Here is a 57,671-nt window from a genome sequence, read left to right as displayed (position 1 = left end):
CACATAGGGCATATGATTATCGCTAACCATATGGTGGAATTCTCCAATCTGGATGAGGTTTGGTTCGTGGTAACTCCACAGAGTCCGTTCAAGACTAAAAAAACCTTATTAGCGGATAACCATAGATACCAAATGGTTTATGAAGCAACAAAGGATTATCCTAAGCTAAAACCAAGTAAAATTGAATTTGGGCTTCCACAACCCAACTATACAGTTAACACCTTGGTTCACCTACGTGAGAAATACGGAACTGATCATGAGTTTGCGTTAATTATGGGTGAGGATAATTTAAAAGGACTTCATAAATGGAAAAATTATGAGGTAATTTTAAGCGATTACAACCTTTACGTCTACCCAAGAATTTCAGAAGGTGAAATTGAACATCAGTTTAAGGGACATGCTAAAATTCATAAGGTAAACGCTCCAATTATGGAAATCTCCTCTACTTTCATCCGCAAAAACCATAAAGAGGGAAAAAATATTCGTCCGTTGTTACCTAACAGCGTTTGGAAGTATATGGATGAGATGAATTTTTATCGATAAAATCAACGCTGCAGTATTTTTTGGTATAATATTGATGTCTACTTTCAGACGTAAGAACCGTTCAAAAAGGGGATAGCAGAAACGTTTGCTATTAAATGATAAATCGATAAGAGTTGTGTAGTAGGTAAAATTAGGAACGAAAAGAGTGATTCTGTTTTGTTTTATATTTGTTGACCGGCCCATTCATAAGCATCTTCGAGCCTATGAAAAACACCAATTGGTTTTTTAATGAACATTTTTTCTAGGGTTGCAATCATACGACGGTATTTATTGTCCGATACAATTGCCATACCCATTAGGTTAGGAAACATGTCTACTATGTCCTTATAACCCATGGGGTCCATTGAGTATGAGTTTTTTCTATTGGAGATGTATACGAATGGAGTAGATGTGCCGTATACCCGCTTTAAAACCTCAATAGGACCCAGCGAATTTTCTCTGGTTACATGCACGCCTTCAGCAAACTCACCGACTAAAAAATTAGGAAAGAACCAAAATTTGGCAAAACCAAAATCGTGCTCTTCCAATAGTTTATGCTCTAGTGGTAATGATGTCTCCATAGCGTATCTATGAGGTTAAGATACAATTTTAACTTACGAAAACGAACAGGTTGTTATAAAATAAACAAAATGTAACAGCTATTTGGTTTTTAAGGGTAAAGTACGTTTCTACCGATTTGGGTCAAAAATAGTTACATCATATTGAAATTCTTGTGGTTCTGAGTCAATTAGAACATTTTTGATGGTTATGCTGTATGTTCTATCTTCTGTAGGGTTGTTATCAATTTCTGGTACCCAAACTATGGTATTATCTCCATAAATACCCGTAAGTTCTTCTATTTGAACCGGAATTGAATTTCCATTAGCGGCCCTCATTTCAATTTTGGTATCCGAAAAATCGGCATTAGCAATGGAGAATGACCATCTGGAGTAGACGAGATTAGCTGGCAGGTAACCTTCTGGTGGCCAAGCAATGAAATCGGGTGCGTCCTCAGGAACATTACCCGGGTTTCCTAATACCCAAATAGCATTATACCGACTAGTATTTCCTATGCCTATTTCTTGTAATCTTGGCCATAGTAACCATCTTCTGTGTCCAACAGGGTAGTTTTCATTGCCTTGATCACGAATATAGGAGTCTATTGATGCAGAGTTTTTTGTGGAAGTCAGTAAGGCATTCGCCGCAGCCTCTTTTCCTTCGTTTGTAAAGCAGTTCCAAGATTCAGGTGGAAAGTGGTTTAAAGTGCCATTAGCGTGCATCATAAGTGCTGCTTGCTGAGATTTTTCGCTCTTAGAGATGCGCTCTTCTATGGTGTTGTTTAAACCAGCTGCTTTGCGGAAATACTGTAACCGCATTAAGATTTTTGCTTTTGTAGATTCCGGAACGGTTCCAGGGTCACAAGTTTGCTCGTCTCCGGTCCATGAAACATCTGAAGTAGTATTGCTAGAAGCTAAGTAATAGTCTTCATATAGTTTCTTGGCTTCTGCCCTTGCATTAACATCCAATTTGGTCGTTAATTCTTCTTCTTGTATGGTATCTGTGTCTTCTTTGCTACAGGATAGGAATAGGGAAATACTACATAACGTTGGTATGATATAATTCTTGAAACGCATTAGATAAAGATTTGGGTATCTTTTTACTAACGGTTAAATCTGTGGAAAGGTATTTTTTTTCGATGAAGTGACAACGGAACTAGTGCCGTATTTAACTAGGCAATAGCTTTATAGCGCATTAAACTTTAGTATTGGCGTGTTGGTCGTAGGTTTCCAAAAGATTCATGGTTGCCACTAAAAGGTCTTTGGTTTCTAACAATAGACTAAAGTAGAGGGCCGTGTTCTTAGGGCTAGATTCATCACTTCGTGTACGCTCTACCTGCTTGTGAATTTTCATATCCACTTTTGCGAATAGCTCTTGTTTGTGAATAATTAGCTCGGTGAGTTTTAAGAAATCCTTCGTTTCAAAAATAGTCTCGATTTCTTTAAAGAGTTCATCTAGATAACCGTCGGTTTCTTTTAAATCCTTGATTTGGTTGAACCTTAGTTTTTTATGATTGTTGTGTACATGCTTATGTCCAGCTTTAGCTATATATTCTAAGGACTGGGTCATGTCTTGCAAATAGCTCAGTATGGAAATATAGAAGTTACTAGTGCTAACACTGGATTCGTCTAGATTTTTAATAAAGTAGAAAATATTGTCCCGTAGGTCTTCTACTTCTTTATCAAACTTGCTTATACCTTTTTTACTTCTCTTAAGTGTTTCTATATCGTGCTTGGCCAGGCCATCAATACTTTGTGTATATATTTTGTTGGCTCTTCTTATGGCTAGGGAGATGTTAGCGGCACTTTCATCAATAACACCAATGATAGAGTTGCTTTCTGCTCTTTCAAGCTTTTGCTCTAGCTTGGTTTCTTTCATTTTTTTGGTGTGCGAAAGGTAATTTTTTCCGATTAGGAAAAAGGCAACGATCAATAGGGCACCAATGGCCCAAATACCTCCTAAATGAATGATATATGCAATAAGAGCAGCAGCTGTAAATGCGCTTATGGCCGTAAAAAACCATCCACCTATAACATTAAGTACTCCGGCTACACGGTAAACGGCACTTTCCGCACCCCAAGCCCTATCTGCCAAAGAACTTCCCATAGCAACCATAAATGTTACGTACGTGGTAGATAACGGAAGCTTCATGGAAGTAGCCAAAGAAATAAGTACACTGGCAACCATTAGGTTAACCGAAGCACGAACCAAATCGAATGCAGGTAAATCCTGTACACGGCTTTTTGGCACGTATACGTAAGGTTTTTCAAAACGCGTGTCCATTTTTTTCAAAAGGGAGTCGGGAATAAGACCTGCTATATTTTCAGATGCCGATATGGTTAATTTTACAATCTGTCTGGATAGAAAATTAGGTTGAAAGCGCTCATCACCTTCGTCTTGTCTAGATAAGTCTACGCTGGTTTTAACCACATTCTTTGCTTTGGAGGAAAACCATAGGGTTACCACCATTATCATACCGGACAATAGTAATAGGTATTGTGGTGTTTGTACGGCAGAGGCTAATCCCTCCATAGTGTATTTATCCGCGTCTATACCTGATGCACTCCATGTAGTGTAGGATTCCATAGCGGCCAAAGGCACGCCAATAAAGTTTACCAAATCATTACCGGCAAAGGCCATGGCCAATGCAAATGTTCCCATTACGATAACTATGGTGTATACATTAATTTTAGTTAGTGTTGAAATCATCCAAGAAACTAAGGTCCACACCACAAAATTGCTCAAAATGAACAAGAACTGTTTGTTGGCGATCATATCTAGTACCTCTGGACTAAAAACAGAAGCACTTTTAAGACCTTTTACAAGGATAAAATAGATGATAGATGTTAGTGCAAACCCTCCAAAAATAGCACCTACCCATTTTGGCTTTTCTTGAAACTTGAAAGATATTAGAAGTCGGGAAACAAATTGAACCAAAGCTCCAATACTAAATGCGATAATTACTGAAAGGAGAATGCCAAGAATAATTTCAGTGGCTTTATCTGTGTTTATGTACGTCCATAAGTCGGACACTCCACCTTCGTCACCCATGATTTTTACCAAAGAAATGGCTACGGCGGCTCCTAAAAGTTCAAAAACTATGGAAACCGTTGTGGAAGTGGGCATTCCCAGGGTATTGAAGAAATCCAATAATAGGATGTCGGTTATCATTACCGCCATGAAAATGATCATGATTTCGGCAAAAACAAAGTGCTCAGGATTGAAAATACCCTTTCTGGCAACCTCCATCATACCGCTAGATGATATGGCTCCAAAAGCAATACCAACGCTCGCCACGATCATGACGGTCCGGAATGAAACAGCTTTAGACCCTATAGCGGAGTTCAAAAAGTTAACAGCATCGTTACTTACCCCAACTACCAAATCGGTAATGGCAAGTACTGCCAATGCAATAATCATAAAAAGGTAAAGGTTCTCGCCCATCAAAAATAAAATGTGCACAAAAATGCTACTATAATTTATTAATTGCGTTAAAATAAGGTTATGAAGTAACTTTCTGTATCATGACCAATTCAGTAACTTAATTAAATACAAGAATTTGAGCCGTTATAAACGTAAGACGACCAAGCGTCGTATTTATCGGGTAAATTAGTGTATTTAGGGCAGTTTGGGACTGGAAAATTGTAATAAGATGAAATTTAATTGTGGTATTTAGGCAATATTTTACAAACTACATCGTTTTCAATGTAAATTTAATGTTAAGTAATAGTGTTTTTAACGTAAATTTATTTATCTTTGAAATAACAAACAGGTACAGAATCATATTTAAAATCAACACACATGAAAAATTCAATTATACTTTTAGCCCTTTCATTAACAATGACAATAGGGTATGCCCAAAAAGAAAAGGAAGTAAAATTAAACAAGGAGACAAACTTGGTTGAAGCTACTTATTTTCATGATAATGGAGAAGTGAGCCAAAAAGGAACTTTTGACCTTGCAGGTAAATTACACGGTCAATGGATCAGCTTTGATGAAATGGGTGAGAAAGTGTCCAAAGGAAATTACAATAAAGGTGTTAGAACCGGAAAGTGGTATTTTTATAATGATGGGACTGTAAAGGAGGTGGAGTTTGATAATAACGTTATTGCTAATGTTATTAATAAGGAGAAAAAATCTGCCGTCGTTTCTAAGGACTAATGCAATTATTGTATAAGAAAAAAGGGAGTTTTCACTTAGTGAAAACTCCCTTTTTTGTTTTAACGATATGATCGGTTAAAATGTGTTACTTTATACTGGTTAATGCAGTTTCTTGGTTTTGCAATGTGCCGTTATCCGTAAACGATACGTCAGATAGGCTTAAGGTTTTTGCCTGTAATCCTTGCGTTACTTCAACTGTATTGTGAGCGGTTACTTCAACCGGAATTTCATGACTTTCATATCCCAAAAAAGTTACTTTAAGAATATAGTTTCCTGGTTCTACATTTGATATTTCAAAATTGCCCCTAAAATTGGTCTGCGTCTTAAATTTAGTATCCTTGATTTGAACGTCCGCAAACAAAAGAGGTTCGTTATTCATTTCCATGTCATAAATAGTACCTCTAATTGCTCCTTCCTCTTGAGCGAAAAGGTTTAGAGTGCATATAAATGCCAGAAAAAATAGTGTCGTTTTCATTGGTTCTTATTTTCTTGGCAAAGAAAACCGTGATGTGTTAAGTTATGGTTACGTGAAGTTTAAGTGTTGATTTCCTTAAGGTTAAATAATGAGGTGTTCTTATGGCCTTAAAACGATACTAAAATTGAAAAAATGTAACTTGCGAGACTTAAAGAACTGTTATGAATTGGGAAAATTTATTGTCTCTTAAGCGTCAAGGAGATACACACAAAAGGTTGCGGAAAGAGCAAGATGAAACGCGATTAGGATTTGAGGTAGATTACGACCGCATCATTTTTTCCAGTGCTTTTAGAAGCTTACAGGACAAGACACAAGTTATACCCCTTTCAAAGACAGATTTTGTACATACCCGCTTAACACATAGTTTAGAGGTTTCTGTGGTTGGTAGAAGTTTAGGCCGTATTGCGGGGAAGAAAATCCTGGAAAAACATCCCTTCTTAAGTGAAACCTATGGTTATAGGTTTAATGATTTTGGGGCTATAGTTGCGGCAGCGGCTTTGGCCCATGATATTGGTAACCCACCTTTTGGACATAGTGGAGAAAAGGCTATAGGTGAATATTTTATTACGGGCAATGGCCAAAAATACCAATCGGTTCTAACTGAAAAGGAGTTTCAGGATATAGTTGATTTTGAGGGAAATGCCAATGGCTTTCGTTTGTTGTCACAATCTAGGGAAGGTGTTACTGGAGGTTTGCGATTAAGTTATGCCACCCTTGGGGCTTTTATGAAGTACCCCAAAGAGTCACTTCCTAAAAAGCCAACCAAACATATTGCCGATAAAAAATTCGGGTTTTTTCAAACGGAAAAGGAGGCTTTTAAAGAAATAGCGCATGATTTGGGTTTGATACAGACTAGAGACGGAGAAGATATTTCGTTTTCTAGACACCCCTTAACTTTCTTGGTAGAGGCTGCGGATGATATTTGCTATACAATAATAGACTTTGAGGATGGTATTAACCTAGGGCTTATATCTGAAGATTATGCTTTGGAATACCTCATAAAACTGGTAAAAAATTCAATAAATACCAAAAAGTATAATTCTCTAAAGTATAAGGAAGATAGGTTAAGTTACTTACGAGCGCTGGCTATTAATACATTAATAAGTGATGCTATTTCTGTATTTATAGAAAATGAAGATAAAATACTGAACGGTAGTTTTGATAGTAGTCTTCTGGACCAAAGCGCATTTAAAGCCCAGATTGAGGATATCATTTCTTTAAGTGTGGAAAAAATATATCGTTCTCAGGAGGTGATAGAGAAAGAGATTGCGGGTTATAAGATTATTTCGGACATTTTGGATGTATACATAAATGCCCTTATTCGAAAAAAGGAGAACAAGGCGTCTAATTATGATACGCTAATGCTCAAGACGCTTCCTGAGTTTTATAGGGATACGGACAGTTCTATCTACCATATACTTTTGAATACTTGCTGTTATGTAGCTAGCTTATCGGACAGTGCCGCAGTGCATATCCACAATAAAATTATGGGAAAACAACTTTAAAAGGCATAGGAAACCCCAACACCAAGAAGCTGTTTAAACTGTATTTTGGGTCGGCCTGCATCGGTAATAGTTCCGTTGGCATCCTTTACTTCATCAAAAAGGATATCATCATCATAAATAACCTGAGTACCTATGGTGGTTACAACGTATTTATTGACCTTAAGGTCAAAATTAAGCTCCCAGTCCACATCAATATTTCCAAACTTTTGGAGGTAATCCGTGTACAAGCTCAACCGGTGTTTCAACACCATATTTTTAAATACTTCCTTTTCCAATTGGTTGGTAACCAAGAATCCAAATTCCAAAAATATCTTCTCGCCCTTTTCAATGACATTGCCATCTGCATCCAAAACCGCTTTCTTAACACCAAAAGCACCTTTATTCGCTAATTCTTCGTCCAAAACAAATGTTGCTTTTTGGGTGATAGGCGAGATGTACAGGTTAAACTTTTGGTCTTTGGTAATATATGACGTACCAGCACCTAAAAATGAGTAACCTGGTGCCATAAATCGTGAAATAGGAGATGATCTGTCCGGATATTTATAACCGTTTGAAAATTGAGTGTTGAAGTTGGCTTTCGCCGAATAATACCAATTACTAATTGTGTCTCGCTGAAGTCCGAAAGTAGAACTAAAACGAATAGCATCGTCCGTTTTTCTTAGTTTTTGCTCATCTTGAATGTTGAGGCCGTAACGCATCTCCATATAATTGTCCCATTGAATGTACCGAAACTTATAATTACGTTCAAAACGGGCGTTTCCAAGGGCAGATATGGAATTGTTACCCCCTGCGTTCCAGTTAACAAAGGCAACTTCACTAAAATTGGCACCTAGTTTATTTACTTTGGTCCAGAAGGAGGGCACTCTAAATCTGTTAGGTTTTTCATTAAGAGCCTTGGTACGTTTAAAGGAAATAACGGGATTCATTAAATCTACGCTCCGAGGAACGAATTTTATCTTGTCCTGTGTTTTTCTTATCACTACGGTATCAACAATAACCGTGTCAACAACCATAGAATCAATTTCCATTTCGCGGCCTGGAGGCAACGAATCTTGGGTTTGACCAAAAATAGAGGTAATACACACGCTAAATAAAAGAATACATAAGAACGGTGTGGCTGGGGAGTTATTCATTTAATAGCATTTTTATATGTTCTGTTAAACTTATGGGGTCAATTTTAGCTTGTTGGTGCAACTGTTCTACGGTTCCGTGCTCAATAAAGGTATCGCCAATGCCTAGAATATGAATTTTATTTTTATAACCTAATTCGTTAGCAAGTTCTAGGATTGCGGATCCAAAACCACCCATTTTAGAGCCATCTTCAACCGTGATGATGTGTTTATAGAGTTTAAATATATTTATAAGTAAATCTTTATCCAACGGTTTAACAAATCGCATATCTACCTGGCCAATTTTTTCATGCTCCGCAATATCGTTTATGACGTCTGCAACCGTATTGCCAATAGGCCCCAAGGTTAATACTACCAGTTCCGACCCGGTTTTTAGTTCTCTTGCCTTACCAATTTCTATTTTTTCAAAAGGCGTCCTCCATTTTTCTTGTACCCCTTTTCCACGAGGATACCTGATCGCTATGGAGTGCTCTAAGCCCAATTGGGCGGTGTACATTATATTACGAAGTTCACTCTCGTTCATTGGTGCAAAAATATACAGATTGGGAATGCACCTCAAATAAGCAATATCATAAACACCATGATGAGTAGCTCCATCCTGCCCGACCATGCCGGCCCTGTCCAAGCAAAATACAACAGGAAGATCTTGTATGGCTACATCATGTATAACTTGGTCGTAAGCCCTTTGTAAAAAGGTGGAATAAATGGTGCAGAATGGAATAAGCCCTTCTGAAGCCATGCCTGCTGATAGGGTTACGGCATGTTGTTCCGCGATGCCCACATCAAAAGCCCTATCCGGTAGTTGCTCCATCATATATTTTAGGGAGCTTCCTGTTGGCATAGCAGGGGTTATGCCCACAATATTTTTATTCTTTAGCGCCAGTTCTACCAATGTATGGCCAAATACATCCTGATACTTTGCAGGTTCGTTGGCCAAGACCGGTTTTTTGTATAGCTCCCCTGTAAGCTTGTTAAATTTACCGGGAGCATGGTAAGTTACCTGGTTCTCCTCGGCTTTTTTTAAGCCTTTTCCCTTGGTGGTTATGACATGTAATAATTTTGGTCCGGACACCAATTTTAAATGATTTAGTTCATCGATCAATGCCTCCGTATTATGCCCGTCTAACGGACCGGTATAATGAAAGTTGAGACATTCAAATATGTTTTCGTCCTTCGCCGTACCCTTTTTTACATTGGTCAAATACTTTTTAAGGGCACCAACACTTGGGTCTATACCAATGGCATTGTCATTAAGTATTACCAATACATTGGAATTTGTAGAACCAAGATGGTTCAATGCCTCAAAAGCCATGCCACTTGCTATGGACGCATCACCAATTACGGCAATATGCTGTCTGCCATTTTTATTGTGGAGTTGCGCGGCCATGGCCATGCCTAGAATTGCTGAAATTGATGTAGAACTGTGTCCTGTGCCAAAAGCATCATATTCGCTTTCGGAACGTTTTGGGAATCCACTTATTCCGCCTAATTGCCGATTGGAGTGAAAAATCTCTTTCCTGCCCGTTAATATTTTATGTCCATAGGCTTGGTGGCCCACGTCCCAAATAAGTTTGTCATCTGGCGTATTGAAGACATAATGTAGAGCAATGGTGAGCTCAACTACCCCTAAGCTTGCTCCTAAATGTCCTTCTTTGGTAGCCACAATATCAATTATAAACTCCCTTAATTCTTGGGCAAGTTGGGGAAGTTGGTCCAATGCCAACTTGCGCAAATCTTCGGGGTAGGTAATATGGCTTAAAAGTGATTCCAAACTAGCGATGTAAGTTGCAAAAATAGGTGTTTAGCAGTGCTAAGACAATTCTTTTTGGCACTTCAAAAAAAATCAACAAAAAAATCTTATCTTGTTGAGACCTAACCATTACCAACCAATTTATGCTTTCCCTTTACAAGGTGAGTAATCCTTTGTATAATAGTACGCAATCTAATTTTAAGCCAATTACGGTAGTACTTCTTCAAGGAAACTCACAAAGTTCCGTAGTCTGGAAAAACCAATTATCATCTGATTTGTTCGGTTCTATGCATCTAGCAGCAATGGATTTGCCAGGGCACGGAAATTCTCCTGAACCAGTCTTTGACACATTAGTATGGGTACTAAAAAGTATTAAATTTTCTTTCAAGCTTCATTTTTCTTTGATGAAAATTAATCAATAGTTTTTTTTCGGTCTCGTCCTTTTCGGGGGAGCTGGGCGGGACCATTTTTATAACTTCAAAATTTCATTGTTATAAGGGTTGTGCTAAAAATGGTATTTTTGGCATCAATTAAACTTTAGTACATGTTGCAACCCTTTGATGATACCTATTATATGAAAAAAGCGCTTCAAGAGGCAGAGGCGGCTTATGAAAAAGGGGAGGTGCCCATAGGGGCCGTTATTGTAATTCAAGATCGGGTGATTGCCAGGGCCCATAACCTCACGGAACAATTAAATGACGTTACCGCTCATGCAGAAATGCAGGCCATTACCGCGGCGGCTAATTTTTTAGGGGGCAAGTACCTGCAGAACTGTACGCTTTATGTAACCTTGGAACCTTGCCAGATGTGTGCGGGAGCCCTATACTGGAGTCAAATATCTAAAATAGTATATGCGGCCAAAGACCCTCAGAGAGGTTGTGGTGTAATGGGAACTAAACTCCACCCAAAGACAGAAATAGTGGGCGGACTCCTAGAGGAAGAAGCAAGCAATCTGTTAAAACGCTTTTTTGTTGAAAGAAGAAACCTGAATTAGAATTCCAATTTGTTTTGGGCATAAAAAAACCCTGAACTTCGTCAGGGTTGAATGTCATAGCTTATATATTAGCCTACAACTTGAACCTGTGCGGCTACAATGCCTTTCCGGCCTTCTTCTTCTGCGTATTCTACTTTATCACCTTCATTAAGAATTGTACCGTTCAATGCGGTAGCATGTACAAAAATGTCCTTTCCCGTCTCGTCGTTTGTAATAAATCCATAGCCCTTGGATTCATTGAAAAATTTTACTGTGCCAATCATGATAAATTAAAATTAGTTGATAATAGTTTCCAACTAAATTATAAATTTTTTAATTAGGCGAAGTTAAAATGAACTAATATTTCCAATTAACCGTCTTGATTATCAGTCTTTTCGGGTTTATTTGCTCTCATTTTTTTGATGTTCTCCTCGGTTAGCATATAGTCTTTCATTTTTTTGCCTTTGCTATATGTAAACAGGAATAGGGGCATTGCAACAAGAAAAAGACCAAGGGTGCCAGAGCCAATATATTTGTGGCTCAGCGCAATATTTTCCTCTTGAATGTTGAAGCCGTAAATAATGGCGGCAAAACACCCTAAAGTAATTATGGATATAAGGTATTTCATAGTAACGGTAAAATTACAAAACCTTTTAGACCTTATCTTGTAAAATTGATGAGTTCTCTACGGTAGGCGGTTAAAAGTTTGGATTTTGAAACAAACCCAATGTACTTTCCGTCTTTTATCACCGGAAGGTTCCATGCACCACTGTTCTGAAACTTTTGCATTACTTTCTGCATGCTGTCCTTTCCATGAAAAATGTGCTCTGGGGCATTGTGCATAAAGGTTTCTACCTTGGTAGTCCCGTACAGGGAAGTATCGAACATAAATTCTCTAATATCGTCCAACAGAACAATTCCCACAAGAGATTGGTTTTTATCAATGACCGGAAAAATATTCCTAGCGGATTTTGCAACGGATTTGTGTAACATGTCTCCCAAAGTCATATCTGGATTTACGGTCTTAAAGTCTTTTTCAATTACATCATCTAGCTTCATCAGCGTTAATACTGATTGGTCTTTATTGTGCGTCAGCAAATCTCCGCTTTGGGCCAGTTCCCTGGTATAAATAGTGTAGTCAATAAAGTTCTTGGTAATGAGATACGATATGGATGCGGTTATCATCAAGGGAACAAAAAGTTCATATCCGCCGGTAATTTCGGCTATCAAGAATATTGCCGTTAACGGGGCATGAAGTACTCCGGATATAAGACCGGCCATTCCAATTAAGGTGAAGTTACTTTCGGAAACGGAAAAACCTAACCCGGAATGATTTATAATTTTGGCCATAACATTGCCCAATGCACTGCCCATAACCATGGTAGGAATGAAAATTCCACCAGCGCCACCTGCCGCTAAAGTAGTGGTCATGGCTACTGCTTTAAAAATAGTAATACCGAATAATAGTGCAATAACCACCCAAATATTCTGTGTGTACTTGTCAAAGGGAGTTTTGCCTAGTGCTTTTATATGGTCTCCATGCAAAAGGTCGTTAATAAAACTGAAGCCTTCCCCATAGAGCGGTGGTATTAAATACAACATGATTCCTATGGCCAGACCGCCAACAAGAAGCTTGTATTTTGGGGTTTTTAATCTGGCAAATAGTTTTTGTATGCCAAAGTACATTCGTGTAAAATATATCGATGCAAATGCAGTGCCTATTCCCAATGCAATGTAAAAGAGAGTGTCCTTTACCTCAAAATTCTGAGTTAACGTAAAGTTGAAAAGCACTTCATTGCCCAGAAAGAAATAGGAGGTAAGAACTCCGGAAATTGAGGCCAATAAAAGCGGAAGCATAGAAAGCATGGTAAAGTCCAAACTAAAGACTTCAACTGCAAAAATAATGGCTGCAATAGGCGATTGAAATATAGAGGCAATGGCTCCGGCCGAAGCACAGGCAATCAGAAGAGACCGGGTCTTGGCATTAATATGAAAGAAACGCCCAAGGTTAGAGCTTATAGCGGCACCAGAAGCTACCGCCGGGCCTAATAGCCCCGTAGAGCCACCAAAACCAATAGTAAGCGGTGCGGCAATTAATTGGGTGTAAATATGCTTAGGCTTTATAACTCCTTTTTTCTTGGAAAGCGAGAAAAGAATGGAGGAAACGGCATGTTGTAATTGTTCCTTATGTATGTATTTTACATAGAGATATACCAAGGTCAGCCCAATTATGGGCAAGATAAAATAAAGTCCGTTGTTAGAGATAAAAATCCCACGTTCCAAGGAGACTTCTATAAAATAGACAATGTTCTTTAGGGTAACCGATGCCAAACCGGCCAAAAGACCAACCAGAACGCTCATGATGTGCGTAAAGGTTTTGTTGGAGATATTTTTATATCGCCACTTTAAAAGTCGGGTAGATAGTCTTTTTAGTTTGGTGGGCATTAGAAAGGTTTGCTACCTAAAAGTATTAAAAAAATCCCGCCTATTAGCGGGATTTGGTTTCTATGCTTTGATATCTATTTTTAAGTTCAATTCATGTAGTTGCTCTTGGTCAATAGGTGCAGGGGCATCTATCATAACATCTCGTCCGCTGTTATTTTTTGGGAAAGCAATGAAATCCCTGATAGTTTCCTGTCCTCCAAGGATGGATACCAATCGGTCTAAACCAAAGGCGATTCCTCCGTGCGGTGGAGCTCCGTACTGAAAAGCATCCATTAGGAAACCAAATTGCGCCTGAGCTTCTTCGGGAGAAAAACCAAGATGTTTGAACATAACACTTTGCACATCCCTATCATGGATACGTATAGAACCTCCGCCTATTTCATTTCCGTTCAATACCAAGTCATAAGCATTGGCACGTACTGCACCAGGGTCTGTTTCAAGCAATTCTAATTGACCCGGTTTTGGTGATGTAAACGGGTGGTGCATGGCGTGATAGTTCCCGGTTTCTTCATCAAGTTCCAACAATGGGAAATCTATAACCCATAACGGGGCAAATTCATCAGCCTTTCTTAAGCCAAGTCTTTCGGCAAGCTCCATTCTAAGTGCACTTAATTGAGCGCGTGTTTTGTTGGCGTCTCCGGAAAGCACACAAATTAGGTCGCCCGGTTTGGCTTGTGTAGCTTCTGCCCACTTTGCCAGATCCTCTTGGTCATAAAATTTATCTACCGTAGACTTAAAGCTGCCGTCTTCATTATATTTTGCATAAACCATTCCCTTGGCGCCAACTTGGGGTCTCTTGACCCAATTTACCAGTGCATCCAGTTCTTTACGAGTATAGCTTGCTGCTCCCGGAACCGCAATACCAACTACCAATTCTGCGGAGTTGAATACGCCAAAATCCTTATGTTGCGCAACGGTGTTCAATTCGCCAAATTCCATTCCAAAACGAATGTCAGGTTTATCATTACCATAAATGCGCATGGCATCATCATAGGTAATTCTTGGGAAGGCGGATATCTCTACCCCCTTAATTTCTTTCAACAAGTGTTTGGTAAGACCTTCAAAAGCATCAAGGATATCTTCCTGCTCCACAAAAGCCATTTCACAATCAATCTGCGTAAATTCAGGTTGTCTGTCCGCTCTAAGGTCTTCATCTCGGAAGCACTTTACAATCTGGAAATATTTATCCATTCCCCCTACCATGAGGAGTTGTTTGAAGGTTTGGGGAGATTGAGGTAAAGCGTAGAACTGACCTTCGTTCATACGGCTGGGAACCACAAAATCTCTAGCCCCTTCTGGAGTAGATTTTATTAAGTACGGAGTCTCAACCTCTATAAAACCCTGGTCGCTCAGGTATTTGCGTACTTCCATAGAAACCTTACTTCTAAAAATAAGGTTGTTTTTAACAGGATTTCTGCGGATATCCAAATACCGATATTTCATCCTAAGGTCCTCACCACCATCGGTTTCATTTTCTATGGTGAAAGGGGGTGTTTTGGATTCGTTTAGAACAATGACCTCGTCTACTAAAACCTCTATGTTACCAGTAGCAAGGTTGGGGTTTTTTGAAGATCTTTCTATGACTTCACCTGTTACTTGAACAACAAATTCGCGTCCTAAATGTCTAGCTTGCTCCAATAATTTAGAAGAGGTACGGTCTTCATCAAAAACCAATTGGGTTATGCCGTAGCGGTCACGAAGGTCTACCCAAACAACAAACCCTTTATCACGAGTTTTTTGTACCCATCCAGATAGGGTAACTTTTGTGTTTATATGAGATTCGCGCAATTCTCCGCAAGTATGGCTTCTGTACATAGGTAAATGTTGATTTATGAAAGAGCAAATGTAAGAAGATATGATGGTATCGGCTAAAAAATTATGATGGTGAATGTTTTTGACAATAGCGGAATAGAGCGCTAATATAAATGCTAAAATTTAACACAAGTTTTAGTTTTATGATAATTCTTAACTATATTGCTTTGAAATTAACTAATTCAAAATTTTGAAAATGAAACAAACTTTACTTAGAAAGTTGTATTTCCTAGCGTTTTTGACATTGCCCATTTCGGTTTTTGCTCAAGGAACGATTTCAGGAAATATTACGGATGCCACGGATTTGCCGCTTCCAGGAGCTAGCATTGTGGTAAAAGGAACAACTAATGGAACCACATCCGATTTTGATGGGAATTATGAAATATCGGTAGATAATTTTCCTGTTATGTTGGTGTTTTCCTCTTTAGGATATGCTACAAAGGAAATCAACGTGAGTAGTTCGTCAACCGTAAATATGGTTTTGGAAGAGTCTGCCATGGGTCTAGATGAGGTGGTGGTTTCCGGTTTGGCAACAACTGTAAAGAGAAAAAACTTGGCTAACGCGGTGGCAACTGTTTCCGCAGCCGAACTGGCAGGTGTTACCCCGCCAAAAACATTGGACGGAGCCTTGGCAGGTAAATTCACGGGTGCTGTGGTTAGTGCCAACTCTGGTGCGCCAGGTGGTGGTATGTCTATAAAGTTTAGGGGTATTACTTCTATTAATGGTAATTCGCAGCCTTTATATATTGTTGATGGGGTGTATGTGGATAACAGTAGTATTGCTTCCGGTGGTTTAAATGATGTTTCGGGTGCTGCAGCAGGAGGAAGTGCTTCCAACCAGGATAATGCAACCAACAGGATTGCGGATTTAAACCCGGACGATATAGCGAACATTGAAATTTTAAAGGGAGCTTCTGCTGCCGCAATTTACGGTTCTAGGGGTGCTGCCGGGGTTGTTATTATAACCACCAAGAAAGGTAAATCAGGCAAGACAAAGGTGAACTTCTCCCAGGGCTTCGGTTTTAACAAGATAATTAGGTTACAAGGTCAGAGAGATTGGACTGAAGCATTGGCCGAGGAGCAATATGGTGAGGGTGCTCTTTATGCTGCTGCTGCGTCTGCCGGAAAACTGAGAGATTACGAAAAGGAAGTATTTGGAGAAGAAGGTTTAATTTCCAATACCAACGTAAGTGCTTCCGGAGGTAGTGATAAAACTACGTTCTATGCAGGTATTTCAAATAACGATGAAGACGGTATTGTAAAGAATACCGGGTATAAAAAGAGCTCTTTTAGATTGAATGTAGAGCATAAATTCAACGAAAACATTAAGTTGGGATTGAACACCAACTACATAAGTTCTTCTGCGGATAGAGGGTTTTTCAATAACGATAATACAGGTACAACTATTGGTGTTGCCCTAACAAACACCCGTCCTTGGGATTTTCTTGAGCCGGATGAGAACGGTAACTATCCTGATCACCCAAATAACTCTTCCAACCCACTACAGACAAGAGATTTGTTTACAAACAATGAGCGTGTAAATAGATTTATTATTGGTGGAAATTTAGATGTAAACATTTTTAGAAAAGACAATTCTAATCTAAAGTTCATTGGACGTGTAGGTGTGGATACATATAACATGGAGGCTAAAGTAATTTTCCCAAAAGAACTTCAGTTTCAACGTCCTGACCAAGGAGGTGTAAATGGTGTGTCCGGTATAACCAACACAAACAACAAGAATGCAAACTATTCTGGTTTCTTGGTTCACAACTATTTTACGGATAGTGATTTATCCTTTAATACTCAGTTAGGTGTAACTAACGAACAGTTTTCGAGAAATACGGTTAGTGTTGTTGCTTCGGATTTAATTGCTTCGGAAACAAATCTTGATCAAAGTGCTAACCAGAAAGTTACCCAAACAAGGTTGGAACAAGAAGATTTTGGATTTTTTGTGCAAGAAAGTATTAACTATCAGGACAAATTTATTGGAACTCTTGGTGTACGTGGAGACAAGTCTACAAATAACGCAGATATTAATGAGCTGTTTTTCTACCCTAAAGCATCGTTGGCCGTTAACTTGAACAGCTTTGGTTTTTGGAGTGAAGATGCTTTGGTCAACCGGCTTAAATTGAGAGCCGCCTATGGTGAAGCAGGTACTTTTGCAAGGTTTGGCTCACTTTATACCGTTTATGAAAGTGCTCTTACTGGAGGCAATGTTGGTATTGTTGTTCCCCTAACACAAGGTAATCCTGATATTTTGCCGGAAAGACAGAAAGAACTTGAATTGGGTATAGACCTAGGAATGTTCAAAAACCGTTTAGGTCTAGAACTAACATATTACAAAAAGAATGTTGATGACCTATTGTTGTTGGCCAATACAGAGCCATCTAGCGGTTTCTCCACAAAATGGGAAAATGCGGGTGAATTGGAGAATAACGGGGTTGAAGTAGCCTTGAACGCAGCTATTATAAATAAGGATGATTTTACTTGGGATGCCACACTAAACTGGTGGACCAATGTATCCGAAATGGTGCGTATGGATGTTCCTGCCTATGATACTGGAGGTTTTGGTACTGGTCTAGGTACATTTAGAATTGAAGAGGGTGAAAGTGTAACACAAATAGTAGGTACAAATTTAGATGGAGATGTGGTGAAATTAGGAGATGCAGCTCCGGATTTTCAGACTTCACTTAATAATAGCATAAAGTACAAGAACTTTGCACTTTCGTTCCTATGGCATTGGAAGAAGGGTGGAGATAACATAAACCTTTCTAAACTTTTGTCAGATTTTGGTGGTACAAGTGCTGATTATGATGAGATTACTATTGACCCTGATGGTGTTATTCCAAATGGTGTATATCGTGTAAACAATGGTATTTTCGCCGGTAATGCAACGCCTTTCGTAGAAGATGCTTCTTATCTTAGGTTGCGTGAACTTGGTTTCTACTATACAGTACCGGAAAAGAATATTCAAGACTGGTTCAATGGAGTTGTGTCTAGTGTAAAAGTTGGGCTTTCCGGAAATAACTTGATCAATATCTTTGATTACAACAGTTATGACCCAGAGGTTTCCAATTTTGGAGGAACAGGTCTTTCTTCTGGTGTAGAAGTAACACCGTTTCCTTCATCCAAAAGATACATGATGCATATATCGGTGCAATTTTAATTTTAAAAAAAATTAGCGAAATGAAAATACTAAAACAACTAAAAATAGTAACCATTATAGCGGCTATTTTTCTAGTAACGGCATGTGAACTAGATGGTGGTGAGAGTTTAAATGGTGCAAGTACGTCGTCAATATCTGACGACCTTTCCAGGGGAGAGTTGCCACAGGCGCTTACTGGAATTTTATCGGATATGCGTGTAGGTCTTTCCACAAATACGGATGTACTGAGTATAGTGGGTAGGGAATACTATTACTTTACTTCCTCAGATCCAAGATATGAAGGTGATGTGGTAGTAGGAAATTTAAATAACAATACCTTTTATGTAACCACACCATGGGGAGCTAGATATGCTGCAATAAAAGATGCAAATCTTATTTTGGAAGGATTGGATAATACCACTTCTGACCTTTCTGATGCCGAGATATCTGCAACGAGAGGAACCATTAGTACACTTAAAGCGCACGAATTACTTATGTTGAGCAATAATCAACATGATAATGGTATTCGTATTGACGTTTCCGATTCTGAAAATCTTGGGGCTTTCGTAGATAGAGCAGGGGCACTTGATGCTATTGCCGACTTGCTAAATTCCGCAGCAACCGATTTAAATGCGGGTGGAGGTGAACTTCCATTTAGCATGACACCAGGTTATAATGATTTAAAGAAAAGTGACGCTGCCTCAGGAGACCAATTACCGCTAACACCAGCAGATATATTGGAGTTTAATAGGGCATTATTGGCTAGAGTTGAAGCTTACCGTGGTAATTATCCTGCTGCTTTGGCGGCGCTTGAAGATTCTTTCTTTGACTTAAACGGAGATTTAAGAAAAGGGGTTTACCATAATTTTAGTTTGAGTGGAGCAGATCTTTCAAACCCTCTATTTATTGCCTTAAATCAAGAAGCTAACGTTAGGGTGGCCCATGCGAGTTTCATTACTGATGCGCAAGATGGAGATGGTAGGTTGAGCAAAGCTGTTGAAAGACTTGAAAATAGAGATGCTTCTGGACTAGTAGGAACTCATGATGTAGCTATTTATGCAAGCCTTACTGATGATGTGCCGATTATAAGGAACGAGGAACTTATTCTGTTGTATGCAGAGGCAAATATAACAGCTAACCCAACAGAAGCTGTTGCGGCCCTTGATATTGTTAGAACTGCTGCTGGTTTGCCTGCATATTCAGGAGCTACGTCAGCTGCAGCTTTACAGGATGAATTATTGTATAACAGAAGATATTCATTATTTGGAGAAGGTCATAGGTGGATTGATATGAGAAGGTTTGGTAAATTGGCAGAATTACCAAATGATAGGTCCACGGACAGCGTTCCTTCCGCACTTCCTGTACCTGCCAATGAGAACAAATAATATTTCGTATTTAATATAAAATCAAAAACCCGCCAATTGGCGGGTTTTTTTATGTAAGGAAGATTGGTTTTTAAACCGATGCTTCCAAATTGTTTTCGGTTTGTATTGGGCGTTCCTTTTTTCTTCCCCAAACGGCAATCTTTATTCTATAGATAATATTGAATAATACCGGAACAATAATCAGGGTTAAGAAAGTAGCAACTATCAACCCAAAGATAACCGTCCATGCCAATGGTCCCCAGAAGACTACGTTATCTCCTCCCATATAGATTTTTGCGTCAAACTCGGAGAACAATGAGAAGAAGTCAATATTAAGTCCAATAGCCAAAGGAATAAGCCCTAAAACGGTGGTAATAGCCGTAAGAATTACTGGGCGCAACCTTGCCTTACCACCCTTGGTAATGATTTCAGTAACCTCCTCTAACGAGATAAGGTCTTTGTCCTCCAGTCCTAAAGTCACCTTTTTACGGTCAATAAGAATCTGTGTATAATCCAGAAGTACCACACCATTGTTCACCACAATACCGGCAAGGGAAATAATTCCCATCATGGTCATCATGATTACAAAAGACCACCCGGTAATCATTAATCCGCCAAAGACTCCAATAAAGCTTAAGAAGATGGCAATCATAATAATAAGGGGTTTTGAAATTCCTCCAAATTGGAATATCAAAATAAGCATGATCAACCCAAGTCCTGAGAAGAAGGCACCTACTAAAAATTGCATTTGCTTATTTTGCTCTTCAATCTGACCGGTAAAATCAATTTTTACGTCCGCAGGAAGTCCTTTAAAGTTTTCCATTTCTTTCTGGATTTCCGCTACAATAGCTCCTGCATCACTAAACCCAGGTTTTAATTGGGAATAAACCGTAACCACTCTCTTTTTGTCCTTGTGCTTAATGGCACTAAAACCTGAAGAATTCTGCTGTTTGGCTACTGCCGAAACGGGAATTTCCTTAATCTGGCCGTTTGCTGGATCTCTAAAAATAATATTCTGATTGAACAGGGCATTTTTATTATATCTGATGTCTTCGTTAAAACGAACGTTAATATCATAATCCTCACCATCCAGCTTATATACACCTGCTTTTTCACCAAAAAGAGAACGTCTTAATTGTAGTCCCACTTGACCCACGGAGACACCTAGTTCACCCGCTTTTTCTCGGTCTACCACAACTTGCATGGAGGGCTTACTCTTGTTCACATCAATTTTTAACTCCTCAATACCAGCAATATTTTTGGTGTTGATAAAGTTTCTAACATCCTCGGCGGTACTGATCAATTCCGTATAGTCCTTGCCTTCCAATTCAATGTTAATAGGGTAACCGGCCGGTGGTCCATTGGCCTCTTTTTCTACTGAAATGGCAACGCCAGGGTAAATTCCCGTAAGGGCTTCCTGTATTTCTCCACGCAGTTTTTCGGTGTCACGACCTTTTCTATACTTAAACTCGCGCATAGATACAGTTACTTTTCCACGGTGGGGCATTTCCGCTGCAGAGCCACCATCGGTCTGGGGATTACCCGCTCCCTCTCCTACTTGGGATACCGCTGATTCTACCAAATAGTTGTAATCACCATTGGTATATTTATCTTGATTGGCAACGGCAAAAACCCTTTCCTCAATTTCTTTGGTAAGCCTATTGGTCTTTTCAATGGCCGTACCTTGTGGGTATTCTATATACGCATATATCTCATTGGGTTTGTTGTCAGGAAAAAACTCCACTTTAGTTCGCCCACTGCCTAGAGATGCTCCAAAGGCCATGAAAACCCCGATCAATAGAAGAAAGGTGATTCCAAAATACCAATATACGTTCTTGCCCCTTAACGCATGCGAAATGCGTCTTTCATACCAGTTCTCAAAACGTACCATGGCACCGTTCTGGAAGCTAATGGCCCATTTTTTAAGAGCATATTTGTATATCCAGAACATTAAGGCGGTAATAATCATAACCGACCCTAAGCCTCTCATGGTTCCGCCAAAAATCAGGATAAAGAGACCAAACCCTCCCAATATGGCGCTAATACGTATCAGCTGCTTTACTGTGAGTTCTTTTTCCCCTATTTCCATAAACTGCGATACCAACATGGAGTTCATGAAAATTGCTACGAAAAGTGATGACCCCAGTACAACCGATAATGTAATAGGGAAGTAAATCATGAACTGCCCAAAGATACCTGGCCATAGTCCTAACGGTACAAAGGCGGCCACGGTTGTTAAGGTTGAAATAATAATTGGAAATGCGATTTCTCCAATACCTTTCTTGGCGGCTTCGGTGCGGGACATGCCTTCGCTCATTAAGCGGTACACGTTCTCAACCACCACAATACCGTTGTCTACCATCATACCAAGACCCATAATCATACCGAACAGTATCATGGTATTTAGAGTATAGCCCAGGTTGTTCAAAACCATAAAGGACATGAACATAGACATAGGAATGGCAAAACCAACAAAAAGGGCATTTCTAAATCCTAAGAAGAACATAAGAACGGTAACCACTAGGATAATACCAAAAATGATATTGTTTACAAGGTCATCTACTTGGTTAAGTGTTCTTCCCGAAGAATCATTGGCAATGGTGATGTTCAAATCTGCGGGGAAATAATTTTCTTGTTCCTTTTTTACAATTTCCCTAACCTTTGTAGTGGCTTCGATCATGTTTTTGCCCGAACGTTTTTTAATGTCCAGCATTACCACGCTAGTTCCAAATTCTCGGGCATAGGTTGTCTTTTCCTCTTCAGAAAAAGTAACCTCGGCAATGTCCTTCAAATAAACTGCTCCGTTTTCGGATTTCACTACAAAATCGTTCAGCTCTTTAGGGTCTTTGACTTCTCCTAAAATACGGATCGTACGCCGTTGCCCACCAGAAAGAATATTACCAGCGGACATGGTAGAGTTTCCATTGCTTATGGCATTGATAACATCTTGGAAACTTACCTTGGAAGCCATCATTTTATAGACATCTACCGCAATTTCAACCTCCTTTTCTTGAGCTCCCCTAATGTTCACTTCCTTAACCTCGGGAAGGTCTTCAATTTCATCCTGTAGATATTCGGCAAACTCCTTTAGCTTTTCAACAGGGTAATCTCCCGTGAAGTTCACGTTCATGATAGGGAACGATTCGGAAAGGTTCAGGTCAAAAACATTGGGTTCAACTTTTGCGTTGTTAAACGTGGGCCAATCTTCACTGGCCTTTTCACCATCTACTTCGTCCTTTATCTTTTGTTTGGCCTGCTCTACGGAAAGTTCTTCATCAAATTCAACGGTAATAATAGAATAATCCTCTTGAGAAGTTGAGGTTACCTCTACCACATTGCTTACGTTTTTTAAACGGTCTTCAAGCGGGTCGGTTATCAATCGTTCTACATCTTCCGCGGTGTTACCCGGGTAAACTGTACTTATGTAAATTTTTGTCTCTACAATTTCAGGAAAATCTTCCCGAGGCATAGCAAAGTATGACTTTAGCCCCAACCATAGGAATATGGCGATCATTACATAAATGACCGAAGGATTGTCTATGGCCCAAGAAGATAGGCTAAACTCTTTATTAGCGTTTTTTTGCTGTTTACTGCTCATCGGTCTGGTCGTTTAAAATTTTAACCTTCTGGCCATCTTTCACACTTCTGGCACCTTCTTCTATAATATGGTCCCCATCGTTTATACCGGATAGGACTTCAATATGGCTCCCTTGGGTTTTTCCGGTCTTGATTATGCTCTTTTTCAAGATAGCTTCGTTCTCTCCATCAGTAGGTTCTGCAATGTAGACGTACTGGTCGCCTTCGGCATTTTCAGATATGATACTTTGGGGAATAACTATGGCCTCCTCATTGGTGTAGTCGTTTATATTCACCTTTGCCGTTAGGTTAGGTTTAATGTTCCCTTTTTTATTAGGAACCGAAATTTCTACGGTAAAGGCCCTGTTGCTTGGGTTAATGAAATTACCGGTCTGTCTAACCTTGGTGGTTACGGTATCTCCTAAAACCGGGAAATATACCTGAGCCTGTTTGCCAACTTTAATACCGGATAGGTAGGTTTCTGGAACATCTACTTCAATATACATGTCAGACAGGTTTACGATACGGAATACTTCCGATCCTGGCCCTGGTGAAACCACCGTACCTTGATCTTTTATTACGTTATCTATAATACCCGAAAACGGAGCTCTTATGGATGATTTGCCCAATTGACTCTGTGTTTGTTTTACGGCATCTTCAGCAGCTTCGTAATTGGTCTTTGCGGATAAGTATTCCAGTTCTGAACCGATTTTTTGATCCCACAGGCGCTTTCTACGCTCAAAAGTGGTTTTGGCAAGCTCTGCCTGTGTTTTAAGCTGAGATAGTTGGCTGCTCATGCCTCCGTCATCAATAGTTGCTAAAATCTGCCCAGCGGCTACCCTTTGACCTTCTTTTACATATACACGCTGCAAAGTACCAGACATTTCAGGATATACAAGAACGTTCTGTTTGGTCTTGACGTTACCTTGAAGTTCTAAGAAATGATCAAACTTTTCCGCCTTGGCGGTTACCGTGGTAACTAGAGGCAGTTTTTCATCATTGCTCATAGTAGCAATGACGGAATCAAGCTTTTTAAGTTCCGATTCCAGCGATTTTTGTTTTTCCGAAAGCTCACTTTTTTTGGCTCGTATACTTTCTAAATTACCCTGTGAAATGATATCGCTAACAGACGCTTCCTTCTCGCCACAAGCGGAAAAAAGTAGAGCGGTAGTTGCTAAGTATAGTATTTTTTTCATCGTAAAAAGTTTGTTATGTTATTTATCTTATTGCTTAAGATTAGATATGGGTTCGTTTATAATAACCTCTAATTCGGTTTTTTTGTTGATGACTTCCACCATAGATTGCAAATAGCCTTGTTGTGCATCGTAAAGTTGTGTTTGTGCCTGACGAAGGTCAAAACTACTGGCAATACCCTCGGAGTATTTAATCTGGTTTTTGTTCTCAATACGTTCGGCCAAACCTAAATTCTGCTTTGCTGTTTCGTACTCTTCAATAGAAAGTATATAATCGCTTTTAGCTTTTTCAAGCTGAAGTCGTATTTGTTCTTCTGCTTCGGATAACTGTGTTTTTGCTTTTTCCATGGCAATTTTGGCCCGTGCCGTACTTGCACTACGTTTACCTGAACTGAACAATGGAATACTAAGGTCAAGACCTAAAACGGATGAGTCAAACCAATCTTGTTCACTTTTAAAGAAAGTAAAACTGTCCGAATAAGCGGTAGAGCCATAGTTTATAAAAGTGCTAAGTGTTGGTAATGCGCGGCTTCTTGCCAATTTCCACTCAAAGAACCTTTGTTCCGTTAGATTTATGGCCAACTTATAGTCTACGTTATTTGCCATATTGAACTCGGATTCCATGAGGGCAAAATCTATCTGTGATTCGGCAAGGTCATCCAGGTCTTCTTCCAGCTTTGTAGGTGCGTCTATAGCAATGCCCATTACAAGGTTTAGCATTTGGCGCGTAATATTCTCTAGCCGAACCGTATTTTTTAATTGGCTTTCTATGGAAGACAGGGTAATCTGTAATTGTTCTACACTTTCTTCATCGCCCAGACCGTTTTCGTACAGTTTGTTCGTTTCAAAAAGATTTTTTTCCAGATTGGCTTTGTTCTTTTCTAGAATGGCTACACTTTCTTTGGCCAATAAGACGTTTCCGTAGGCTTCTACAACGGACTTCCTTACCTCTTGATCTGTTTTCTCTTCGTTATTGGCGCTATAGCTTAAGAATGATTTTGTTGCCTGTACCCCAACTATATAGGAGCCATCAAAAATCTTCTGTGTTAAGGTGGCCGTAGCCGATGCTTGGTGGGCTTGCCCAAAAACTATGGGAACAAACTCTCCGGGTGTTCCTCCGGCAAATTCAGCGGGAATTAATGAAACCGGTTGTTTTAACTGATTTTGATAGCTAACGGAACCATTTATTTGAGGCAGTCCGTCCGCAATGGTTTCCCATTTCTGTTTTCGGGCATCAACAATATCCCGACCCGCATTAATGGCGCTGTAATTATTTTCTAGCGCAAATTCTATGGCTTCCTCTAACGTAAAGCTATAGGTTTTTTCGGGTGGATCTTGAGAAATTCCGAGCACAGCGGTTAGCAATGCTAGTGAAGTCAAATATATATTTCTCATTTATTCTTGGTTTGAATTGATAATTTCATTTAACACTTTTCTTCCTTTTGGAGTAACAATACCCCGTATATGGTACTCTAGATAATTGTCCATTAAATCTTGCATGGGAAACTTTTCCATTGGAAAAAGGCGATGGTCTTTAATGCTTGTTATTCCGGAAAAATAAATTCTTGAAATAAACTCTACATTTAGGCCTTCTCTATAAATACCTTTTTCAATACCCCTATTTATATTATCCAACACACAATCTTGCATTACCTCAAATTGCTTATCTCTAAGGGTTGCATGGATTTTTGGATAGTATTTTTGCAATTGATACTGTGGAGATGATTTTTCATCTTTTAAGTTGACCATCACAAATTTTTTAATGTCATAAAGTTCTTCTATTGGGTTTTTGTTTAGGGAACAGATTTGGTTTATACCTGCTGAGATAGCACTAAAAAGATGGGCGGTACATTCCTGTACCAATGTCGTTTTATTTGCGTAATGTGTATATATAGTTTTTTTTGAGATGCCCATCTCTTGGGCAAGGTCGTCCATTGTAACACTCTTGAACCCTAGGCTCAAGAACATATCTGTTGCTTTATCTAAAATTTTTTCTTTCATAGATGGCGCAAAGATAAGTTAGGAAACTTTAAAAACATTAAAAGTTTCCAAAGTTTTACAGTTATTTAACATATCCTTAGGACGCTCAAATTTCCTTTTCGTTACGCTTACGTTCAACATATTTGTCATATGCCTGTTCTCCTTCTTCTTTCCAGAACTCATCGTAGAATTTCCATTTAGAAAAATCATCATTACACATCCTGCTAAACTTGCTCTTGCCGGGCCGGTTAGATTTCCTTTTCTTTCCTTTTTTCTTACCACCACCTCCTCCGTTGCCAAAGCCACCAAAGATTATTTTTGATAATAAAAGAAGTCCGGCCGCCTGCCAATAGGTTAGGGTGGTCAATCCAAATAGTTCTGGCATCAACCAATTCCATAGGTACATAAAGACGTAGGCAAATAGCAGTACAAAGGCTATTCCTGCTATGATGTAGAACAAGACCTTAACAAACTTTGTTACATATTTTTTGGTTTTGCTCTTTACTTTTTGTTCTATATAGTCTTCCATAATCCGTTTATTTTTAGTTTATATTCTGTTTTTTCAATTCTAATTGTTTTAACAATAGTGCTAGAGCTCGGTGCCGGCGCGACATTAAAGTTCCTGCAGGTATGCCTGTTTCTTTAGATAGTTCTTGATAGGTATACCCTTCAAAATCTATGGCTACGATTATATTTCTGTAAAGTGGCTTAAGTTGGGCAATAGCTTTTTTAAGCTCGGTTTTCATTTCTTCGGAATATGAATTGTCTACTGACCCATAGAGGAGCTCGGTAAAGTCGGCCAACTTGTTTTCCATTTCGGATTCAATATTAACCGCCGGCTTTTGGGTTCGCATTAAATCCACAATTTTATTGCGCAGGGAATGGTAAACAAAGCCCGCAATATTAGTAATAGGCAGTGCACTATCTGAACGAGAGAACAGCTTTAAAGCAACATCTTGGACAATATCATCAGCATCTCTATCCGCTGCATTATCTATTCTAGATTTTGCATACGCCTTTAGCGAACGATATTCTTCGTCAAAGAAGGTTTTTAGGTTTTTATAGTTTTCTGTGTCCGAAGTCATTAAAATGCTTTTTGCAGCTATTCTTCACAAGTAAAGACGATGGTTTTCAAATCTATTGCATTTTTTTTAGGTTATTTTTTTACAAAAGCTTCTAAACCGGCATTCTTTATATAAATGGTCTTATTTTTGAAAAAATTTTCTTGAATGCATTCCATAGAATTTTACCGTTCAGAGTTTATTTCATTTTTAGAACAGAAGTCCGTTAAAAGAGAACCAAATAACCTTTACGCTCCTATATCCTATATTTTGGGTCTGGGAGGTAAGCGTTTAAGGCCAGTTCTTACATTGTTGTCCGCCGAATTGTTTGAAAGCGATTATAAGAAGGCTCTAGAGGCGGCCCTGGCAGTAGAGACTTTTCATAACTTCTCTTTGGTTCACGATGATATTATGGACGATGCTCCGTTGCGTAGGGGAAAAGTAACGGTACATGAAAAGTGGGATACAAATACCGGAATCCTTTCTGGGGATGCCATGTTAATCACGGCGTATCAGCTATTCGAAAACTATGAAGGGCATACCTTTAAAAACTTGGCAAAGCTCTTTAGTAAGACCGCTTTGGAAGTGTGCGAAGGTCAGCAGTATGATATAGATTTTGAGGAACGTGACGATGTAACCCTACCGGAATACCTTAAAATGATCGAGTTTAAAACGGCGGTACTCGTTGCGGCTGCTTTGCAAATGGGAGCAATTATTGCCGAAGCCTCGGAAAAGGAACAGGAAGATATTTATAATTTTGGATTGAACTTAGGTATCGCTTTTCAGTTGCAAGATGATTATTTAGATGCCTTTGGCGATCCCAAGACTTTTGGAAAACAAGTGGGGGGAGATATTATTGAAAACAAAAAAACCTATTTATACCTTAATGCTTTGGAGCTAGGTACGGCAGATCAAAAGAAAGATTTGTTGGATATGTATTCCATTCAGCCTAAAGACCCTTCAGCTAAAATTGAAACCATAAAAGAAATTTTTATAAAAAGCGGCTCTGCGGAGCATACTCAGAAGGCCATTGAGGAATATACCCAACGGTCATTTAGGCTTTTGGATGTTCTAAATATCTCATCCGATAAAAAGCAGATTCTTCAAGAGTTTGGTGAAGGGCTTATGCGAAGGAGGGTTTAGGTTTGTTTATATATTATTGATTTTCCTGCGGTAAAGTAATAAGGCTATAACGCAGATACCGGCTACAACAAATATGAACCAATAGGATTGTTTTTTTTCTGCTGGAATTTCAGTAATTGTTATTTGTTGATTAATATCTTGATTTAGTAGTATCTGTTTTTCTCCCCCTGCCCAAGTGACAATAATAGAATCCACTTTTGTGGCATTGGCAAGTCCAAAATGAGAAATTGTTGAATTTTGGGATAGATGACTAGATCCACCGCCATCAACTTCACGTATCATGCGTTTACCGCTAGCCACGATTTCTACTCTAGAGCCTATGCCATTTTTCTCGGCTGCAACACCATTTAAGGCTACTTTTAACCAATTTCCTGTTGCCGAATCGTTTCTGTACAATTTTGTTTTGGACGGTGTTGGGTACTCTAAGGTTGGTGCTTGGTTAACTACCAACAGGTCTAAATCACCATCATTATCCATATCAAAAACCACGGAACCTCTACCTATACCATAATCATTTATAGCTTTTTCCCTGCCTTTTTCAGTAAAGGATGCATTTTCATTTTCAAAATAAAAATTTCCCATAGGAGTACAGTTTGGATTAAGATCACCGTTGGAAACAAATAAGTCCAAATCGCCATCATGGTCAAAATCTGCAAAGTTAGCGCCCCAACTTATGGCTAGCTTATAGGTGCCTAATGGCTTAGCTCTATCTATAAATGGCTTGCCTTCACCTTGATTTTGCATTAAAAGGTTGAATTTTATGTTGGTAACATAATAATCTAGAAGACCATCGCCATTAAAATCGCCAACGGCGGAACCCATTGCGTTTTCTTTAAGGCTCATGGCTGTTTCTTCACTGACATCCATGAACGATTCTTTTGGGTATAGGTTTTTATACAGAAAGTTGGGTACCGCTTTATACCCAAAATCTTGGTTGACCAGTAAATCTTGATTGCCATCATTATCAAAATCTGTAAAAACACCACCAAAACCGAAGCCCTTATGACCTAAGTTGTACTCTTCATATACATTTTTAAACGTTTGTCCATTTTCGTTCAATAGAAGATAGCTTTTTGACGTTTGATTGGCACTAACAATGGTAGCGTCCTTTAGCACGCCCAGCTTTCCCTCAAACTCTTGAAAGTAGTTGCCAACGAAAAGATCCGGATATCCGTCGGCATTTATATCTCCAAAGCTTGGTCCGGTGCTGAACGAATTTAAATCGGTTAGTTGGTATTGTGAAGTGGCATTTCTAAAAGTAAGATCGCCGTTGTTAAGGAATAATAGGTTTTCCGCTCTTGGAATTCTGTTGGTTCCGTCAGTTGTGTTTATAGTGGTTATAAATAAATCACGAAATCCATCTCGGTTTACATCTGCACTAACAACACCTTGCGTCACATATTTCTTAGTGACTTCCAGGCCTGAATGTTCGTAAATATCTTTAAACGTACCATCTCCATTGTTAAGGTAAAGGGCATCGGCTTTCGTACCACTTGTAATGAATAGATCTTCAAAACCATCATTGTTGAAATCAGCAACTGTGGCACCCCCGCCAAAAGTGCCTTCAAAAACGTGAAACTGATGATTGATACCTGCAGATTCCGTAACGTCACTAAAAGCTGTCTGACCAAAACAAGTAATAATGGTAAGGTAATTAAGAAGAAAAAATAAGAGACATTTCTTTATCATTGGTCAGTTTGTGTCCAGTTTAGTTCAATTATGTTCTTAGCTATTTTTACTCCTTCTTCCAAGCCTACGTTATTATCCTGAGGTGTATGAATGCCCCCATAGAATCTTGAATCTGCCGTTTCTTGGGCAGCCTCCCAAAAGGAATTGAACTCGCGGGAAACAAAATCGGTGTCCCTAACATCGTCTCGCTTTCTACCTTCGTGAGCTTTATCAATAAAACGAAATTGCTTTCCGAAGGAATCTTCTAAAACTGCTGCTGCTGCTGCTGCTTGAATAGCATGTCCGGATGGGAATGCAGGGAAAGGTGGGTCTGGCCAAAATGATTCCCATTCTTCATCAATGTACTTTGGAATAAATGTGTTAGCACGTTCGGAAAAGAAGTGATATTTCCATTCCCAGCATTTGATAAAAGCATCGGCAACCGCAATACTTGTTTTTGCATAGACCTCTGCACATTCTATTAACGGTGGTCTTTTTTGTTCAATAGCCAAGGTAGCAATATAGAAAGAATGACCTGGAGGGGTAAAGGTTACATCCGGATCATCTCCCCACCATATAGCGGCTTCCTTTTCTAATTGTGTAAGGGTCAAATCTTTCTCGTAAACCTGTAGGAATTCTTTATAATAGGGAGATTCCGGTAGAGTATCGTAAGGAATAAAAGTTGGAAGGGGTAAGGAACGGTTCTTTTTACTGAAAGTTCTGTTTTTGCCCCAATGTGGATGCAATGGGTGGTGACTAAAAGATTGCGCGAATAAAGGTGGTTTCCATGAGCCGGGGCGAGTAGTATGAACCATTTCCTTGTCAAAATTATTTAAATACCCTCTATGTCCTCCATCCGTTTTAGACCATTCAAAAATTGCGGACGCAACTGCCTTCCCGTAAGCAACCGACTGTTGGGCAGTTTCATTGCTCAATGTTTTGGAAAATTGCTCGTAGATTGCACTTTCCAAGGAGTCAATTTTTAGCTTGTTTTCATCTGAAGTCTGTACATATATGTTTCTTAAGATATCTGCTTGGGCTGCATTGAGCGATAGACCCCAATCATAATCTGCTGTTTCCTCTGGTTTTGGAAGAGTTGTAAGACCATCTAACTGGCCCGCTAGAGATTGGTGAGATGTATACCCGTTAACAATGGATTCGTACATTGTTAATCCTATATATGCAAAACCACGGGAGGCAAATGTTGGAGAATTTGAAGGGGTGTACTGTGTTATAAAAAGGGACATATTGGCCCATTCAATTGCAACATCTTGTTCCGATAGTTTTTCATTGTTAGAAGTTGAACAACCAAAGTTCAAAGTCAATGCTACAATTATTAGAACATAATAAACACCTGAAATTTTCTTCTTCATAGCTTTACTCCGTATACTATTTATTTAATTGGTAAGTCTGTATTTGTTCGCCGTAAATTCCCAAATACAATAGATCATTATTCCATAGGGCACTTTGTACAGAGCCTTTTGTACTTAATCCGGATTCCATTTGGGTTACGTAATTAAAGTTTCCTTTACCGTCTCCAAAGAAAAGGGATCCGTAGTTGGCATCAAACTTGCCTAAACGTAATTTGTAATGATGATGGTTTCCAAAAAGTAAGAGGTCTTGGTTTCCATCAGCATTAAAATCATTAATTTGAATAGCGTGTATGGGTGCATATTGAGCTTCTATGGGTAAATCTGCCAAGTCATAAGTGCCATCCGTGTTAGAAAGTAGTGCGGTTGTCTTCATTTCGTTGGCGGTTAGCTTTTTTGCATCTTTTAAATCATCGCTGGAAAAAATGGTGTCAATAGTGGCATCCGCATAGTTTTTATAGCTATTGAATTGATTTCTTTTTCCCGGTAATTGACCTAAAAGTTCATCTCGGGTAAGATAGGGGTAGCTTATGTCCTGAATATAAAACGTAAACAGTGGGTCTACAGAACCGTTTTTGTCAAAGTCCTTAAAATAAAGTTCTGCAGGTTGTTCGGTTGAAACAGAGAACTGTGTGTTGGTACCCATATTTCCGGTAATCATATCTGGTTTTCCATCAGAGTTGAAATCACCTATTTCTACCGTATTCCACAATCCTTGTAGTGGAGCGTTAATTAAAGAACTGGTTTTGTTTTTTAACTTACCATCAACATTTACAAAAACCGATAAGGGCATCCATTTACCAACAATTACAAGGTCATTCTTATTATCATTATTAATATCGAGCCACTTGGCATCCGTTACCATTCCTAGATGTTCTGCTTCAGGAGCCAAGGATTTTATTTCATTGGTGAAGTTGCCTTTTCCATCATTAATGAGAAGGTAGTTTTTTGTGGTTTCTGGGTATCTACCGGGAGTTACGCTTCCTCCTCCAAAAACATCAGGATAATTATCTCCGTTTACATCCGCTATTGCTATACAGCCGGTACTTGAAACAAATTGGGGTAAAGCACTATTTCTCTTGAAACCTCCCTTTCCGTCTCCAAGATAAAGCCTGTCTCTTAGTAGGGTGTCGTTTTGATCGTAATTATGATATCCTCCGCTGGCTACATATATGTCCGGATGATTATCCCCATTTGCGTCAAAAATACTTATATCTGTGTCATGGCTGTTTTTATCGTCTTCAAAAGCAATAACAGGTTGATGTATAAATTGATTGTTTTCTTGCTGGAGGTAAAGTGTTGTGCCCTGACCTTTACTCCCTCCAATGACCAAGTCTTTTAGGCCATCATGATTTATATCTTCACTTGCCATTGAGGGGCCCGTATGAGAGAGCTGGGAGATGAGTAATGATTGTCTTTTAAAATCGTTAATTGACGATGCTTGATGAACAAATTTTATAGTTTCATCTACTTTTTTGAAAATAGTTTTTTGCGATTTACTTTTTTCAGTTATGTATTCTGCATTTCTCTCGTTAGCTATAATGGTTTGATTGGCCATTGCGTTAAGAATGGTTTGGCTTTTTCCCGTATTCCATTTAATTTTTAAAGAATCTATTTTAGCAGTGCTTCCCAATCCAAAATGTAAAATAGGGGAGACCGTAGATAAATATCCTCTTGTAGGCATCTGCTCAATAGTTTGTTGAGAGCCATTGGTGTATAGAGAGATTTTGGCACCTATTCCTTGTGTGTTAAGGCCTTCTCCTTTAAGTTGTATTTTTAAATAGTTAGATTGAGTCTTGTTGGCTTCATTTCTGTAAATGAATGCAGGTTTATTGATGTTATTTACAATTAGGTCCAAGTCGCCATCATTATCCAAATCGGCATAGGCTGCACCATTACTATTAGAGGGTTGCCCCATACCATTGTCTATGGTTTCGTTATTAAAAGTCTTCCCTTTTATATTTGAAAAATAATAGTTGCTTAAATTGGAAGATGGCATTTGTTGGATTATTTCTAGTACATCCTCGCGTTTTAATCTCCCTTTGGATTTTACATAATCCTCCATGTAATTAATGAAATCCAGATTGGTATAATCTTTAAAATAGCCGTTGGTTACGTATAAATCTTTGTATCCATCATTGTCATAATCTGCAAATAATGCCGCCCAACTCCAATCTGTATTGGACAAACCAGCTAATTGACCTATCTCGCTGTAAGTGTTGTTGCCATTGTTGATTTGCAACATATTACGCATGTATTGGTAATGAAATCCGCTACGGATATTCAAATCAAATTTTTCATAGTTATCAGGAGCTAAGAGCAATTTCTGTCTTTTATTGCTCTCAGGAAGCATATCTAAAGTGAAAATATCTGGCCAACCGTCATTGTTAATATCCGCAATGTCATTGCCCATGGAAAAATGACTGGTATGGCCCATCTGATCTTTTATAGAATTGGTAAAGGTGCCATTCTTATTGTTCAGATATAAATAGTCTGGTATGGTATAATCATTGGACACATAGAAGTCTGGCCAACCATCATTGTTCAAATCACTAATTCCCAGTCCTAACCCGTAAGTTAATGCAGATCCGCTAACTCCAGATTTAGCGGTGATATCTACAAATTTGCCATTAGTTTGTTTGTATAATCTAATTCCTTGTAATGGGTCATCTTTTTCTAGAAGAACTTTAGAGCTTTGTTCGTTTAGAACAGGAAGTGACTTTGGGTTGTGATTAAGTAGCAACATGTCCAAATCATTATCATGGTCATAATCAAAAAAGAATCCCTGATTACTAAATGCCTCACTATCTAAACCATATTGTTCTGCCTGCTCGCTAAATATGGGTATGCCATCATCATTGTTTCCCTGATTTATGAACAGTTGATTTTTTCTTTTATGAGGAGGTAGTGCACCTGAATAACATATATAAAGGTCCAATTTTCCATCGCCATTAACGTCTGCTGCGGAAACCCCCGTTTTCCATGGTCCAGGTCTTCCTCCTACTTTGGCTGTTTTGGTAGCGTTAAGGAATGTCATAGAACCTTGGTTGATATAAAACTCGTTTGCCCCCATATTGGAAGTAAAATATATATCAATTAAGTTGTCACCATTAAAATCTCCGGTTGCGACCCCACCGCCATTGTATAGGTATTCATAGACCAACACATTGGCATTCAAACTTTCTTTAAGTTCATTTTGAAAGTGAATGTTGGTTTCTTCTGCGGACAATAGCGTAAAGAGAGGGTTACTCTGTTGCTCTGTTTTTGTTTGAGACGTCTTTGTTTCTTTGGTACAGCTAATAATAAGGAAAAGTGCTGTTAAGTAACTCCATCTGAAATATGTAAAGAGAGATTTGGTCATAGTATAAAAGTAAAAATCTATCCGCTATATAGCGGATAGATTTTTAAAATAAATTATATGTGGGACTAGTACCCAGGATTTTGAATCAATAAATCGTTACGATTTATTTCATCTCTACTTATGGGCATGAAATACATTTTGTCATCCCATGTTCTGGTTTCGTTATCAGTATTGTCTACTACATTGTAGCTATAATCGTAAACCGTAGGGTCATATTTGTAAGGAGAAAGTGGTGTTGCGCCCGGTTTTAGAGTAGCTTCAACTTTCATGACCTTTATAACACGACCTAAGGTTTCTCCTGCAATCATCCAACGTCTAGCATCATGATAACGATGTTCTTCGTAAGCGAGTTCAACTCTTCGTTCGTTTCTGTACGCCTCAACTAAATCATCGCCCGTGGCAGTAATTTCAGGCATTCCTGCTCTATAGCGAATTTTATTTAGCCAGGCTCTAGCTTCACCCTCATCACCAAGAGCAATAGATGCCTCAACATAATTGAGAACTATCTCTGTATATCTAATAAACGGCCAGGGAACTACCTGTGCACTGGATTGGTTGTCCACAATTGCGGGATCTGGATCAATAAATTTACGAACATAATATCCGGTTCTACTTCCGTTCCAGTTTTCAATAGGGGAGTTACGCGTATCAACTCCAGGAACTTTCTCATCAGTACCGTTATCATATGATCCGGTCTGAATTTGATTGTTCGGGTCAATTGCAGCCACGTCATCCGGGCGCGGTTTCCAGTCTGCACCATCATAAAGTATGGTAGCCTTTAACCTAGGATCACGATTAGCATAGGGATCAGCGGCATGTGCAGGGTTTTCCCAGTCAAAATCAGATCCGTCCATCATTTGATAGTCATCTACTAATTGCTGAATAGGTGTATTACCTGCCCAGTTATGATAACCATTTGGTCCGTTATTGATGCCCTGGTGAATACCGCCTAAAGGCCAATTGCTTTCCTCTGTAAACAGTGGGGAATGTGTGCGTTCAAATAGAAGTTCTACGTTGGCTGCAGCATCTCCTACAGCACTACCACCGCCCATTGATACGGACAAGTAATTCTGAAAACCTTCTTCAGCTGATACCGGAGCAGAAAGGTCTAATTTATAACCAGAGGCCATATCCAATATGTCTTTGGCAGCACTTCTAGCAGCGGTCCATCTAGCATTTCTATCGCCTGAGGGATACGCTACTAACTCTAAATTGGAATAACTACCAAGTGTTGAAGATTGAGAACTAGCTGTAGGTCCGTCACGTAAATCACTAGCGGCATAGAGTAAAACTCTAGATTTTAGACCCATTGCACTTAGTTTTGAAGCTCTTCCGCGAGTCTGTTCCTTGCCATCAAGAAGTGATATAGCATTTTCTATATCGTTCAGTACAAAGTCTACATTCTCAGCATAGGTGCTTCTAGCAATAGAATAATCTTCATTAAGGTCATAAGGTCTGTCAACTAAAGGAGCGCCGCCATAGTAGCGCATTAGCTGATGATAGTAATATGCCCTTAAAAAATAAGACTCTCCCATTAATCTATCCTTAAGCTCAGCATTGTCAAAAGTTGCTTCCGGTAATTCCTTTAAAGCAATATTCGCTTTTCTAATTGCCGAAAATAGCTCGTTCCATTGGGGAATTATACGAGCATTACCTGTTGTTGCTGCAGATAAAGTACCCTCGGTAATTACATTTATACCTCTACCGGAGTGGGTAAACATAGCTTCGTCTGTAAGGGATGCAAGGCTCTCTTCTTCAAAGCCACCGTAGCCTAGTGATGCATATACATTAAAAACAAATGCCTCGGAAAGAGCTCCGTCCGCCCAAGTAGCGTCAGCTGAAATTTTATCTAAGGGCTGAGTATCTAGAAAATCCTCTTTACAGGAGATTGGCAGCATAGCAACCGCCAACAATCCTAAAATAAATAATCTTTCTTTTTTCATGATTTTTTTTTAAAATGTTAAACTAAACCCTGTGTTAAATACGGATTGCTGCGGATAAAACTGTCCATTCGTCACCGTTGATTCAGGGTCATAAATATCCTGTTTTGCCCATGTAACTAGATTTAATCCACTTACGTAGACTCTAAATTTAGAGAGACCGAAGGATTCAACCCACTCGCTTGGAAAATCATAGGCCAGTTGAACATTTTTCAATCTTAAATAATCTTTGTCAAACAGGTTATACGTATTGTTTCCATATGCGCCACCAGAATAATAAGTATCTCCTCTACTTGCTAATCTTGGGTGTTCACTACTTGGGTTGTCAATACTCCATCTATTATCATAACTATATTTCAAGTAATTTCCAATATCTCCAGATTCCGTTTGAATAGGAAGTGAGGCGCCTGTAGCACCTTGAAAGAGAACGGAAAGATCCCAATTTCTATAGGAAGCATTAAGGGTAATACCATAGTTGAAATTAGGGAATAAACTTTCATCCAATCTAACTTGATCTAAATCGTTAATAATGCCATCACCATTAACATCCTTAAACTTCATATCACCTGGTTCCAAGTTGCCTTTAACTGCACTATAATCTAAAGTATTGCTAGAAATCTCCGCCAAGTCTTGAAATACACCGTCTGATTCATATACGAGGTAAGAACCTATAGGTTTTCCTTCTAATTTTTGATATTCTGGAATTCCTGGAGTTTCATCTAAGAAGTCTACGGTGTTCTTAGCGTAGCCTCCGTTAACTCCAATGTCATACTTAAAGCCATCCTCATTTCCACCGTAATAGTTAAAAGAAAATTCAAAACCTTCATTACTTACTTTTCCAGCATTTACAGGAGGTAGAAGCTCCGATATTCCCGATGATCCAGGTGTTGATCCTGTTTCCTGTATTAGGATTTGATCTCTTTTATTTAGAAAGTATTCTAAAGTAAAGCTTAGACTACCGTCAATAACTATACCGTCAAGACCAACGTTAAGATTGTTCGCCTTTTCCCATGTAAAACTTGGATTGGCCAAAACTGTTTCCTGCAAAGTGGTTGAAACATTTCCATTTATTGGGTACTGTCCAAACCCGTATGTGTTTAAAAAAGCATACTCTTGTAATGCATCATTAAAGAAAACTTGATCATTACCCATCTGTCCATAGGATGCTCTAAGTTTTAGGTAGTCAATTCCTTTAACATTGAACCAGTCCTCGTTATTTATATTCCAACCTACAAGAACACCAGGGAAAAATCCGAAACGATCAGCACCTGGGAAAATATATGAGCCATCATATCTCCAGATGAATTCAGCTAAATATTTCTCTTTATAGTTATATTGGGCACGGCCATAGTAACCAAGTCTAGTTCGGTTATATCCACTACCATTGGTGTTTTGTTGGTCGGATCCACCAGCGAATAATTGGTCTACCGCGGGAGACAGATAATTTCTTCTAAATGCGGAAAAGAACTCGCCTTGAAAAGATTCTCTAGTAACACCAGCCATTAAGCCCAATGTATGGTCGTCCCCAAATGTACGGTCATAAGATAATAGCCCGGTTAGGTTAACATTAAGGTTGTTGGCCGAGAATTGTGTCAACCTGGCATCCGTGAAGTTTGATTTAATGGCTCCTGTTAAAACGGGATTACCGGTAGCTATATAATTATCCCTGTCAAGAGAGTATAGTGTCCATGGGGTTTCCCATAATTTTTGACGCTGTTGACTTTGGTCTACACCCGTAAGTAAAGTCATTTTTAGTCCTTTTACCCATGGATTGGTTATGTCTACAGATGCAGTAAGCTGAAGATAGTCCGTAGGACGTTTGTCATAACCAGTAGCATTAGTGGTAACAACCACAGGTTGTTGACCGTTTTCAATATCCGGTCCTGGAAGTCCATTTGGCCATACAGCAGGCTCATTTGGTCTACCACGCATTAACATTCTGAAAATAGCACCCGCTCCTTGCGTTGGAAAGGTTCTATCTTCTTTCCGGTATGAAAACCCTAGTTTTGTGTTGATGTATTTATTTACCTCTATATCTGTGTTGATACGGAAGTTATATTGCTGATACCTGTTAGCAGAGTTTTTATAAATTGCGTCTTGATCTGTGTAACCAATAGATGTATAAAACTTAACAGCTTCACTACCTCCACTTACAGAAATATTATGACGGCTTTGTTCTGCATAGTTTTTAAAAGTGGAATCAAACCAGTCAGTATCAGGATACAGCCATGGGTCAGCTCCCTCGCGGTGACCTCTAACAGTTTCAGGACTAAATGCGGCATTAACTACTTCATCCGTGCCAGGAATTGCGTAATTTCCTTGAGATTGCATATCCGCCCAAGCAGCACCCCATTGGTCTGCCGGAATGTTACTGTTGAAAATGGATAATTCATTCATAATAGTCAAATACTCAGAAGCATTAGCCATTTCTGGAACACTGGTAGGCCTTGCCAGACCAAAATCTGCCTTATAGGTTACTGTTGTTTTACCAACCTTACCTTGTTTGGTTGTAACGATTAAGGCACCGTTTGCTGCTCTTGCCCCATAAATTGCAGCAGAAGCATCTTTTAGTACTGAAATGTTGGCAATATCGTCAGGGTTTAATCTTCCCACACCACCATCTCGATCTGGAATACCATCAATTACTACTAATGGTTGATTGTTCCCTAAGGTGTTTTGGCCTCTAATATTAATACTAGATTCATCATTACCTGGCTCACCACTTGTTTGAATGATAACTACCCCGGGGAGTCTACCTGCTAAGGAGTTGGATACACTTACCGCAGGAGAGCTTTCTAGTACCGCACCCTGAACAGCAGTAACAGCACCTGTTACCGTTGCTTTTTTCTGTGTGCCATATCCTACGACAACTACTTCCTCTAAATTGGCAACATCTTCTTCCATGGTTACGTTAAGGGTTTTCTGACCATTAACCGGCATGACAAGAGATTTGAAGCCTATATAAGAAAATCTAAGGCTAGTATTGCCATTTTTTAAGGTGACTGAAAAATTACCGTCAAAATCGGCAACGACACCTGTTGAGGGGTCATTTACATCAATAATTGAGACGCCTGGAAGCGGGAGCCCGTCCGAAGCTGAGGTAATCGTTCCTGAAACAGAGGTTTCTTGGGCATGTAGAGATGAAATTGATATTCCGCCGAGAAACAAAATTAGAGTTAAGAATCGGCAAAGTTTGAGCATACCGAACTTCTTCCTAAGAAAGGATTCGTAATTCATAAATTGTTGTTTAGTTAGTTAAATTATGTTAAAAGTAGTTAATTTTTGATTATGAGTCTATTTTTTATCAAAAAAATAAAAGTGGGTACAATAATTTATGAAATTGTAAATTGAGGGTTTTCTGGCTAGTTAGATTCTCCCCAACAGCGCCCTAACAAAAGGTTTTGTGGGGCAGGAAGATATAAATCTGAGGTCTTCTAAGAGGGTAGTGTCCTCGTCCAAAAATTTGAGTATCAGTTGTGGAGGGCATTTTTTGAAAAGCGATTCAAATATGGAATGTCCTTTTTCATTGTGTTCGGTTAAGACATCTAAGAACAGTAAATCGTAAAACCAAAATCGGTTTTTAAAACTTAGTTCATTTAACGATTTTTCGGTTTTAATAAAATCAACAAGTACAGGAATTTTCTTGGCAGTACTCATAAAAGTGTAGCCCGTACTGGGTTTGGCCCATCCGCCAGCTGTACCTATATAACGAATATTTTTGGTGTGGTGCTCGCTAAAATCATAGGAAGTCATGGGTATACTTCCTTGTTCAACTTCGTCTATTTTATAGGAATCACCTTTTAGAAGGTCTTCGAGATAGTTTGTCAAGGCTTCTTCGTATTCTACTTTTTCCAAGCGATTTTTTGAGAATAGCGTGTATTCAACAAGAGCTTCATTTTTGGAAGACGGAAGAATGTACATAAAGCGGGTATTTCCTTTCTGCGGAACGGAAAAATCCATGTATGTTACTTGAAGGGGATTGAAAATCGGCTTTTCAGTTTTTATGGTCCACCCTAGAAAATGCTGTTGCAGTACTGGATATTTCTTTTGATGCGTAGCCATTTTGTAATCAAAACTACTGCTAAAGACTTTGGAAGCTGAATAGGTATTATTATCTGTAAGGACCATAACTTTAGAACCTTGATCCGCTATTCTGGTAACCTGTTCTTGTTGAAAGGTAACATTAGGTTGCTGCTTTAAAGCACCAAAATAGGTCCGGTAAAAATCAATGCCTTGCACCATTTTATACTGGTAAGGTGCAATGGAGTAATCTTTGGAAAATTGTTTACTTCCAAAGTAAATACGGTCCCATTTTTTGAAAACGATGGAATCAAACTTCCCATCACCCTTTTCCCAAAAACACCATGTTCTATCATTTGTTTTTTTGGCATCTTTATCTAAAAGTAAAATTGACTTGCTCTTGAAAAAATCGTCTTTGACCATGGCATTGGCAAGCATTAGACCGGCCGCTCCGGCACCAATGATGATGTAGTCAAAATGTTTTGTGTTTTCCAAGGGCTAATATAGAATCGTTACTTTTTCAAAAGTAGCGATTCTACTCGAGCGCATTTCATTTTTAATTGATGCGATACCTCAAACCAAAAAATCCCCGAATACCTTGGTTGGGGCCATATACGTAAGATGGGTCAAAAGTTAATGCATCAGGATTGTTGGGTGTTGCCGCCACATTTCCGTTGGGGTCAAAAGTGACATTCTTGTCAAAAGGGTCATGGGCGCGGGCAATGATAAAGGGGTTGCCGCGGTTGGGAGTCCAGTCTAGCAAGTTTTTAATTCCTCCGTAGAACTCAAAATTTTCAAGGCCCTTCCAAGTAAACTGAATGTTTTGAATGCTCCATGTAGGCGAATAATCGCTTCTGGGGTCGCTTTCGCCAAGAGTGGGTAAGCGCATGGGGCCATAAATATTTCCGGTATAATCTATTGATAGGTCTATGTTCTTAATTTCATAAGATGCATTCCATGTTCCCGTGAAGCTTTCGCTTAATATTTGACGTTCCGTAACCCCGTTTTCGGTTTGACTCACGTCTTGCAGCGTAGCACCCAGTAAGAACTTAAATCCATTGGTAAAAGAAAAATCAACGTTGGCGCTTACTCCCTTTGAAACAGATTTTCCATTGAGGTTGTCGTAAATGATTTTATTCGGGTCCGTATCATAATCGGGTAAAATGGCATTGCTAAAATTCGTGTAAAATACCGAAGCATCTATGCTAACAAAAGTACCATTGTCCGCATATATTTTTTTAAGGTAATTTAGATTCACGTTAAATGATTGTTCGGGTTTGAGCTCTTCGGTTACGATAACATCACGGGCACCTGTTAGCGCGGCATGTTCTTCGGTAAATAGGTTTACGACCCTAAAACCTGTACCTGCATTAAGACGTATGATATCATTATCAGTAATTTTAAATCTATATGCTGTTCTTGGGGTGTAAATGCTGCCATGCCTCTTATCATAATCATAGCGCATACCCAATAAAAGGGAATGTTGTTTGGCCAATGAAATTTCGTCCTGAATGAATAAACTAGGTATAACTACTTCATCTACGGAAGTGGTTGCTGTGGTATTATCATCGTAATAATTATAGCGTATGGCGGAACCAATTAGGAGGTCGTGAGACCCTAAGGACTTATCCCAAGTAAACTGGCCAAAACCTATACGCTGATCAGCAATATAGGGCGTATCTCCGTAAACGGAGTTTTGGCTGTGGTCATTATACGAGAAAAAAAAAAGTACTTTTTCCTTAATAGGTAGTTGATACTTTCCTAAAACCTCCCATCTACGGGTGTAGATACTTTCCCCATAAATTTCATCGCCCCCTCTAAATTCCGGAGTCCATTGCATTTCACCGCCCCAACGGTCTTCATAGAAAAATCGCCCTGCAAGAGAGAAAATACGGTTCTCTTTTCGTTGAAAGTTCCATTTTTGAAATACAGAAATACGATCCTGTAAAGTTAGGTCGGTAAAGTTGTCACCGTTATTATCAATTGGGTTATCGTAATTAAAGTAGTTGATGCCTAGAAGCATATCGGTCTTTTTTCCCAAGTTAATTTTGGCCCCAACATCAATGTTAAATTCACCCCAGCCGGTTACAAAGGCATCTGCGAAGAAATCAGGGGTCTCTAAGGTGTTTTTAGTGATAATATTGATTAATCCTCCCACTGCTTCGCTGCCGTAAAGTGTAGAGGCAGGCCCTTTAATAATTTCAATCTGTTCTATGAGCGAATTGGGTATTCCGGAAAGACCGTAAACCGTACCTAAGCCGCTAACAATGGGCATTCCGTCTATTAAAACCAAGGTATAAGGGCCTTCAAGTCCGTTAATATGAATATCACCTGTATTGCAAACATTGCAATTGATTTGCGGGCGTACGCCATTAACGTTTTGTAAAGCTTCAAAAATGCTGGCGGTGGGGTTCTTTTTTAGAAAAGTAGGGCTGTAAACTTCTACGGGAACAGGGCTTTCCGATCGGTTAACTGCCTTTAGTGTTCCAGTGACAACCATTTCCTCTAATTGCTCGGAAGCTGGGTCTATTGTTATGTCAAGTGTTTTATCTTCGTTGTTTTTGAAAGTAACCTTTGTGGAGAAATCTTGATATCCCAATACCGAAACTTGCAATTTGTAAGTGCCCGCAGGTATATTCTTTAAAATATAAGACCCATCTTCTAATGTAGAAGTGCCAATTTTGGTTCCTTTTAGATAAATGTTTGCGAACGGAACGGTCTCACTGTTATCCGAAATGGTTCCGGCAATTGTATTGTTTTGGGCATATGCAAGTCCAGTTATCAGGAAACATATGAAATATAGACTCGGCTTTAAATTTATTTTCATCAGCTTAAACTAAAATTTAGACAAAACTAAATATTTGTTTTTGGATATAAAAATGTATTTTTGTGTGATTGAAATTTTATGACACTTTCAGAAGAAGATTATATAAAGGCCATTTATCACCTAGGAAAGGGTGAAAACAGCATGGTTTCTACCAACGAGGTAGCGGAACAGATGAATACAAAACCCTCTTCCGTAACGGATATGGTGAAGAAACTTTCTGATAAGGGAGTGGCCAACTATAGGAAATATAAAGGTGTCTGCCTTACGGAATATGGCCAGAAGGTAGCACTTACCCTTGTACGGAAGCATAGGTTGTGGGAGGTTTTTTTAGTTGAAAAGTTAAATTTTGCTTGGGACGAGGTACATGAGGTGGCTGAACAATTGGAACACATTAAAAGCGAAAAATTAACGGATAGACTGGATAAATTACTTGGTTTTCCTCAGGTTGACCCACATGGAGACCCCATTCCTTCTAAAAGTGGCGAGTTTAAGAAAGCGGTAAAAAAATTGTTAAACGAGGTACCTGTTGGTGCAAGTGGTACATGTGTTGGTGTAAAAGATTCATCAGCCCCATTTCTTAAATTTCTGGATAAAAATAAAATAGCCTTGGGAGATACCATTTTGGTAATGGAGAGGGAGGAGTTTGACGGGTCGTTGCATATTCAGGTCAAAGGAGATGATATTCGAATTTCGGACCAAATTGCAGCAAACCTGTATCTTAAAATAACAGAATAATATGCAAGAGATTATTACTTATTTTGAATCTATTGATCCCGTTTTAGCGGCTTTTTATGCTACGCTTTTTACTTGGGGCCTGACCGCAGCTGGTGCAGCTTTGGTTTTTCTTTTTAAAGGTATGAACCGTGCGCTCTTGGATGGTATGTTGGGCTTTACCGGAGGGGTTATGGTGGCGGCCAGTTTTTGGAGTCTGTTGGCTCCGGGTATAGAAATGAGCCCTGGCGAGGGTTTTGTAAAAGTGATTCCCGCCGCTGTTGGGTTTCTTTTGGGTTCGTTCTTTATTTTTGGTTTAGACAAGGTGCTGCCCCATCTGCATATTAATTTTAAGGAAAGCGAAAAGGAAGGAATTAAAACCCCTTGGCACCGTACTACCTTGTTAACATTGGCAATTACACTTCATAATATTCCTGAAGGTTTGGCCGTAGGTGTATTATTTGGTGGTGTTGCCGCTGGTTTTGAAGGCGCTAGTATTGGAGGTGCCGTAGCTTTGGCCTTGGGAATAGGTCTACAAAATTTTCCTGAAGGTTTTGCGGTGGCAATGCCTTTACGAAGACAGGGACTGAGCAGGACAAAAAGCTTTATGTATGGGCAAGCTTCCGCAATTGTTGAGCCCATTGCTGCTGTTTTAGGGGCATGGGCAGTTTTAACTTTTCAACCTATATTGCCTTATGCGTTGTCTTTTGCAGCCGGGGCTATGATTTTTGTTGTAGTTGAAGAGGTCATACCGGAAACCCAGCAAGATAAGTATACAGATATAGCCACAATGGGTTTTGTTGCGGGATTTATTGTTATGATGACCTTAGATGTTGGTTTGGGATAATTGCTCCGTTGGTGCTTCGGTTTCTAGTTATTAGCAAAAATAAATGCTTACTTGGCGCGTACGTTTCGCATAATTATGTTAAATGTAGGAATAGTTCTACGTTTATTTTTTAACTTTAATCTTCTATAAGATTCAAGAATGAATTCCGTTTAGATTAAGGACCGTTATTCTATTCGATATCTTTGGTCCGTAAAAACTTGCAATTATGATAGCCCCCAAAAATCATGACCGTGAAGCAGAGCGTCTTGAGCTTCTTGAGTCCTATGCTATTCTGGATACACAGCTAGAGGAAGATTATGATAATTTGGTTTTACTGGCTTCCGAAATTTGCGGAACACCTATTTCTGTAATTACCCTTTTAGATAAAGATAGACAGTGGTTTAAAGCGCATCATGGTTTAGACGTAAGTGAAACGGAAAGAAAGTATTCCTTTTGCGGCCATACAATTCATGAACCGAGCAATTTATTTGTAATTGAGGACGCAAGAGCTGATGAGCGTTTTCATGATAACCCCATAGTTGTGGGCGACCCCAACGTAATTTTTTATGCCGGTGTAACCCTCAAAGGGGCTAGTGGATTACCGCTAGGAACACTTTGTGTTATTGACCATGAACCAAAACAGTTAACAAAAAGCCAGCTAAGTGCTTTAAAGATACTCTCCGATCAGGTAATGAACCTCCTTAATCTTCGTAAAAAGAAAATGGAGTTGGAAAAAGCAAATAAAGACTTACGACTCGCGAATAGAGAACTAGATAATTTTGCTGCCGTGGCGGCCCATGATTTAAAATCCCCCTTAAATAATATTATTACGCTGTCTAATTGCTTAGAAGATGTGTATGCGCCTAAAATGGATGATGAGGGCAAGCAAATTATTGGATTCATAAAAAGTTCTTCGGAAACACTTAAAAAGTTGATAGAGGGCTTGTTGAGTTACAGTAAATCCGGTCAGTACAAAATGGAGGATAAGACCAACATACAATTAGCCGATTTGCAGCAAACCATTAACGAACTTTTTGGCGGTCAAAAGGAATGTTCTATAAATGTAACCAGTGAACTGACTGAAATCCGTGCCAATAAAGTTGCCGTTGAGCAAATTTTGATAAATCTGATAGCTAATGCTATCAAGTATAATGATAAGCCCAAGATTAAAATTGATTTGCTAATTAAAGAAGAGAATGGATTTTATGAATTTGCAGTAAAGGATAATGGTCCCGGTATTCATAAGGATAACCAAGAAAAAATCTTTAAGATATTTGAGGTTGTATCAGAGAAAGACAGATATGGGGAAAAAGGGACGGGAATTGGTTTGGCTACCGTAAAAAAGGTTGTAGAAGGCTTAGGAGGTAGCATACATGTTACATCCCAAGTTGGCGAAGGCGCAACTTTTACCTTTACCATTAAAAGCCCTATTGTTCTAGAGTCCTCTCTGGCTTAATTCGGTTCCTTTAATGCCTAGCTTATCTATTGATTTCTTCAATTAGGTTGGCTACCAATGCAGTCCAACCGGTTTGGTGAGATGCTCCTACACCACGACCATTATTTCCATCAAAATATTCATAGAACAAGATCAGTTCTTTAAAATGCTCATCGGTATATTTTTCTTTTTCCAATTCGTTCACGGGTCTATTTCCGTTTTCGTGCTTTCTAAAAATACCAATTAGTCTTTTACTTATTTCGAACCCTATCTCTTTTAAATTGAGCTGGTTGCCGCTTCCTGTAGGGTAGTCAAACTTTAAATTGTCCTCAAAATGATTATGGTATTCCTTAAAAGAACTTATAAATAGATAGTTCATAGGCATCCATATAGGTCCGCGCCAGTTAGAGTTTCCTCCAAACAAATCTGTTGACGATTCTGCGGGCTCATAATTTATACCGTAGGTTGAACCATTAATTTCTATCTCATATTTGGTTTCATGAATTTTGGATAAGGACCTAATACCATAGTCACTTAAAAATTCAGATTCATCCAATATACTGTGAATAAGTATACTTAAGCGTTCTTGGGGAACTAAGGATAGCAGTACGTCCTTATCGGGGCTAAACTCCTCAATAACTTGATATTTTTGAGTTTCCATACGGTAAGTACGGTACCAGTCCATACTGGCTTTGAACCTTGGTAACTTATCCAGACATTCTTTTCTAATATTTAGAACTGCCGCTAACGACAAAAGACCCGATATGGAACGCACCTTAATTGGAATTTTTTTACCATCTGGCAGAATAAGAGTGTCATAGAAAAAGCCTTCTTTTTCATCCCAAGAACTCATGGAGCCCTCGATAATTTTGTTCAAGGCTTCGGCTATAAAAACAAAGTGCCCAAAGTATTTAAGGGCCATATCTTCAAAAGTATCATCATGAATGGCAATTTCAAGGGCCATTTCCAGCATATTCAAACAGTAAAGCGCCATCCAAGAGGTGCCATCTACCTGCTCCAAGATACCGCCACCGGGAACACCGTTACTACGGTCAAACACTCCAATATTGTCCAAACCTAGAAATCCGCCTTCAAAAACATTGTTGTTCAGGCTATCTTCCCTATTTACCCACCATGTAAAGTTTAGGGCTAATTTGTTGAACATCCGTTTTAAGAAACTCAGGTCTCCCGTTCCTGTCTTGCGCTGTTCCATCTGATATATCTGAATGGCCGCCCACGCTTGAACGGGTGGGTTAACATCGCTAAAATTCCATTCGTAGGCAGGTATCTGACCGTTTGCGGCCATGTACCATTCCTTAGTGAAAAGCAAGAGTTGTTTTTTTGCAAATTCATGGTCAACCATGGAGAACGTAACGCAGTGGAATGCTGAATCCCATGCTGCAAACCAGGGGTATTCCCAAGCATCTGGCATGGAAAGAATATCATGGTTTCTAAATGTTGTCCAAGTGCTGTTACGGCCATGTTTCCTTTCTTGAGGGGGCGTGGTGCCCGGGTCGCCGTTCAGCCATTGTTCTACTTCGTAGTTGTAATATTGTTTTGTCCAGAGTAAGCCCGCAAAAGCTTGTTTTTGAATTTCTCTTTCTTCCTGGGAAGATTTTTCGGTTATAGAATTTAAAAACTCATTGGACTCCTTTATCCTTTCCTCAAAAACCGATTCAAAGGAATCGTCAATAGGTGAGTTGATATCCTGTGTTGAAAGCCTTAATCTAATCGTTTTGGTTTCACCGGCAGCTATATTCAACTCGTACATGGGGGCACATTTAGTGCCTTTGGTATTTTTTTCGGCCAGCGAGAAATCACTATTTATCACGGCATCATGAAATAGGTCTTTTTTAAAAGGATGCTCGTTGGTGCCGTTAAAGACGCGTTCCATATTGGTTTCGTTCTCTGTAAAGAGCAGTCGGTCCGGAGCATCAAAATAGAGATTGTACTTGCCCACGTAACTGTGGTCTATACTTAGGTGGGGAGCTTTTTTGTTTCCTTTTTTCTTGATGACCGGTTTTTCTTCCATGCCGGTAAAACTCCAAAAATTCCGTATCCAAATAGTTGGTAGAACCACTGCTAATGCTTCTTTAGGCCCACGGTTACTAACGGAAATCTTTACTAAAATATCCTCTCCTTCCGCCTTGGCATATTCGGTATGGACATCAAAATATTCATTATTGTCAAAAATTCCCGTATCCAGAAGCTCAAATTCAGTATCATGCTTGCCCCTTTTTTGGTTTTCCGCTACCAATTGATTGTAAGGAAATTCATTTTGAGGGTATTTATAAAGATGTTTCATGTACGAATGAGATGGTGTGTTCTCTAAATAATAGTAGAGTTCCTTAACATCTTCGCCATGGTTTCCCTGCGGACCGGTAAGCCCAAAGAGACGTTCCTTTAAGATGGGGTCCTTACCGTTCCAAAGCCCCACCGAAAAACAGATGTTGCAATAACGGTCAGAAATACCGGCAATACCATCTTCTCCCCAGCGGTAGGTTCTACTCCGGGCATGGTCATGTGGTAAGTAGTTCCAAGCATCACCATTAGCACTGTAGTCTTCACGTACCGTTCCCCATTGACGTTCACTTAAGTACGGGCCCCATTTAAGCCAATCTTTTTTCTTGCTATAATGGTCTTCCAGTCTTTGGTTTTCTTTGGTATTTTGGGTCATAAACAAATAATATGAAACATGTTAATAGTTTTGGGCAGCAATTCTCTTAAACTGCTTTGAAACGATAAACTAAATTAGGTATATAAAGAGGTCTTAGCAAGTGATAAACGCTCTTGGTAATAAAATATTAAGGGCTATCCGAAATTTTCACCACTTTTGTGCGTTCATAGAGTAATTGGTACTGGTATAGAACACTTACCAAGCTACAAAATGAAAAATTACTACTGACATGCAGAAAAAAGGACATGTATTCTGGAATATTTTGGGCGTACTAACGGTGATCATTTGTCTGTTCGCCTTTGTTCTTCATTTTAAAAATTGGACCAAAACAGATGCTACCGGCTTAAGGGTCGTGTCAGGGTTTTATTGGCAAGAAGTTCCGTTTTCCGCTTTAGACAGTGTAGACCTTGTACCTAAAATTCCGCCCATGGTTCGTCTTAATGGTTTTTCGGCATTGGAAAAGGAGAAAGGGGTTTTTCAGGAATTCAAGGATTCGCTTACGGACAAAAAGGTGTATGTCTATGTAGATAATTTAGAAAATCAAAAAATCAAGATTGTACATCATGATTCTTTAAAGCTCTTCATTAATCTTAAGGACTCTATAGAAACCCAGCAGTTGTTCAATTTACTTTCCAGCAAATTAGTGGTAGAACCCAACTAAATTAACGCAATTCGGTTTTTTTAAGATTAACATCAGTTTAAATTACTTCTAGTGTTTTGCTATTCAGAGGTCTGTGTCGTATTTTGTTGAGGTAATCAATAAAACAAACAGTCATGGAAACAAATGAAATAGCTTCAAAATTAGTAGCATGGTGCAATGCGGGTGACTTTGAAAAGCCGTATCAAGAATTGTACAGCGATAAAATCGTTAGTATTGAAAACGATGGAAAGGCCGAGGGCGCTTATGTTGAAGGCTTTGAAGGCATCAAGAAAAAAGGGGAGTGGTGGCAAGAAAATTTTGAGGTGCACAGTAGTAAGGCTTCAGATCCAGTGGTAGCGGACAATTGGTTTTCCGTAAAGTTTACCATGGATACGACCCATAAACCATCTGGACAACGTTCTACCATGTCCGAAATAGCCGTATATGAAGTTCAGGATGGCAAAATTGTAAAAGAGCAGTTCTTTTATGATGATAAAGGATAAGTCAATATAGAAGTTTACAAGCTATAGGGCCGCTCAACTATTGGGCGGCTCTTTGTTTTTGGAAAGACCAAGACTTATCTTTGTTTTAAAATATATGTATGGTTCTATTAGCTCAGGTTATTGGTGCGTTATATGGTCTTTTAGCAGTAATATTTGGTGCTTTTGGTGCTCACGCTTTAAAGAAATTGCTTTCTGAGGACCAGCTTAAAAGTTTTGAAACTGGGGTTAAATACCAAATGTACCATGCCTTGGTACTGCTTTTAATCGGTTTCAATTTTAATATGGATGTTGTCTCTCAGCAGTATATGGTGTACTGTTTTGCTATTGGAACTTTTCTGTTTTCTTTCAGTATTTATACTTTGGTGATCAGTTCTGCAAAAGGAAAGAAAATGCGGTTTTTGGGCCCAATAACTCCGTTGGGCGGGTTATTACTGGTGTGTGGTTGGGCACTGTTACTATTTAGCTTTATTGGAAACCTTGTCTAATTTTCTAGTTGTACTTCCGAAGTAAATTCTTTTATGGCCTGATTGGGTTCTATAATGTCATAGCCTTTCCAAAAGTTAGGGTCATAGTCTGGCATATAGGTTGGTAAAACACCGGTTTTTTCCTTAAAGGCTTCAAATTGCCCGGAATTGATTGGTTCCTCGTCAAAGACTATAAGTTCATATTGATTAATGTTCCCAAAGGCAGCATCTACTTTTAGCGCCAATTCATTCTGTTTACGTCTGCCTTTTACGTTCTTGTTTTTTTCAATGATGGTCAGCGGTCTTTTAAAACCGGCCCTTATACCCTTTATAATGTTGTAGTATCGTAAATGGTACTTCTGGTCAGCTCCTTTATCGAACAGAATACTTCCTTTTGCCAAATATTCGTTCACGGAAACCCCAAGGAGTTTAAAATCACGAAGCGATTCCGTATTCTCAAAATCCATGCGAATCAATGCAAAATCATCTGAATTGATATAGAGCACTCCACCAAATTCCGGAGAACCATCGGGTACAAACCGGATAACATACACGGCTTGGTCACCTAGGTACGTGTGGTTTTCAAGCGTTAGTTCATAGCGTCTAGGCTTGAAAATAACATTGTAATCCGTATCATCAAAAATGGGAAGATTCTCAAAAAGGTTTCCCAGTGTTTTGCGCTTGTATTCCAAGAAAAACTCACGGCGTTCTTCTTTCTTTTTCTTTTCTTCCTCAAGCTGTTTGTTTAGGGCGGCAATATCCGTAGAATCTATCTCTTCCTTAAAAATATCGCCCATGTCTTCGGCATCTACCTTGGTTCCGAACAATCCCGATTTCACTTTAAAATAAGAATCGGTTTTAATATTTTCTTTTACAATTTTATTAAACTTTTCCTCCAAGAGTTCAACATCTAGCTCCTTACTTTTATCATAAAGCTCAGAAGCTTTTATGAGGTCTAGTTTTTGTTCATCGGCATCATCTGCACCATAGAGGTCGCCCAACATCTCGGTATAATAAATATTGTTCTTGGGAATGGTCTGAATAACACTATCCAAGAAATTCTTGTTGAAAGCTTCAATGGAAGATTTCTTAATTTCATATTGGGTCTTGATGATATTATTTTGGTAGGTTTCCCTTAGAAAAAGTCTTTTTTTAGAAAATTGGGTAATGTAATTTTTCTGTATGTTTTCCTCTACCAATTCAATAATTTCCCTTGGGGTATAATTTTTATTGGAAACGATAACTTCCCTTAATTCTATGGCTTTTGGCCTTAAGTAAATGAGGCTGTCCGTAAATTCGGAAATGGGTTTGCCCATAGATTCGTAACCAATGCACGAAATAAAAAGTGAATCTGTGGCCTTAATATCATCCTTTAGTAGAAACTTGAACCTGCCCTCTTCGTTGGTAATCATTCCTTTGTTGTTCAATTGAACCGTTGCATACGGAACAGGCTTTTTTGAAACGGAATCAACAATTACTGAGGTTAAGCTTTGTGCATGTTGCACGGTAGATGAAAAAAGAAAAAAAGCGAAGAGGTAAAAAATTGGCTTTTGCATATTCACGGCTAATGGCTATTCAAAAAAAGCAATAGCATTTGAAGTAAGCACGGTTTTTTTGATTTATTTAATACCGATTTATTCTTTTATTAACGAAAGACTTACACGAAGGGTAAGGTACACGAAATTTTTCTAAAAAGTTAATGGCAGCCACAACCATCTTGTCCGCAAGCTTTGCTGTTGCTTTTCTTACTTGAAAACAATGCTTTTGGCAAAAGGAATTTCTTGACCAAATAACCTACGGAGATTGCTAGAACAATATAAACCAATATGGGTTGAAGTACACTCATCTTATTTTAATATTTGATAGGCAACTAAAGCTACAATATAAGCAAAAGTGCTCATAAATACCAATTGTGCCGCAGGCCATTTCCAAGTATTGGTTTCGCGTTTCACCACTGCCAAGGTACTCATACATTGCATGGCGAAAGCATAGAATAGCAATAATGAAATACCAGATGCCAAATTAAATAATGGTTTCTTGGTTTTTGGGTTTATTTCTGCTGCCATTCGGTTTTGAATGGTTTCTTCCTGATCGTTTCCAACGCTGTAAATGGTGGCCAAAGTACCAACAAATACTTCGCGAGCGGCAAAGGATGTAAGTACCGCAATACCAATTTTCCAGTCGTAACCCAGTGGGTGTACAATAGGTTCAATAGCTTTCCCCATATAGCCCATATAAGAATTCTCTAGCTTGTAGCTGGATATTTCTTGGCTAAGTGCCCTCTGCTCAAGTAGGGTTTGTTTTTGGGTAAGTGAATCGGTCAGGGCGGTATTATCTATACGATAGACATTGTTCCTTATACTGTCCTTTAAAGCTGTTTTGTAAGCGGATAGGTCGTTGGCAATACTAACTTGATTAAAATCCGAGAATCCTTCGGTTTTAACTCGGTTGGATACAATTTCGTCTGCATTGTTAAAATTATCGCCATAGCCATTGGAGCCTAAGAACCAAAGTACTACGGATATGGCCAAAATTATTTTACCGGCACCCAAAACAAAACTTTTGGTCTTTTCCCAAACCGTATAGGCAACGTTTTTTGGTAATGGCAGCTTATAGTTGGGCATTTCTACCACAAAAAAGGACCTACCCTTAATCTTTAAAATTTTATTAAGTATTAAAGCGGATATAATAGCTGCCCCAAAACCTAGTAGATAGAGCAACATAAGGGTCAAGGCTTTGTAACCAAAGCCCAAGAAACTACCTTCAGGTATTACTAGGGCAATAATAATAATGTAAATGGGAAGCCTTGCCGAACAGGTTGTAAATGGCGTAACAAGAATAGTTATTAATCGCTCTTTCCAATTTTCAATGGTTCGGGTGGCCATTACCGCGGGTATGGCGCATGCCGTACCGGACATTAGGGGCACAACACTTTTACCGCTTAGGCCAAAGGGGCGCATCAGACGGTCCATTAGGAACACCACACGGCTCATATAGCCCGTTTCTTCCAGCAAAGAAATGAACAGGAAAAGAAATGCTATTTGCGGAATGAACATGGCTATACCACCAATACCCGTTAGTATACCTTCTGCAATGAGGTTGGTAAATACACCGGGAGGCAAAGTGTCCTTTACCCACGAGCTGGCGGAGGCAAAAAATGTTTCGATGAGGTCTTGAGGGTAGCCACTCCAGTCGTAAATACCTTGAAATATAACCAGAAGGATGGCAAAGAAAATTACATATCCAAAAACCTTGTGGGTTAGAATCTTATCCAGCGAAGCCCTAAAGCCTTTGGCTATGGCCAAATCTACTTTGTAGGTCTCTTTTAGAATGCCGTTTATAAACTGGTACCTTAAAACGGTTTCCTTCTGCTGCAAGCGCTTCAGTTCTGATTTTGATTTGGTAGCAAAAGAAGAGGCATCTTTGAACAGTTTTTTCTCAATGGGCATAAAATTTACGTCTTGCGTAATCACAAGCCACAACTTATACAGGTCCTCATTAGGAAAAGCGTCCTTTAATTTTTTAAAATACCCAGGGTCAATAACCGTAATATCTACATTTTGTTCAGTTGAAAGGTTTTTATAATCGGAAATGAGTTCTTTCAGCTTGTCAATACCAATGCCCTTTCTGGTGCTCACCAAGGCAATTTTGGTATTCAACTTTTCTTCCAAAAGCGGAATATCTACGGATATACCTTTGCGGGACATACGATCTGCCATGTTAATGACAAGAATGGCCGGTATTTTAAGGTCTTTTATTTGCGTGAATAGAAGAAGGTTTCTCTTCAGGTTTTCTACATCGGATACGACTATGGCCACATCTGGGTGGTTCTTGTCATTTTTGTTCAGTAGAAGTTCTACGGCAACACTTTCGTCCAAAGAAGTAGTGTTCAAACTATATGTTCCCGGTAAATCCAGTATATGTGCCTTTACGCCTCTGGGAAGCTTGCACACACCCTCCTTTTTTTCAACGGTGATACCTGGGTAATTACCAACTTTTTGTTTTAAACCGGTAAGTTGATTGAAAACAGAAGTTTTACCAGTATTGGGGTTTCCTATAAGGGCAACGTTAATTTGTTTGCTCATAGAACGGAAGTGTCTTCTAAAATTTCCAGCTCAATGAGCCGTGCGGTCTCACGCCTAATGGCAATATGGGAGCCGTTTACATTTACATAAATAGGGTCTTTAAAAGGAGCTATTTGGACCAATTCTATCTCGTTGCCGGGCAAACAGCCCAATTCTAACAATTTAATGGGTAGGGAATCGTCAGAGAATTCTTTGATGATTCCTTTTTGTCCTTTTTTCAGCTGTGCGACCGTTATTACCAACGTTTATTTAGATTGATTATAAGTAAGGCAAAAGTAGCATAATTTATCCTAAAAGCCGTGTGTTGAATCCCAAAAAATCATAAAACTTTAGGATGTTTGCGTGCTACAGTGGCCGATGTGGAAAATAGAGAGGCCCGTAAGTTGAATACAAGAATATACTTTTGGGAATTTGGTATTGCCCTGTAGTTTATTCTTCTTGGTTAGGGGTCATTAGAATTTTTAAATCAGCCATCAGTTTTTCAACTTCTTCTTCATTGGTGCCATCGTAAAAGCCGCGAATGCGCTTTTTCTTGTCCACTAGAATAAAATTTTCGGTATGGATCATATCAAAAGGTCCGCCATCGCCATCGTCTTTTACGGCTAGGTATGATTTACGGGCCAACTCGTATATCTGTTTTTTATCGCCCGTAACAAGGTTCCATTTAGAATCATCTACACCTTTTTCTATTGCATATTTTTTTAGTTGTGCCACAGAATCTATCTCCGGTGTAACTGAATGTGATAGCAACATTACATCATCAAAACCCTTAATTCTTTCCTGTATACTGGCCATATTCTTGGTCATTATGGGGCATATAGTTGGGCAGGTGGTAAAAAAGAAATCGGCAATATAGATTTTGTCGTTGTAATCGGCTTGGGTTATGGTTTTTCCATTTTGGTTGATCAACGAGAAATCTGCAATGGTATGGTATTTTCTTTTGTATTGAAGCGTACTGTCAACCAATTCCGGGTTAACCATGGTAGGTTGGTAAATTGTTAGGATTTTGGGGGGTTGCAGGGCGTTATAAAACAAATACATGATTACCGCAGAGAGCCCCAATAACACGAGGCCAAAAAATTTATATTTGGCAAAAAATGTGCGCATAATCTTTTTGGTAAAGATACGTTAGTCAGTACAAGCATTCAAGTCTTAACTGCTAAGAGCGCTGCTAAATGTTTCTTAAAAATAAATGGCGGTTATCAGTAATTTTTTTTAAGCGGCCGTAAAAGTGTACTTTTGTCGGCTGAATTCAATAAGAGTTCATTAATTATAGAAAACATAGATGAGTCCGTTCCTTATTAAGGCCATACAATTTTTTTTAAGCCTTTCACTATTAATAGTGCTTCACGAAATGGGGCATTTTATCCCGGCAAAATTATTTAAGACCCGTGTAGAAAAGTTCTACCTATTCTTTGATGTAAAGTTCTCGCTTTTCAAAAAGAAGATAGGCGAAACCGTTTATGGTATTGGGTGGCTTCCTTTAGGAGGTTATGTAAAGATTTCCGGTATGATAGACGAAAGTATGGATACCGAGGCTATGCAAGAAGAGCCAAAGGAATGGGAATTTAGAAGTAAGCCGGCTTGGCAAAGACTTATTATTATGTTGGGCGGGGTTACCGTTAACTTTGTTTTGGCATTGGTTATCTATATTGGTATGGCCTATGCTTACGGAGATCAATATATTCCGGGAGATAGTTTAAAAGACGGTGTTCATGTAACGGAAAAGACCATTGGTGATGAACTTGGTATTGAGACCGGAGACAAAATTATTGCGGTAGACGGCCAGAAGATAAAGGACTTTAATACGGTCTTTATGGACATTATTAATGGGAGTAGCATTACTATTGAACGAGACGGACAAACCATAGAGAAGGAAATTCCTGTTGATTTCATAGCTACTTTAATTGAGGATAAGGACCGTGCTAGGTTTTTGGGACCACGTATCCCTTTTGTTATAGCCGAAGTTTCTCCCGAGTCCCTAAATAAGGATGCCGGACTTGAGCCAAAAGATGAAATAGTTGAGATTGCCGGAAAGAAAATATCCTATTTTGATGAGGTAAAGCCTATTTTGGAGCAGTATAAAGGCGAAAAAATTAACCTCACTGTTGTTCGTGACAAGAGCGTTCGTAAAGTTGTACCGGTAGTAATAAATGACTCTGCCCAAATAGGAGTGCGCCCCGGTATGGTTTCTATGGACGAAATGGAAAAAAGAGGTCTTTTACGTTTAGAGACCGAAAAATATACGTTTGCCGAATCTATTCCTGCAGGGATAAATAAAGGGGTAAATACCCTTACGGGATATCTGAAGCAATTAAAAAAGATTTTTAACCCAGATACGGGAGCATACA

43 protein-coding genes (2 of these 43 cut by a window edge) are annotated in these 57,671 nt (G+C 39.1%); 14 read left to right on the top strand and 29 right to left on the bottom strand.

Annotated features, from left to right (window positions below):
* Positions 1-543, top strand: partial view of a nicotinate (nicotinamide) nucleotide adenylyltransferase gene (gene nadD, locus KO513_RS10135; protein ID WP_215913290.1) — the 3' portion only. It extends 42 nt beyond the left edge of the window; only the last 543 of its 585 coding nucleotides appear in the window; its start codon lies beyond the left edge, outside the window; it ends in the stop codon at positions 541-543.
* Positions 544-704: 161 nt separating this feature from the next.
* On the opposite strand, the gene KO513_RS10130 is transcribed toward nadD, so the two are convergent.
* From KO513_RS10130 to KO513_RS10120, 3 genes are all read right to left on the bottom strand, one after another.
* Positions 705-1,103, bottom strand: coding sequence for a hypothetical protein (locus KO513_RS10130; protein WP_215913289.1), 399 nt, complete (start codon positions 1,101-1,103; stop codon positions 705-707).
* A gap of 108 nt (positions 1,104-1,211) precedes the next feature.
* Positions 1,212-2,156: a CAP domain-containing protein gene (locus KO513_RS10125; protein WP_215913288.1), complete on the bottom strand. Its 945-nt coding sequence runs from the start codon at positions 2,154-2,156 to the stop codon at positions 1,212-1,214.
* Between the two features lie 118 nt (positions 2,157-2,274).
* Positions 2,275-4,524 (bottom strand): inorganic phosphate transporter, encoded by a 2,250-nt coding sequence (locus KO513_RS10120; RefSeq protein ID WP_215436301.1) that lies wholly within the window; start codon positions 4,522-4,524, stop codon positions 2,275-2,277.
* A gap of 357 nt (positions 4,525-4,881) precedes the next feature.
* Between KO513_RS10120 and KO513_RS10115 the strand changes: the two genes are divergently transcribed.
* Positions 4,882-5,241, top strand: a complete 360-nt coding sequence (locus KO513_RS10115; RefSeq protein ID WP_215913287.1) for a nicotinic acid mononucleotide adenyltransferase — start codon at positions 4,882-4,884, stop codon at positions 5,239-5,241.
* Positions 5,242-5,326: 85 nt separating this feature from the next.
* Here KO513_RS10115 and KO513_RS10110 read toward each other — a convergent pair whose 3' ends face one another.
* Positions 5,327-5,716 (bottom strand): carboxypeptidase-like regulatory domain-containing protein, encoded by a 390-nt coding sequence (locus KO513_RS10110; RefSeq protein WP_215913286.1) that lies wholly within the window; start codon positions 5,714-5,716, stop codon positions 5,327-5,329.
* 161 nt (positions 5,717-5,877) lie between these two features.
* Here KO513_RS10110 and KO513_RS10105 point away from each other — a divergent pair, with 161 nt between their 5' ends.
* Positions 5,878-7,221 (top strand): deoxyguanosinetriphosphate triphosphohydrolase, encoded by a 1,344-nt coding sequence (locus KO513_RS10105; protein ID WP_215913285.1) that lies wholly within the window; start codon positions 5,878-5,880, stop codon positions 7,219-7,221.
* Here KO513_RS10105 and KO513_RS10100 read toward each other — a convergent pair.
* Both KO513_RS10100 and KO513_RS10095 read right to left on the bottom strand, forming a co-directional pair.
* Entirely contained in the window at positions 7,218-8,354 is a 1,137-nt protein-coding gene (locus tag KO513_RS10100; RefSeq protein WP_246560158.1) for a DUF3078 domain-containing protein, read from the bottom strand. The two genes, KO513_RS10105 and KO513_RS10100, sit on opposite strands and share 4 nt — an antisense overlap.
* The gene (locus KO513_RS10095) at positions 8,347-10,122 is read right to left on the bottom strand and encodes a 1-deoxy-D-xylulose-5-phosphate synthase (protein ID WP_215913284.1); all 1,776 of its coding nucleotides are present in this window, start codon (positions 10,120-10,122) and stop codon (positions 8,347-8,349) included. The genes KO513_RS10100 and KO513_RS10095 overlap by 8 nt, the downstream gene beginning before the upstream one ends.
* Before the next feature lie 523 nt (positions 10,123-10,645).
* Between KO513_RS10095 and KO513_RS10090 the strand changes: the two genes are divergently transcribed.
* Entirely contained in the window at positions 10,646-11,095 is a 450-nt protein-coding gene (locus tag KO513_RS10090; RefSeq protein ID WP_215436287.1) for a nucleoside deaminase, read from the top strand.
* A gap of 68 nt (positions 11,096-11,163) precedes the next feature.
* On the opposite strand, the gene KO513_RS10085 is transcribed toward KO513_RS10090, so the two are convergent.
* From KO513_RS10085 to aspS, 4 genes are all read right to left on the bottom strand, one after another.
* On the bottom strand, positions 11,164-11,358 hold the full coding sequence (locus KO513_RS10085) for a cold-shock protein (RefSeq protein WP_215436285.1): 195 nt from the start codon (positions 11,356-11,358) through the stop codon (positions 11,164-11,166).
* 86 nt (positions 11,359-11,444) lie between these two features.
* Positions 11,445-11,702, bottom strand: a complete 258-nt coding sequence (locus tag KO513_RS10080) for a hypothetical protein (RefSeq protein ID WP_215913283.1) — start codon at positions 11,700-11,702, stop codon at positions 11,445-11,447.
* Between the two features lie 32 nt (positions 11,703-11,734).
* Positions 11,735-13,519: a chloride channel protein gene (locus KO513_RS10075; protein WP_215913282.1), complete on the bottom strand. Its 1,785-nt coding sequence runs from the start codon at positions 13,517-13,519 to the stop codon at positions 11,735-11,737.
* Between the two features lie 60 nt (positions 13,520-13,579).
* Positions 13,580-15,334 (bottom strand): aspartate--tRNA ligase, encoded by a 1,755-nt coding sequence (aspS, locus tag KO513_RS10070; RefSeq protein WP_215913281.1) that lies wholly within the window; start codon positions 15,332-15,334, stop codon positions 13,580-13,582.
* Positions 15,335-15,527: 193 nt separating this feature from the next.
* Here aspS and KO513_RS10065 point away from each other — a divergent pair, with 193 nt between their 5' ends.
* Complete coding sequence (locus tag KO513_RS10065; protein ID WP_215913280.1) at positions 15,528-18,497, top strand: SusC/RagA family TonB-linked outer membrane protein; 2,970 nt, start codon at positions 15,528-15,530, stop codon at positions 18,495-18,497.
* 20 nt (positions 18,498-18,517) lie between these two features.
* On the top strand, positions 18,518-19,861 hold the full coding sequence (locus tag KO513_RS10060) for a RagB/SusD family nutrient uptake outer membrane protein (protein WP_215913279.1): 1,344 nt from the start codon (positions 18,518-18,520) through the stop codon (positions 19,859-19,861).
* Between the two features lie 70 nt (positions 19,862-19,931).
* On the opposite strand, the gene KO513_RS10055 is transcribed toward KO513_RS10060, so the two are convergent.
* The 6 genes from KO513_RS10055 to KO513_RS10030 form a co-directional block, all read right to left on the bottom strand.
* The gene (locus KO513_RS10055) at positions 19,932-23,438 is read right to left on the bottom strand and encodes an efflux RND transporter permease subunit (RefSeq protein ID WP_215913278.1); all 3,507 of its coding nucleotides are present in this window, start codon (positions 23,436-23,438) and stop codon (positions 19,932-19,934) included.
* Entirely contained in the window at positions 23,428-24,612 is a 1,185-nt protein-coding gene (locus tag KO513_RS10050) for an efflux RND transporter periplasmic adaptor subunit (RefSeq protein ID WP_215913277.1), read from the bottom strand. Before KO513_RS10050 ends, KO513_RS10055 begins: the two co-directional genes overlap by 11 nt.
* A gap of 27 nt (positions 24,613-24,639) precedes the next feature.
* The gene (locus tag KO513_RS10045) at positions 24,640-26,004 is read right to left on the bottom strand and encodes a TolC family protein (RefSeq protein ID WP_215913276.1); all 1,365 of its coding nucleotides are present in this window, start codon (positions 26,002-26,004) and stop codon (positions 24,640-24,642) included.
* Positions 26,005-26,610 carry a TetR/AcrR family transcriptional regulator gene (locus KO513_RS10040; protein ID WP_215913275.1) on the bottom strand — a complete coding sequence of 202 codons (606 nt, stop codon included), beginning with the start codon at positions 26,608-26,610 and terminating at the stop codon, positions 26,005-26,007.
* 85 nt (positions 26,611-26,695) lie between these two features.
* Positions 26,696-27,118 carry a hypothetical protein gene (locus KO513_RS10035; protein ID WP_215913274.1) on the bottom strand — a complete coding sequence of 141 codons (423 nt, stop codon included), beginning with the start codon at positions 27,116-27,118 and terminating at the stop codon, positions 26,696-26,698.
* A gap of 13 nt (positions 27,119-27,131) precedes the next feature.
* Positions 27,132-27,674, bottom strand: coding sequence for an RNA polymerase sigma factor (locus KO513_RS10030; RefSeq protein WP_215913273.1), 543 nt, complete (start codon positions 27,672-27,674; stop codon positions 27,132-27,134).
* A gap of 144 nt (positions 27,675-27,818) precedes the next feature.
* On the opposite strand from KO513_RS10030, the gene KO513_RS10025 reads away from it, so the two are divergent.
* Entirely contained in the window at positions 27,819-28,793 is a 975-nt protein-coding gene (locus KO513_RS10025) for a polyprenyl synthetase family protein (protein WP_215913272.1), read from the top strand.
* A gap of 6 nt (positions 28,794-28,799) precedes the next feature.
* On the opposite strand, the gene KO513_RS10020 is transcribed toward KO513_RS10025, so the two are convergent.
* The 7 genes from KO513_RS10020 to KO513_RS09990 form a co-directional block, all read right to left on the bottom strand.
* On the bottom strand, positions 28,800-30,482 hold the full coding sequence (locus KO513_RS10020) for a CRTAC1 family protein (protein WP_215913271.1): 1,683 nt from the start codon (positions 30,480-30,482) through the stop codon (positions 28,800-28,802).
* Positions 30,479-31,834: a vanadium-dependent haloperoxidase gene (locus tag KO513_RS10015; protein ID WP_215913270.1), complete on the bottom strand. Its 1,356-nt coding sequence runs from the start codon at positions 31,832-31,834 to the stop codon at positions 30,479-30,481. Before KO513_RS10015 ends, KO513_RS10020 begins: the two co-directional genes overlap by 4 nt.
* 16 nt (positions 31,835-31,850) lie before the next feature.
* Complete coding sequence (locus KO513_RS10010; RefSeq protein ID WP_215913269.1) at positions 31,851-35,192, bottom strand: VCBS repeat-containing protein; 3,342 nt, start codon at positions 35,190-35,192, stop codon at positions 31,851-31,853.
* Positions 35,193-35,257: 65 nt separating this feature from the next.
* Complete coding sequence (locus tag KO513_RS10005) at positions 35,258-37,135, bottom strand: RagB/SusD family nutrient uptake outer membrane protein (protein ID WP_215913268.1); 1,878 nt, start codon at positions 37,133-37,135, stop codon at positions 35,258-35,260.
* Between the two features lie 9 nt (positions 37,136-37,144).
* Complete coding sequence (locus KO513_RS10000; protein ID WP_215913267.1) at positions 37,145-40,369, bottom strand: SusC/RagA family TonB-linked outer membrane protein; 3,225 nt, start codon at positions 40,367-40,369, stop codon at positions 37,145-37,147.
* A gap of 129 nt (positions 40,370-40,498) precedes the next feature.
* Complete coding sequence (locus KO513_RS09995; RefSeq protein ID WP_215913266.1) at positions 40,499-41,647, bottom strand: lycopene cyclase family protein; 1,149 nt, start codon at positions 41,645-41,647, stop codon at positions 40,499-40,501.
* Between the two features lie 61 nt (positions 41,648-41,708).
* The gene (locus tag KO513_RS09990; RefSeq protein ID WP_215913265.1) at positions 41,709-43,979 is read right to left on the bottom strand and encodes a TonB-dependent receptor; all 2,271 of its coding nucleotides are present in this window, start codon (positions 43,977-43,979) and stop codon (positions 41,709-41,711) included.
* Positions 43,980-44,057: 78 nt separating this feature from the next.
* Between KO513_RS09990 and KO513_RS09985 the strand changes: the two genes are divergently transcribed.
* The 3 genes from KO513_RS09985 to KO513_RS09975 all read left to right on the top strand — a co-directional run bounded on the left by KO513_RS09985 (position 44,058) and on the right by KO513_RS09975 (position 46,972).
* Positions 44,058-44,714: a metal-dependent transcriptional regulator gene (locus KO513_RS09985; RefSeq protein WP_215913264.1), complete on the top strand. Its 657-nt coding sequence runs from the start codon at positions 44,058-44,060 to the stop codon at positions 44,712-44,714.
* Position 44,715: 1 nt separating this feature from the next.
* Positions 44,716-45,537, top strand: coding sequence for a ZIP family metal transporter (locus KO513_RS09980; protein WP_215436244.1), 822 nt, complete (start codon positions 44,716-44,718; stop codon positions 45,535-45,537).
* Positions 45,538-45,742: 205 nt separating this feature from the next.
* On the top strand, positions 45,743-46,972 hold the full coding sequence (locus KO513_RS09975) for a sensor histidine kinase (protein ID WP_215913263.1): 1,230 nt from the start codon (positions 45,743-45,745) through the stop codon (positions 46,970-46,972).
* 22 nt (positions 46,973-46,994) lie between these two features.
* On the opposite strand, the gene KO513_RS09970 is transcribed toward KO513_RS09975, so the two are convergent.
* A complete protein-coding gene (locus tag KO513_RS09970) occupies positions 46,995-49,628 on the bottom strand; it encodes an MGH1-like glycoside hydrolase domain-containing protein (protein ID WP_215913262.1) in 2,634 nt (877 codons plus the stop codon).
* A gap of 229 nt (positions 49,629-49,857) precedes the next feature.
* On the opposite strand from KO513_RS09970, the gene KO513_RS09965 reads away from it, so the two are divergent.
* From KO513_RS09965 to KO513_RS09955, 3 genes are all read left to right on the top strand, one after another.
* A complete protein-coding gene (locus KO513_RS09965; protein ID WP_215913261.1) occupies positions 49,858-50,289 on the top strand; it encodes a hypothetical protein in 432 nt (143 codons plus the stop codon).
* A 113-nt stretch (positions 50,290-50,402) separates the two neighbouring features.
* Positions 50,403-50,771 carry a nuclear transport factor 2 family protein gene (locus KO513_RS09960; RefSeq protein ID WP_038237264.1) on the top strand — a complete coding sequence of 123 codons (369 nt, stop codon included), beginning with the start codon at positions 50,403-50,405 and terminating at the stop codon, positions 50,769-50,771.
* Between the two features lie 98 nt (positions 50,772-50,869).
* Entirely contained in the window at positions 50,870-51,256 is a 387-nt protein-coding gene (locus KO513_RS09955; protein ID WP_215913260.1) for a DUF423 domain-containing protein, read from the top strand.
* Here the strand turns inward: KO513_RS09955 and KO513_RS09950 are convergent.
* The 5 genes from KO513_RS09950 to KO513_RS09930 all read right to left on the bottom strand — a co-directional run bounded on the left by KO513_RS09950 (position 51,253) and on the right by KO513_RS09930 (position 56,427).
* On the bottom strand, positions 51,253-52,791 hold the full coding sequence (locus KO513_RS09950) for a carboxypeptidase-like regulatory domain-containing protein (protein WP_215913259.1): 1,539 nt from the start codon (positions 52,789-52,791) through the stop codon (positions 51,253-51,255). The two genes, KO513_RS09955 and KO513_RS09950, sit on opposite strands and share 4 nt — an antisense overlap.
* A gap of 140 nt (positions 52,792-52,931) precedes the next feature.
* Positions 52,932-53,081, bottom strand: coding sequence for a hypothetical protein (locus tag KO513_RS09945; protein WP_215913258.1), 150 nt, complete (start codon positions 53,079-53,081; stop codon positions 52,932-52,934).
* Between the two features lies 1 nt (position 53,082).
* Positions 53,083-55,320, bottom strand: coding sequence for a ferrous iron transport protein B (gene feoB, locus KO513_RS09940; RefSeq protein WP_215913257.1), 2,238 nt, complete (start codon positions 55,318-55,320; stop codon positions 53,083-53,085).
* A complete protein-coding gene (locus KO513_RS09935; RefSeq protein ID WP_215913256.1) occupies positions 55,317-55,562 on the bottom strand; it encodes a FeoA family protein in 246 nt (81 codons plus the stop codon). Before KO513_RS09935 ends, feoB begins: the two co-directional genes overlap by 4 nt.
* Before the next feature lie 187 nt (positions 55,563-55,749).
* Positions 55,750-56,427, bottom strand: a complete 678-nt coding sequence (locus tag KO513_RS09930) for an SCO family protein (protein WP_215913255.1) — start codon at positions 56,425-56,427, stop codon at positions 55,750-55,752.
* A 178-nt stretch (positions 56,428-56,605) separates the two neighbouring features.
* Between KO513_RS09930 and rseP the strand changes: the two genes are divergently transcribed.
* Positions 56,606-57,671: the 5' portion of an RIP metalloprotease RseP gene (gene rseP / locus KO513_RS09925; protein ID WP_215913254.1), read on the top strand. It continues 293 nt past the right edge of the window; the window shows 1,066 of its 1,359 coding nt (coding positions 1-1,066); its start codon is at positions 56,606-56,608; the stop codon falls past the right edge of the window.

Origin of the sequence: Zobellia sp. B3R18 (genome assembly GCF_018860715.1) — a bacterium.
Lineage (GTDB): Bacteria > Bacteroidota > Bacteroidia > Flavobacteriales > Flavobacteriaceae > Zobellia > Zobellia russellii.
This window is presented reverse-complemented; position numbering and strand designations above follow the sequence as displayed.

Excerpts from the sequence above, each read along its gene's own strand:
- KO513_RS09930 (WP_215913255.1), bottom strand. The coding sequence starts at position 56,427 with ATGCGCACATTTTTTGCCAAATATAAATTTTTTGGCCTCGTGTTATTG.
- KO513_RS10010 (WP_215913269.1), bottom strand. The coding sequence starts at position 35,192 with ATGACCAAATCTCTCTTTACATATTTCAGATGGAGTTACTTAACAGCA.
- KO513_RS10085 (WP_215436285.1), bottom strand. The coding sequence starts at position 11,358 with ATGATTGGCACAGTAAAATTTTTCAATGAATCCAAGGGCTATGGATTT.
- KO513_RS10000 (WP_215913267.1), bottom strand. The coding sequence starts at position 40,369 with ATGAATTACGAATCCTTTCTTAGGAAGAAGTTCGGTATGCTCAAACTT.
- KO513_RS10080 (WP_215913283.1), bottom strand. The coding sequence starts at position 11,702 with ATGAAATACCTTATATCCATAATTACTTTAGGGTGTTTTGCCGCCATT.
- KO513_RS09985 (WP_215913264.1), top strand. The coding sequence starts at position 44,058 with ATGACACTTTCAGAAGAAGATTATATAAAGGCCATTTATCACCTAGGA.
- KO513_RS10105 (WP_215913285.1), top strand. The coding sequence starts at position 5,878 with ATGAATTGGGAAAATTTATTGTCTCTTAAGCGTCAAGGAGATACACAC.
- KO513_RS10045 (WP_215913276.1), bottom strand. The coding sequence starts at position 26,004 with ATGAGAAATATATATTTGACTTCACTAGCATTGCTAACCGCTGTGCTC.
- KO513_RS10120 (WP_215436301.1), bottom strand. The coding sequence starts at position 4,524 with ATGGGCGAGAACCTTTACCTTTTTATGATTATTGCATTGGCAGTACTT.
- KO513_RS10100 (WP_246560158.1), bottom strand. The coding sequence starts at position 8,354 with ATGAATAACTCCCCAGCCACACCGTTCTTATGTATTCTTTTATTTAGC.
- KO513_RS09955 (WP_215913260.1), top strand. The coding sequence starts at position 50,870 with ATGGTTCTATTAGCTCAGGTTATTGGTGCGTTATATGGTCTTTTAGCA.
- KO513_RS09950 (WP_215913259.1), bottom strand. The coding sequence starts at position 52,791 with ATGCAAAAGCCAATTTTTTACCTCTTCGCTTTTTTTCTTTTTTCATCT.
- KO513_RS09965 (WP_215913261.1), top strand. The coding sequence starts at position 49,858 with ATGCAGAAAAAAGGACATGTATTCTGGAATATTTTGGGCGTACTAACG.
- KO513_RS10055 (WP_215913278.1), bottom strand. The coding sequence starts at position 23,438 with ATGAGCAGTAAACAGCAAAAAAACGCTAATAAAGAGTTTAGCCTATCT.
- KO513_RS10040 (WP_215913275.1), bottom strand. The coding sequence starts at position 26,610 with ATGAAAGAAAAAATTTTAGATAAAGCAACAGATATGTTCTTGAGCCTA.
- KO513_RS10110 (WP_215913286.1), bottom strand. The coding sequence starts at position 5,716 with ATGAAAACGACACTATTTTTTCTGGCATTTATATGCACTCTAAACCTT.
- KO513_RS10130 (WP_215913289.1), bottom strand. The coding sequence starts at position 1,103 with ATGGAGACATCATTACCACTAGAGCATAAACTATTGGAAGAGCACGAT.
- KO513_RS10075 (WP_215913282.1), bottom strand. The coding sequence starts at position 13,519 with ATGCCCACCAAACTAAAAAGACTATCTACCCGACTTTTAAAGTGGCGA.
- KO513_RS10030 (WP_215913273.1), bottom strand. The coding sequence starts at position 27,674 with ATGACTTCGGACACAGAAAACTATAAAAACCTAAAAACCTTCTTTGAC.
- KO513_RS10050 (WP_215913277.1), bottom strand. The coding sequence starts at position 24,612 with ATGAAAAAAATACTATACTTAGCAACTACCGCTCTACTTTTTTCCGCT.
- KO513_RS09980 (WP_215436244.1), top strand. The coding sequence starts at position 44,716 with ATGCAAGAGATTATTACTTATTTTGAATCTATTGATCCCGTTTTAGCG.
- aspS (WP_215913281.1), bottom strand. The coding sequence starts at position 15,334 with ATGTACAGAAGCCATACTTGCGGAGAATTGCGCGAATCTCATATAAAC.
- KO513_RS10115 (WP_215913287.1), top strand. The coding sequence starts at position 4,882 with ATGAAAAATTCAATTATACTTTTAGCCCTTTCATTAACAATGACAATA.
- KO513_RS10005 (WP_215913268.1), bottom strand. The coding sequence starts at position 37,135 with ATGAAAAAAGAAAGATTATTTATTTTAGGATTGTTGGCGGTTGCTATG.
- KO513_RS10125 (WP_215913288.1), bottom strand. The coding sequence starts at position 2,156 with ATGCGTTTCAAGAATTATATCATACCAACGTTATGTAGTATTTCCCTA.
- KO513_RS09960 (WP_038237264.1), top strand. The coding sequence starts at position 50,403 with ATGGAAACAAATGAAATAGCTTCAAAATTAGTAGCATGGTGCAATGCG.
- KO513_RS10090 (WP_215436287.1), top strand. The coding sequence starts at position 10,646 with ATGTTGCAACCCTTTGATGATACCTATTATATGAAAAAAGCGCTTCAA.
- KO513_RS10035 (WP_215913274.1), bottom strand. The coding sequence starts at position 27,118 with ATGGAAGACTATATAGAACAAAAAGTAAAGAGCAAAACCAAAAAATAT.
- KO513_RS10025 (WP_215913272.1), top strand. The coding sequence starts at position 27,819 with ATGCATTCCATAGAATTTTACCGTTCAGAGTTTATTTCATTTTTAGAA.
- KO513_RS09975 (WP_215913263.1), top strand. The coding sequence starts at position 45,743 with ATGATAGCCCCCAAAAATCATGACCGTGAAGCAGAGCGTCTTGAGCTT.
- KO513_RS10060 (WP_215913279.1), top strand. The coding sequence starts at position 18,518 with ATGAAAATACTAAAACAACTAAAAATAGTAACCATTATAGCGGCTATT.
- KO513_RS09945 (WP_215913258.1), bottom strand. The coding sequence starts at position 53,081 with ATGAGTGTACTTCAACCCATATTGGTTTATATTGTTCTAGCAATCTCC.
- KO513_RS10015 (WP_215913270.1), bottom strand. The coding sequence starts at position 31,834 with ATGAAGAAGAAAATTTCAGGTGTTTATTATGTTCTAATAATTGTAGCA.
- KO513_RS10065 (WP_215913280.1), top strand. The coding sequence starts at position 15,528 with ATGAAACAAACTTTACTTAGAAAGTTGTATTTCCTAGCGTTTTTGACA.
- KO513_RS10020 (WP_215913271.1), bottom strand. The coding sequence starts at position 30,482 with ATGATAAAGAAATGTCTCTTATTTTTTCTTCTTAATTACCTTACCATT.
- KO513_RS09970 (WP_215913262.1), bottom strand. The coding sequence starts at position 49,628 with ATGACCCAAAATACCAAAGAAAACCAAAGACTGGAAGACCATTATAGC.
- feoB (WP_215913257.1), bottom strand. The coding sequence starts at position 55,320 with ATGAGCAAACAAATTAACGTTGCCCTTATAGGAAACCCCAATACTGGT.
- KO513_RS09990 (WP_215913265.1), bottom strand. The coding sequence starts at position 43,979 with ATGAAAATAAATTTAAAGCCGAGTCTATATTTCATATGTTTCCTGATA.